This window comes from Paenibacillus zeisoli, from assembly GCF_003994465.1.
In the GTDB taxonomy this organism is placed as follows: domain Bacteria; phylum Bacillota; class Bacilli; order Paenibacillales; family Paenibacillaceae; genus Fontibacillus; species Fontibacillus zeisoli.
Genome location: NZ_RZNX01000001.1, coordinates 1,038,085 through 1,095,755 on the forward strand (window position 1 = coordinate 1,038,085; position 57,671 = coordinate 1,095,755).

The window sequence follows — 57,671 nt, forward strand, 5'->3', positions numbered from 1 at the left end:
TATTGACCTGGTAGGCGGCTGGTTTAGCAAGATACCTTAGGTGTACTTGGTCCAGTGCCCTCGACAGATTCTTCACCGACTGGGTCATCCGGTCAACCATATTGACCTGGGACATGAGCTGCACCCGCTCCAGCTTTTTCACCCGCTTCTGGATAGAGTCGAGATATTTATCCATGCTTTTCAGCTCCCGGTTGCCCTTAAGCAGGCTTTGAAAGCCGACGTTTACATTCAACTTCACATCCGATGTCTCACTCATATCAATATTCACCTCCTTCTCTACGAACTATTCCCCGCCAGCATATCCAGCTCCAGCTCGGAGAAGGCAAGCAGCAGCTTGCGCTCCCCCTGCGGCAGCGTCCAGAACACTCCGGGACGGAGATGATGCCGTGACCACATGTGGTACAGCATCGTCGTCATTCCGCCGGAGTGTATTAGTTTTTTAGGTCATCAATGGCGACACCGAAGCCGGAAAGCTCCAGCACTTTGTCACCTACGGCATCAAGCTCACCCGCAAGGAGCATGCGTCTAACCGCCTGCTCTCCTCCGGACAGCTTCATTCTGCTGACAATACGCGAGTCTCCCCAGCCACTAAGCTGAAGTCCCTTCACTTCAAGCTGTGCCGTAGCTTCCGAAATCAGGAGCGCATTGAACACCTCGGTGTCCACCTTCTCCTCGGTCCGGCCCTTCACGGTCTTGCGAATCGTGCATCGCTCGCGGATACTATCTACCTTGCTGGAGGTCAGCCCCCGCAGCACCAGCTTCATATCCAGCCGCTGAATAAAGACAGCCTCTTCAGGCAGCTTGTTCGCCGCCTCAAAGAGGCTGTCCAGAATTTGTTCTTCACTTAGATTTTCAATTGTACTCATGTAAGCATTCCTCCATTAAATTTAGTTAGCCGCAATCGGATTGACCAGTTCATATCCTTCAAATGTAAACGCCGTTTCCTCGGCTACTTCTTCTCCTGCACTCCAGTTCGCTAACTGGATTTTGTCAGGCGAGCAGCGGATCAGCTTAACCATTTCGTAACCGTAAGCTTCTGGATCATCCAGCTTGGAGAGGATCTCGAATTTGGTAAATCCGCGTTTGATCATATCCGAAGTGATCTTATAACCACTCATCGTCCCTGTACCTTTCTTGATCCCGTTCTTATGAACTTTCCAATCCGAACCGCACAGATTAAGCTCCCTTTTCTCCACTTCCACGCTGGCCTCCAGCTTATTGATATGAGTCTGCCACACTCCATCGATGAAGACCTGACCATAAGTACCGAGAATAACCTTTGATGCATCCAACATAATGCTCATCTCCTTTTAAATGAATTATTGTACGTAAAACGTTCCAAACAGCTGCTCCATCACATCAGACAGCTTGGCATTCCAGCGCAGATATACTTGATCCGGTTCAGGTGTGTGAACTGCGGCCCCGCCGTAATAATCAGGATCGAGTTCTACATTGTACCCGGTGGACTCAATGACTCCGCTCGAAGCGAGCTGACGCAAATATTCTTTGCTGGCCCCGATTAATGCGAGGCGTCCTTCTTCCGTATTGTTCACCTTACCGATATAGGTGTCCTCGGCTGAACGCTGAAGATCGCTATTGATTGCATCCATCACCCGGATGGTGCGAATCTTTTTCCAGGCATTGTTCTGACCCGCGCCCGGCTCAACCAGGCTGTTGATTCCGCGAAGCACCTTGACCTGGCGACCGTCATGAATCAGCAGCAGCACTCCGTTCTTCACTGCCTGTTCCTGCTCGGAACGGGTCCATCTGCGAGTCACATCGGTAAAGGGTGCAGCCGCATAAGTGACAGATTCATTCAGCTTCTGTCCTGCGATCAGACCTGCCACATAGGCAGCTGTCTGGGCAGAGCTGTATTCGATGTCCCCTAATTTAACACCGGTACCCACATTGACAATTCCCTCATGATTGAACATGGCAGACCGTTCAGCGGCCTTGCTCACTGCTTCAATCCCTTTGTCATCCGCAGATGAGCCACCAAACGCAGCAATGACCTTCTTGCCTTCTTTGCGAATCCGCTTTAGCCAGACCGAGAAGCTCTGGAGCAGAGCTGAGTCAGTCACTCCATCCAAAGACAGCACATCGAACTCTTGCGTTTCAAGCGCACTTTGTACTTCAATATAATCACTGTTCTGAATACCTGAAATGCCGCTAAGCCCGCCGGTAAAAGGAGCATTCGTAACATTGACGAGACTTTCCTGAGTCTCGGCCAACTTCTTAGCCGTAATCCATTTGTTCGCTGGACTATGATTAATAGCATCGATGGCTGCATCAGGAATTCCTTTTTCTACCGGGAAGGTATAGAGAAGCGTTGTTTTCTCATATAGTTTAATTTCTTGAACCGAACTATCTCCTAGACTTGGCTGAACCGTAACTTTGAAATCGTTACCGCGGCTGCCCGGGTATTTTGCAACCAGCTTGAGCACATTGACCGCTCCGCTTTTAAGTGTTACTTCAGCAGAAGCGGCTGTGTTGTCTGCCAAACGGTAAGCCAAAAGCCTCTTGGGACCTCCCAATAACGCCAGATACAGTGAACTGAATGCACTAGCCCCTCCTGAGACATCACTCGTGAACAGCTCTTGTATCGCAATTTCACTTCCGACCTCTACAAATTCATGAACCGGTCCCCAATTTGCCTTCACCGGAACAATAACAGTCCCGCGGCTCCCTGGCTGGATAGACGAAGCAGCCGCCCCTTCAAAATTCATATATAGACCTGGTAACACCTGAGTTTCTGATTTTGACCAATTTCCTCCTGCCATTTCACTTCACCTTCGCTTTCAAAAATTGTTGGACCAACTCGGCCGATTCCAAGACGGATAAGTGTTCTCTTGCCAAGCCATACAAAGAACCTGCCAGAACTTCGGGCTTGACATGAAAAAGAGCCTCGGATTGCTCCGACAGCTCTTTAATCGTGTATAGATTTTCAATTGTGATTTTATCTTCATCTCCAGCTGCCTTCTGGGCTTTGCCTGACTTTCTAAGCATAGCGTGCCTCCTTAATATTTAGGTTCTTCTGAATAATGGATATTGTTCATCAATGGCTTTGCCTCAACCTTCTTGCTAGTCTTCATCCTTAGCACAACCGATATCTGTCCCGAAGCAATTCGGTCTGCCTCTAGATTTGTCGCACACTCCTTCACCAAGTAATGATGCTGATGTGACGCATCCAGCGGAAGTTTCACCTGCCTGCCAATGGCTTCAATCAGTGTATTCACCATAGATTGCTCTTCTTCGGGACTACGACCTATGACGTGAACTGATAATCGATTATCCACATCCAAGACAGAAGTATTCGTCATCACCAGTTCACTGCCGCTTAATCTCCACAAAATGCAGGGACGAATATACCCTGTTGGCCACCAGCCCGTATAGACAGTCCATTCGTCTCCTGCTGTTTCTTGTGTCCATTCTTGAAGCCCGGCTAACCAGAATGGTTCTTGGTCAGGTTTCTCGTAAGCTAACTGCTTCATGGCGGCGAATCTCAAGGTCCGACTGGCACCTGTACGTCCCACATTCACCATGTCACCACCCGGATTTCCGGTGTATCTGCAGGTTAGGGAATTTCCCGTATCAAATACCAGCACTTTCTCATGCAGCGCCTCAATAATCTGCTCAGACAGCTGATCGACTTTTGCAAATCCACTCCCATACAAGATAACTTCGAAGTAACATCGATATCCGTTCCATGGATATTCCGCCGTCTCCTCACCCTGTCTGATTATACACAGCGGAAGAGGCAGGGAGATGTCAGCATCCATGTCGTATATTCGTCCAGCCAGCTCCGAAATGCTGTTTTCAATTTGCTTCCTAATCGCTGTTCTCATGTTCAACTCCTTTCTTATCCAGATCGTTAAATCGGGAAGCCAAGCTCTTGGATCATTCCGCTAAAATATAAAGGACCGGTCTCTACTGAGCCGGTCTACAATTAAGGGCTTGTCCGCCTTCGGTGTCCTTTGCTTAACTTCCCGATGATATAACTATAACACCGGTTTTGCCTAATGAACGGCCTTCTTCCGGCCATCAAGCGGCCACATTCCGGCCAGCCTCTGATAATCTCAAAGTGAGCCTACTCCAAACAGTTTCAACTCTAACCAGACTCCAAAAAGCAGCAGAACCAGCTGACCTAGGTCAACTGGTTCTGCGAAAACACCCCCATATAAGTTGTTAACTCACGTCTTCTATTAATCTTAAGCAAGTACCTCAAGCTTAAGCGCTAGAGCAAGCTTGTACATAGCCTGTGCCTTCACCCTGCGGTATTTACGTTCACTAACGCCAAGGTCTCCACATACAAGATAGTCATACGTATCATCTGTGTCCAAATATCGTTGGCGAATGAGATCCCTTTCCAGCTCACTTAAGCACATCAAGGCTTTATCCATCATTACAGCTTTTCTCTCCATCAATAGCTCCCGGTCCACATTCCATACTGCATGGTTCTCCGTAGTTTTACTAACCGCATGAGTCGATCCTTGCAATCGCGGCTCATATCTGGAGGTGGTTGCAGCTTCACGCCGGATGATTCCGATCCGTTTAAAGATACGAACTGTTTCCAGTTCTTCTTCAACTCTCTTTCTTGTTGCTTCATTATTGACGGCAGGCAGCTCATAAGTTAACTGCAAAGCGTTCCCTCTACTCTTCATCATTATCATATCCCCATTCTCCGTTTTTTTGGCAACAAATTGTTTCCTCATGTGCCTTATTATACGCAACAATTTGTTGCTGTCAATAATAAAATAGAAACTAATTGTTGCGTATCTAGTTTCACAATGGGTATAATAGAAGTAAGCGAGGTGATGAAGTGTTTACGGAACGATTAACTAAGCTCAGGCTCTCCAAGAGCTTGACCCATCAAGATATGGCTGATAAATTAGGAATGACACGGCAGGGGTACGGGTATTATGAATCCGGCAAGCGCACAGTCGATTCCGAAACCTTGGCTGCCCTCGCAGATATACTGGAAGTAGATACAGATTACCTGCTGGGTCGGACCTCACAACCTAAGTCTCTGCAAGATGAGACCGGGATTGCCTTCTACGGCGGACCGGATCAGTACAGCCAGGATGAGATTGAAGTCATGGAAGCTGCCCTTAAGGCTTACCGCGAACAAAAGAAGAAACTGCTTCGATAACATGAACCATACATGCCCTTTTCTTAAGGGCATTATTTTTCGCCTATGATACGAACATATATTCTCTAACTGGAGGAATTTGTTATGGACTTATCTCTTTACTATGAAACTGAACTTGAACAATGGATCAGCTCCCGGTACTTACAGCATGGAATTCTACGACCTTCGGATTTGAACAATATAGATGAAGTATCTGCTGCTTTCGAGGTTGATCTGGTGGAATACGAAGGCCCTCCCTTTAGCTGTAATATGACGGATGTTATTTTTCTGCCCAAGCGAATGGATGCGCTCACCAAACGGCTGGTCTTCTTTCACGAATTGTGTCATGTTCTAAGGCATGCAGGGAATCAGAGACAAATGCCGGAACTTTTCCTACAGCAGCAAGAAATGGAGGCAGAGAGGTTTCTTCCTTATGCGGCAGCTCCCTTCTATATGATTAAGGAACTTCCTCTTGGCGAAGGACAGAAAGAAGCTGTTGAGCTGATTGCCTCAGAATTCGCGCTTCCATATAAGCTCTCTTATGCAAGATTGCTGCAAATTCAGAACCGCATCCTTACCCAAATCACCGCTCAGGAGCATGCGAGATTAACCGATCCTAATGATGATAGAATTGAAGCATCACACTCACAGACAAAGTCGCATGAGACTCAGAGAATATTAACTCAGCTCTCGAGACAGCTGAACAAGGAGTGAGGTATTTTGGCAAGAGTAGGTGTGTTAACAGAGTTTGATATCGATGCCCATGCTCCAGCCATACTGCTGGTAAAGTTAGAGCCGGAAGAACGGATTTGGTCTTCGATCATGTATCTAGAGATAACACCGCCATGGGAGTCGTTCGAACCTGAGGAATTTGGGGATGTAACCGGAATTACGGTGCTCCTGGAGGATCTCATACTGATACCGGGTAAGGCAGATTTCATCGGGATCGACCTCCCACGTATCTACCAACGTCATCAGGCGTTAGATGTTGATCAACTGATCATTCGGCTTCAGGATATTGAAGAGGTGCTGAGTGCGTATAATTAATGTTCCAAATAACACAAAAACGGGAAGAGTTATCCTCTTCCCGGCATCTTCCAAACGCGCTTAACGGTGCTCGATCAAATCGATTGTTCCAAGTACAATATGAGCCAAACCAAAACCTAGCACTCCTGTTGCAGCCATTTTGTAACGGCTTCCCAGCATAGAAGCGGCTGTAGCTGACACTACTGCTCCAAGAACCGTTGGTATCAAGCCTTCACGCATGCCTAACACTCCCCTTAAGTTTGGTTTGAAAGACACCGTTTAGTCTGGGTTAAATCAGGCAGATTTATTCATGATCGGGCGAGTTCTATCTTGGAGGTAATCGACTGGCTTTTCCACGGCCATATATGATCTTAAGCTCTTCCATAACAGCAGGCTCCTCGTTCTCAATGCACCACTGACGCAAAGCCTCAATTGCCTTTAGCTTGCCATTGCCTCCATCCCGCCAAGTCAGGAGTTCTGCCACTTTAATCATAAGAGCTACCAGACTGCTGTTGTCCTGCTTCGTCTTTTCAGCTTTTATTTTATGATATAGAGCCTCCCGCTCCCAATCCAGCAATATCTCTTCCCCTATTGTAGGCTTAAGCAGAGAATAGACCTTACTGCATCCCGGACAGCGAACAGCCTCTACTTGTTGGCTTTTGAAGAGCACATTAATATCGTGATTGCAGACCTGACAATTGAACTTCACATTAATCTCAGGTATAGGTTCTTCCATTTCGTATTGGCCCCCCAACTTAGATGAAGAATTCGAGTCAAAAGTACAATATGTTTACCCAAAACTAGTAACTAGGAATCTTTTTCATCATAAGTTGCAGAAAGAACCTTGATTAAGTAGGCTTATAAAAAAACAATTATGTTCAATATTTGGTTATTTTTACTAATCCAATATACCAATAATAACTTCTTACAACAATACCTTTTCACACATTAAACAAAGACGAGCCCTTAGGACCCGTCTCTGCCTGCTTATTTAACTATGCCGGAGTTGATTAGATGAAAGTACGGGTAATGATCACCAGCAGAATAAAAAGAACCAAAATCACTCCTGTCGAAGTAAATACAGGATTTGGACGATTAACGTGACATTCACTCATCGTTGTTCCCCTCCCCTCGATCCCGATTCAAAAGTAATGTATGCTCCAAGTTCAGCCTTTGCATGGGCATACGGGTAATTCAACTTGAATTAATCTCTGCGTTCCAAGAGTCAACATCGGTCTACAATCATCACGCAAGCTCTTCATCATGGAAATAGGTTATTTAAACAGCAAAAAACCCTTGCTCAGCAAGGGTTCTGCACGCTATGGGCCCTGAGGGACTCGAACCCCCGACCAATCGGTTATGAGCCGACCGCTCTAACCAACTGAGCTAAGGGCCCTTGTTACCTTTGTGATAAAAGTATTGCGGGGGCAGGATTTGAACCTGCGGCCTTCGGGTTATGAGCCCGACGAGCTACCGGGCTGCTCCACCCCGCGTCAGTAAATAGCGACATCTAATAATATACCTCATGTACATATCCTGAGTCAAGCGGCTGTCTTAAAGAATAAATCGAACTCCGTACTTCCCCCGGCGGGAACGGAATATTTCTATTTCACTTAGATCATCCAGGCCATAGATCCAGCCATCATGCTCAAGCCTGCGAGCCAGGCAGCCTGCTTGAAATTTAGTTCTGTACAGCTTGTTAAAGTACACCCAACGCATAAATATTCGCTCACTTTCTTTTCAATACTTAGCTCTACCTTTATTATGCCCAGATTGAACCAAAAAATAGTCGTACAAAAAAACCGCCCTCTGGATAATTCCAAAGGACGGCTGAAATACAGTCATGATTATTTAAGACGGCTAGTTCACAGTTCATTTACCCTTTTGTGGCGGCTCCATCGGTCGGTGGGATAAATGGCGTTCCGTCAGGCTGGAACTGTGTTTTTGGATTCTTTTTGATCTCCTGAAGCATCTCATTCCCTTTCTTCTCCCAAGCCTGAAGCGCTTCTTTTGGCGTCTTCTTATTGTCAATGACCTCTTGGATGAAGTTTTGTCCTACCATAGTAACTCCATAGATTCCCGGCTTCTCGGTTTGCAGCTTCTCGTCATTTGAGTTCACAGGAGGAATGGGCTTCAGCTTATAGAAAGCAGCCACATTATAATTAAGTCCACTCACGGGCTTGATAAAAGATTTGCGGGATACCATCTCATAGCTTGTGCTTCTTGCTTTAATCTTGGCCCACTCTGGTCCATTCAGAAATTTAATGAAATCCCATGCCGTATCCGGATTCGGCGCACTTGCATTGATGGACATATAATTGCCAAGGTAGATGTCCCCACCAATGCCAGGCTTCTCCGGATGTGTAGGGATAGTTACAACATCCCAGTCAAAGGCTTTAACCTTCTTGTTCGTCTTCGCAGCCTCACTCATTCCAGTCAACTCGGTAACCAGGCCAATATCGCCTAAAACCATTGCCGTTTTGCCAGATTTAAAGACATCATTGTCAATTGGATTATACGTCTGATTTTGCTGCGGATTGTTCATTTGCGCATTCTCATATAAAATCTTATCTTTTCTGAGCTGTACAATTGTACTAATGACCTTTTCCCACTGAGGTGTATTTACCGTCATTTTTTCCGCTTTTTCATCAAAGAACCTTAATTGCAGCGGTTGACTGTATTTGAACACATCGTCACTCGCAGTAGCACCGTTATAACGATTAAATGCAAAACCATAGATCCGGTCTTTCCCTTGACCTTTAGCTACACGTCTAGCCAAATTAAACACATCGTCATAAGTCATCCCGTCTTTAGGCACATCTACACCGGCATCCTTAAAAATCTTCTTATTATAAAAGAGAGCGGAAGGCATAAAAGTTGGTGCCAGGGCATAGATGTTGTTATTTCCCATCTGCTTAATCCCATCGATAACAGAAGGAACGATATCTGAAGTATCAAACTTATCTTCTTGTATCATCGGGTCCAGCTGCTTAAGCAAGTTCTCATCAATTAATTTCTTCAAGCTGTTCGTATCGGAGACAATCACATCAACAGGGTTGCTGCCAGTCATAAGCTTTTTCAAGCTCTTCAAGGTATCCGGCGGCTGATAATTCTGCATATCACTATATTGGTATTGATCATTGTTAATTGCAGGCACAATTTCTACAGTGACATTTGGATGAGTGTATTCATATACATCTGTAAACTGCTGCCTGAAGTATTGATCACTCCCCCCACCGCCATACAGCATTCCTATACGAAGCACCTTGGGCTCATTGCTTTCCTTCGCCTTATCCCCCGAACAGCCTGCGATCATCCCTGTCAGCATAATGGCAGCGAGACTTGTTGCAAGAATTTTGTACGTCTTACCAAACCGTTTTCTCAAGATTCTTCCTCCTTAATTAATTTGGGTGGCGTAATGACAATCTTCCCTCCATCGAATTCCATGGTGGCTCTTCCCCCAATTCCAAGTGCCTCCAGGTATTCTTTGGGAACTTGCAGTCTACCTACCCTGTCAACAACAACGAATGCTTCATGAACTTCCTGAAGTCCGCCTTGCTTGCCAAATCCACCATCTTCAGAAGCCATGTCAAGCCCCGGGTTCCTCCTAACGAACTCTGTGCTTGTAAGTCCGTCACGTATCGCAACAACCCGGTCAACTTTGCTTGCAAGCGTTAGGTCATGCGTAACGATGACTATTGTAAGACCAATCTCCCGATTGATCCGGCGGAATATTTCCATAATCTGATCCGAAGTGCGGGTATCTACCGAACCGGTGGGCTCATCAGCCAGAAGGAGCTTCGGACGATTAGACAGTCCGATCGCAATGGCTACACGCTGCTGCTCTCCACCGGATAACTGCTGCAGCTTGTTATGCATCCGCTCTTTCAGACCAACCCATTCCAGCAGCTGCTTCGCATAAGCACGGTCAACCTTGCCGCTAAGCATCATAGGCATCTCGACGTTTTCCAGAGCCGTCAAGTAGGGCAGCAAATTCCTTGCATTATTCTGCCAAATGAAGCCGACCGTGCTTCTCTTGTACTGAACCAGTTCACTATCATTAACTTTGAGAAGATCCCATTCACCCACCCTAACCTGACCTGCAGAAGGGTGATCGAGGCCTCCAAGTATATTAAGAAGGGTTGATTTGCCGCTGCCGCTGTTTCCGATAATCGCCATCATCTCTCCGTCTTCAACCGTTAAATTGAGACCCTGCAGCGCAACAACCTCGATATCTTTGGTCTTGAAAATTTTGACTAAACCTTCACAGTGAATCACGCTTTATCTCTCCTCTCCAAGCTTTACCGCCTGATGTACTTTCAGCCGGCGGATCTGCCACAGCAGTAAGCCTGCACCCATAAGAAGCATAAATGCTACGACCAGATACAACTGCTGCGTATCCTTGGCATCAAATACAATCCGGAACGGCGGAACTTGGGAGGTCACGTTGTCTGCCGTCTGGAGAAAAGGAAGATATAATCGTCCGGCTAGCTTGCCGATTGCGATTCCGAGCACAATGGACAGACCCGCTGTTAAGATCTGCTCTGCCAAGAGCATAGTGGTTAACTGTCTTCTTGATAACCCCATTGCCCTTAATATCCCGAATTGAACTACTCGTCCCGAAAGATTAAAGAACCAGAACAGAATGTATCCGATTAATGATACAATCACCGATACAAGGAAACCGAGACTTAAGATTCCGAATACCCCGCCTCGGGTTGGCAGCTTACTTTGGGTAACCAGTTCGGTTCTAACATCTTTAATCTTCGATATCGCAATATCTTCCTCGGATAGTTTGTTATAGATCGGTGCTACCTTGGCCCCAGGCTTCATCTTCAGCCATACCTCATAAGGAATCATAGGGAGCTGGTCATAAATATAATCCAGATTGGCAATGACAAAAGGTGCTTGATCCGGATACAGATTCGGCCAGTAAGGGATAATTCCGTAGACAGCGAAATCAATCGTCTGATCATCAATCGATACCGTGAAGGTATCCCCCGGCTTCAGCTTATATTTGTCTGCCAAGTTCGTTGGAATCAAAGCTGCTGCCTCATATTGTCCAAGCAAGTTCAGGTATTTAAAAGGGTGTGCTGGGAACAGATCATTCCGGAACCAGGCTACTTTGGAGAAATCAACGTTATCGATCCCCATAATCCGTCCCTGCCCAGCGGACTGCCCGGAGACCACGATATTTCCTTTGGTCTGAAGAACTCTGGCTGCATTCTCTACACCCGGCAGGGTACGGAATACTTCAAATGGTGGCTCAGAATAGACGATCTTTGCATTTTTCTGCTGGCCACCCGGTCCTGCACCACCTCCCTGAGCTCCCCCACCTCCGCCTTGAATTCCTCCTCCTTGCATGCCGCCCTGGGCTCCACCTGAATTCCCATTCCCACTTGTATTGGGCGTAATCTCAGGGGTACCTGTCCACTGCGTCTCGACAATAACATCCGTGCCGTAGCTGTATAGTGTGCGTTCAGTGGAATTCAGATCAATCGTTCTAGCTGCGGATGCATTATATACGCCAAGACCTAATGTGAGCACCAGCAGGATCATTAGCGGGTAATAGGATAAGGATGAACGAGACAGCTGGGTAAGACTCAAATAGGATGACACGGGCAGCCAGCGCTTTCCTGCCCAGCCGATGAATTTCAGCAGCCATGGGAATATTCTCAGGAAGAACAGCCCTATAGCGAAGATCGCAATTGCAGGCACGAAGAACAGAAAAGGCTGAATTTGCAGCTGGTCCGTCGTTAAGCCTGTTGTAAAAGTAAGCATCTGCCGTTCATTAAATAAATAGTAGCCGTAACCCGCTACACCAAGCAGGACAACATCCAGGAACCAGCGCTGCCAGAATGGACTACGGTCTGCTCTGGCCTGCTTCCTCTTCGCATTCACAATAGATGACCTTGCATAAGAGATAGCCGGAATCAATGTTGATAATATCGCTAATATGACTGCCCCTGCTCCAAGCAGGAGAGCATCGGTACCTAATCCAACGGGAATCGACTTCCGGTCAACGAACTCCAGGAACCCGTTCGCTGAGCCTATTGATTTCGACATGAACCAGCCTAGAAGCGGTCCCAGAATCATCGAAATCGTGCCCAGTATAACGCTCTCCATCAGGTAGATCATAATGATCTGCCTGGTTGATGCTCCCCGGCTGCGAAGTACAGCAATATCGCTCTGCTGCTTGTCAAGCGCCTGCCGCGCGTTCATCACGATATAATAAAAGACCATGGCGATCATCGGTGCGGCTAGAGTGAACAGCATCGTCTGAAGCTGCAGGCTTTGGGTGCGGAAGCTGCTGAGCAGCTCCCCAAAGGATATCGTAACTTTGGTATTCTTCAGCTTCTGGTACAGCTCGGTATTGAGTCGATCCAATGAACTTGATAAAGCGGCTATTTGGCTGGTCTTGATATCACTAAGGTCAAAAGCATAGTACCAGCTTGAGTTGTTTAGAGGGACGTTCTGATCCTTGAGTATGCCTTCGTTAAAAGCAGATTCGCTTGTATACAGGTTATTGGCTATGGCTTCAAAGCCCTGTACCCAATAAGGATCGGTCTCTTTACTTGGTTTGAAAGAACCCACAATTTGCACACGAAGCGTTATATCCAGTCCACTGTATATCGGGTAATTCAGAATATCTCCTACATGGAGATCGTTCTGATACATGCCATCCTCCAGCATGACCACCTCAACAATGCCATCACTTCGCTTATCACCGGGCAGCCTGCCTTTAGTGATCTCTGTCTGATCCTTAAGACCGCTCATTGCAGCCAATGTCATCGACCGGGTTCGGCTGGCATCGACCTTGGAGGGATCCTCCGGGTATACCTCGGTGCCCCGAATAGAACGGGTATTCACATAGGCCTTGTACGGGAACGGAATTTCCTTTGGTATGTCTTGTTTTATGTACTTGTCCACCGCTTGCAGGCCGGGCTGATCTGTCTTTTCTCCTCCAGCAGCCTGATAAGTCATGAGAAGAGATCCGGCTGGAAGACCTGTGCTCTTCTCTTGAAGCGTCCGGGCAACGACTCGTTTGAGGGCACCATCGGAATACATCGGAATGCTCACCGTAAATGACACCGCCACGATCAGTCCGAGCAGTGTGCTGAGGGTCAGCCACCTTGTATTCCACATTTTACGGAATAAGAATCGAACCAGCGGCATCCCCATTAGCGGCCCACAACTTTCTGTCCTACGGTGAGTCCTTTTTTAATCTCAACATCTGTTGATCTCTGCTCGCCCACTTCGACGTCCACTTCCCGCTTGCTGCCGTCATCTTCTACAACCTGCACATAACTGCGGGAGCCCGTTGTACGCAGGGCAGAGATCGGAATAACAATGACATTCTCCCTCTTGGAAGTGGATACTGTAACACTAAGCTGGGTGCCTCGTTCGATTCCTTTCGGATATTTGTCCAGTTGAATAATCATGTATTGATCAAGGCTTTGCTTCTTCGGAGGTGTGGTAGTGCCTCCATTTCCATTAGCTCCTCCGCTGCCGCCTCCCCCATTGCCGCCCGAGCTGCCTCCATTGTCACTGGCTCGCTCCAAAGCACTTGCACTGGGTAGAACTTTGATCTTGCCGCTGATCTCTCCAATCTTATTAATGTCAACCTTGGCTGGCATTCCTACCACCAGCTTCTCTAAATCTTCCTTCTGGATATTGGCGGCAACAACGAGATTGGACGTATCTGCAATAACGGCAATTGTATCATAGGACTTAATCATGGCTCCCTTATCCACATTCACTGAGGTTACTGTGCCTGAGAATGGGGCTGTTAGGACTGCTCTTGAGATCTGATCCTTGAGATCCGCCAGCTCTTGGCGGGCTTTCTCGAATTGGAGCTTCTTCGTTTCGAATTCGATCGGGTCTTTCTCATCCTGTGTTCGAAGCGCTTCTTTCATGGTGACTTCCTGCGATCGGATATCTAGCTCCTTATCCCGTACGCTTTTCTGAAGCTCTTCTGTATCCAGTGTGGCAATAACGGCCCCCTTCTTCACCTTGTCACCAAGCTTGATGTTCAATTCCTTGAGATGAAGCGAAAGTGTATCACCAAGTGTAAAATACACCGGTTCCTCCCGCTGGCTAAGAAACTGCCCGCTGCTTTGAACCGTCGTCTCAAACGTATCTGACGTAACCTCGTATTCAGGTTTCTTGGAAATCTTGGGAGCCTGAATCGTGGGCAATACCTCTTCCTCCTGCTCCTTGGGCAGCAGCCCGCAGCCCGAAGAGGCAAGAACGTTCACACATAATGCAGCAATGCCGAGACTTCGACCCCAATTCCCCCTGTTCCTAGACAAATTTTCCATCCACCATTTCGTAAACATGGTCTGCTACCTCCAAGATTGTAGGATCATGTGTAGTCATACAAATCGTCACATTCTCCGTCTCGATAATATTTCTGAATACGGCCATAACCTGAGCGCCCATTTGGGAATCCAAATTGGCTGTAGGCTCATCCGCAAGCAGCAGATGAGGCCGGTGGGCAATAGCTTTGGCAATGGCTACCCTCTGCTGCTCTCCCCCCGAGAGCTCAAAAGGCCTGTGATGCATCCGTTTGCCGAGTCCCACCAAGTTTAGACAGTGGGCAGCCCGCTCCTTCCACTCTCGTGGGGGAACCGAAGCCATCCGAAGACTGAGTTCCACATTCTCCCAAGCGGACAGCAGCGGAAGCAGCGCGTAAGCCTGAAAAATAAACCCAATTTGATCACGCCGAAGCGCAGTCCTTCTCTTGTCACTAAGAGTATGGAGCATCTGCCCGCGAAAAAGAATTTCTCCCTCTGAAGGCTGGTCCAGTCCACCCAGCATGTTCAGCAATGTGGTCTTACCGGACCCTGATCTTCCCTTGAGCATGACAAGCTGCCTTGGCAGTACTTCCATATGGATCCCCTTAAGTACATGAAGAGATTGTCCTCCTACTTGAAAAGACCGATGGACATCCCTGACTTCAAGAATAGGCTCCAGAGACTTATGTATAATGTCTGGATTACTTGCTTGATCAATTTCTTCCTTGTAAGGCTCAGATACAGTAGAGTCTTGAATCTCTGAGTCTACCAAATTATCGTGCAGCTCGATATTGTCTGGCTCCGATTCAGATACTTGTGTGGAAGGGGATAAAGATTCGCTCCTCGCTTCCAAACCCTCATCCTCAGGACGTTTGCGCAGCCTTCGCCACATAACATGTGCCTCTCCCTATTATCATAGTATGTAAATATTTCCAAGTCCTATTGAATTATAAACGATTTATACTGTAAAAAAGTTACAATAAGTTTATAAGAAAATATCACTATTTTTACTCCAGAAATAGAAAAAGACAGCCGGCCTAAGCCGACTGTCCCTCCAAATAATGCTTTATTTCCTCTAGTGAACGAGTATCTATCTATTAGTTTCCAAATGAGGATGGATCTTCTCTCCAGGATTTGAGCAATTCCAGATCCTGCTCCTGAATCGTACCTTTCTTCACGGCTACCTCAATCAGTGCCGAGTAATTCGATAGCGATTGAATTTCAATACCAGCATCTTTAAAGGCATTGACTGCCTTATCCAGCTGATAACTGAAGATGGCAAGGACGGCTTGTGGCTTAGCACCTGCTGCCTCAACTGCTTGCGCAGCCTTAATGGAGCTGCCTCCTGTAGAGATCAGGTCTTCAATAACGATCACCTTTTGACCTGGTTTGATCAGGCCTTCAATCTGGTTCTCCTTGCCATGTCCTTTAGCTTTGTCACGGATATAGGCCATAGGCAGACCCATTTTTTGTGAAACAAAAGCTGCATGCGGAATCCCGGCTGTTGCTGTACCTGCAATAACTTCTGTATCCGGGTACTGCTCACGGATCAAGCTTGCAAATGCTTCAGCGATCAGATCACGGACCTCGGGAAATGACATCGTAAGCCGGTTATCACAATAGATGGGCGATTTAATACCTGAGGTCCATGTAAATGGCTGATGTGGACGCAACGCGACCGCACCGATCTCCAGCAAACTTTCTGCAATCTTGGACTCTGTTTCTTTTTGATTCAGCACTACAAGGTCATCTCCTCTATGATTTGCTCAGCTGCGCGTCTAGGATCCGCATTGGCAGTGATCGGACGACCTACTACGATGAAGTCGGTCCCTCTGCGAATGGCCTCGCCCGGAGTAAGCGTCCGGGACTGATCCCCTTGAGCGCTGCCCTGCGGGCGGATTCCCGGTGTGACCGTCTTGAAGCTTGTACCGCATGCATCCTTGATCGCCTGCACTTCCAGCGGAGAAGCAACCACTCCGTCAAGACCAGCTTCAAATGTTCTGCGTGCATAATGGACCACAGCTTCTTCTACCGTCCCCGGAATACCAATCTCCTCGTTCAAGGTTTGCTTATCAGTACTTGTTAGCTGGGTTACCGCAATGATTAAGGGGGAAGTGAGGGAGGCATCTTGTGCAAGAGCCTCTCTCACGCCTTCTCTAGCCGCCTTCATCATCTGCACTCCGCCTGCGGCATGAACATTGAACATATCCACACCAAGACGGGTGATACTATTGGCGCCGCCTTTGACCGTATTAGGAATATCATGCATTTTCAAATCCAGAAATACGCTATACCCTTTATGTTTCAGTTCACGGACGAAATCAGGGCCAGCCGTATAGAACAGCTGCATGCCGACTTTCATATAACATGGAATTCCCTGAAGCCGATCGATGAGCAGCCTGGCTTCCTCTGCTGAGGGATAATCCAGGGCCACCATCAAACGTCCGGCAATATTATTATTCATCACGGTTGTATTCTCCTCCCTATACTCAGTTCCAACTCCTGATGCATAAGAAGTCTTACACAGTAGCTAAAGAAGGCATTGCTTGTGAAGTGAAGTTAATGGATTCAAGCATGGTTAGCAAAGCGCGAACCGTATCCAGTGAAGTCATACATACCACGCCATTCTCTACCGCTTCGCGGCGGATTCGGAATCCGTCACGCTCAGGCTCTTTACCTTTTGTCAGCGTATTAACCACAAAGTGAGCTTTACCTCCACGGATCAGATCGAGAATGTTCGGGGTGCCTTCGCTTAGCTTGTTCACAGTGGTTACGTGAATTCCAGCCTCTTTCAAGGCTTCTGCCGTACCACCAGTCGCAATAATATTGTATCCCAGGTTATGGAACCCGCGGAACAGTTCAATAGCTTCTTCTTTGTCTTTATCCGATACAGTAGCGATCATAGAGCCCGTTGCAGGAATCTTCATGCCTGCACCAATAAGTCCTTTGTACAAGGCCTTCGCATAGTTCTGGTCACGTCCCATAACTTCACCGGTTGATTTCATCTCAGGACCGAGCGTAGGCTCAACCCGGCGCAATTTGGCAAAAGAGAATACCGGCACTTTGACCGAGACAAATTCGCTCTCCGGCCATAATCCGTCCACATAGCCAAGGTCTTTAAGCTTCGTACCAAGGATACACTGTGTAGCCACATTGGCCATCGGAATGTTGGTTACTTTGCTCAGGAAAGGAACTGTCCGTGAAGAACGCGGATTCACTTCAATTACATACACTTCATCTTTATAGATAACGAACTGGATGTTGACCAGACCTACGGTCTTCAGCTCTTTGGCTATTTTAATAGTAACATCAACAATCTTCTGCTTCAGCGTCTCGGACAGATACTGAGGAGGATACACAGCGATCGAGTCACCGGAGTGAACCCCTGCACGCTCAACGTGCTCCATGATTCCCGGAATCAACACCGTTTCCCCATCACAGATGGCGTCCACTTCAACTTCTTTACCCAGCATATAGCGGTCAATAAGTACTGGATGCTTAGGGTTGATTTGTACGGCCTGCTCCATGTATCTAAGCAATTCGTCATCCGAATACACAATTTCCATTGCGCGGCCTCCGAGTACATAGGAAGGGCGAACCAGTACAGGATAACCCAGGGACTGGGCGGTACCTACGGCTGCTTCTACGGAAGTCACGGTGCTTCCTTTAGGTTGTGCAATCTCAAGTCTGGATAAAAGAGCCTCAAACCGCTTACGGTCTTCCGCCTCATCGATACTCTCCAAGCTGGTGCCAAGAATGTTCACGCCAGCAGCTTGCAAAGGCGCAGCAAGGTTAATCGCAGTCTGGCCTCCGAACTGAACAATTACGCCAACAGGCTTCTCTTCTTCAATGACATTCATTACATCCTCGAAGAATAGTGGCTCGAAGTAAAGTCGGTCAGACGTGTTAAAGTCAGTCGATACCGTCTCCGGGTTGTTGTTGATAATTACGGCTTCATATCCAGCCTTCTGGATCGCCCAGACAGCATGAACCGTAGAGTAGTCGAACTCGATGCCTTGGCCGATCCGAATTGGACCGGAACCGAGGACGATGATTTTCTCCTTCGTAGAAGGCAGAACTTCATTCTCGGTCTCATATGTGGAGTAGTAGTACGGCGTAGTAGCTTCAAATTCAGCCGCACAGGTATCTACCATTTTGTATACAGGACGCAATCCTTGCTCTAGACGAAGACTTCTTACACTGCTCTCTGTAGTGTAATCACTGCGTGAAGCCCCTTCCCGAAGCTCTGCAATAGCCCGGTCTGTGAATCCAAGACGTTTGGCTTCATAAAGCGTCTCGTTTGTGAGTTCGGCTTCTGCTGCAATTTTCTTCTCAAAATTCACGATTCGTTCGATCTTGTCGAGGAACCACCAGTCAATATTCGTCAAGTCTTGAATCTGCTGAAGCTCATAACCGCGGCGGAAGGCTTCGGCAACCAGGAACAAGCGCTCATCATCAGGCTGAACCAGTCGTCTGTCGAGCTCTTCCTGACTAAGCTGATCCGCTCCTTTCAGAAGCAGTCTGTGTGTCCCGATCTCGAGGGAACGAACTGCCTTATGAATGGATTCTTCAAAAGTCCGGCCAATGGCCATAACTTCACCCGTAGCTTTCATCTGTGTTCCAAGCTTGCGGTTCGCACTGATGAACTTGTCGAACGGCCAACGCGGGATTTTGCTGACGATATAATCCAGTGTTGGTTCGAAGCAGGCATATGTCTGGCCGGTTACCGGGTTAACAATCTCATCCAGCGTATAACCCAGCGCGATCTTGGAAGCCATTTTGGCAATCGGATAACCTGTTGCTTTGGAAGCAAGGGCTGAAGAACGGCTGACCCGCGGATTCACTTCGATTACATAGTATTGGTAGCTCTGTGGATCCAGGGCGAACTGTACGTTACATCCACCCTCGATGTTAAGTGCACGGATAATTTTCAAGGATGCAGAGCGGAGCATTTGGTATTCACGGTCAGACAACGTTTGGCTCGGCGCCACAACAATACTGTCTCCAGTATGTACGCCAACCGGGTCAAAGTTCTCCATGTTGCAGACAACAATACAGTTGTCATTTGCATCACGCATTACCTCATACTCTACTTCTTTCATTCCTGCAATGCTTTTCTCAATCAGACACTGACCGATCGGGCTGTAACGAATACCTGCAGCTACGGTCTCAAGCAGCTCTTCCTCATTCGCACAGATACCGCCACCAGTTCCCCCCAGAGTATAAGCAGGGCGGACGATGACCGGATAACCAATCTCATTTGCAAAATTCACAGCTTCTTCAACGGTAGTAATGATGTCACTGTCTGGTACTGGCTGCTCCAGCTCGCGCATAAGCTCACGGAACAAATCGCGGTCTTCGGCTTTCTCGATGGAAGTAAGCTGTGTACCCAGTAGCTTCACATTTTCGCGTTCAAGTACACCAGCGCGCGCAAGCTCAACCGCCATGTTAAGACCTGTCTGCCCACCTAGTGTTGGAAGCAATCCATCTGGACGTTCCTGACGAATGATTTGCGTTACAAAATCAAGGGTGATTGGCTCGATATATACTTTATCTGCCATATTCGTATCTGTCATGATCGTTGCCGGGTTACTGTTGATCAGGATAACCTCTACGCCTTCCTCTTTCAGCGCTTGGCAGGCCTGTGTACCCGCATAGTCAAATTCGGCTGCCTGGCCGATAACAATCGGACCGGAACCAATAACCAGGATTTTCTTAAGTTCGTTATTCTTTGGCATCTTAACGCGCTCCTTTCGCTGCAGCCATAATTAGCGCCTGACGCGGTTTAGTTGGGTTCTGTTCTTTGTGTGTACGGATCATTTCCAGGAAGCGATCGAACAAATAGCTGTTGTCATAAGGTCCTGGCGCGGCCTCCGGGTGGTACTGCACGGAGAATGCAGGGTATTTCGTATGTTTCAGACCTTCAATGGTCTTATCGTTATTGTTAATATGTGTTACTTCAAGCGGAGTACCGGCAATTGAAGATTCCGTTACCGTGTAACCATGGTTCTGGGAAGTAATATAGCAGCGTCCGGACTCAAGCTCTTTAACCGGATGGTTTCCGCCGCGGTGACCAAACTTCAGGCTTTCTGTATCGGCTCCGCAGGCAAGTGCGAACAGCTGGTGTCCCAGGCAGATGCCGAAGATCGGGTATTCACCCAGCAGCTCGGATACCATTTTGACAGCATAAGGAACGTCTTTAGGGTCCCCAGGGCCGTTGGACAGTTGAATTCCATCTGGATGCAGCTGGCGGATCTCTTCAGCCGTTGTATCGTGAGGAACTACGACAACGTCACAACCGCGCTTGGTAAGCTCACGGAGAATTCCGCTCTTGGCACCGAAGTCAACGAGTACAATGCGCTCCTTCTCACCTGGGCTGCTGTAGATATGATTAGTAGACGTACGGGCCACTTGGTTTCTTAGTTCATTGATGCTGGTTGCCTTAATCATTTCTTGCAGTTCTTCAATCGATTTGGAGGTAGTCGTAAGTACACCCTTCATGGTTCCGTGATGGCGGATGATCCGGGTTAGCATACGGGTATCGATATCGCTGATCCCAGGAATCCCATACTCCTTGAGCAGATCGCCAATGCTATTCTGCGCACGCCAGTTACTCGGTACCGGTTCGTAACGGCGTACCACGAATCCATGAATGGATGGAGCTACAGATTCAAAGTCATCCCGGGTAATCCCGTAGTTACCAATTAGCGGATAGGTCATGGTTACGATTTGTCCACAGTAGGATGGGTCAGACAGGACTTCCTGGTAACCCGTGATTCCTGTGTTAAAAACAACCTCACCTGTCTTCTCAACATCAGCTCCGAATGATTTACCTGTAAATAATGTACCGTCTTCGAGCAATAATCTTGCCTGCATTGCGATATCATCTCCTCTAGTTTTGACCCTCCCAAACCCTCCCTAGAAGGGAGGGCCCCAAGGGCTTTGCCCTCTGGACACCCGAAAGTTTGGCGAAGGATTTATTTGTGCTGTACTTGGTTACGTTTGTGCCAGGAGCGCTTGCCGTCCCATTCGGGACCCGCTTGACTGCGGTGCTCCATAGCTGCTGAAAAGCATTGGTGCGTAGTGCTGCTATATTTTACTCTCTGGACTGTTCTGCATAGAGCCGCTTGTCGTCCCTGCGGGACACGCTCTTGGTTTGTGCAGAGCCCTGAGAGTTGCTTTTGTGTTCTTGAGCTCTGGTCTGCTTGGAGCGCTCTCCCTGCGGGACACGCTCTTGGTTTGTGCAGAGCCCTGAGAGTTGCTTTGGTGTTCTTGAGCTCTGGTCTGCTTGGAGCGCTCTCCCTGCGGGATTCGCTCTTGGTTTGTGCAGAGCCCGGGGAGTTGCTTTTGTGTTCTTAATCTCTGGTCTGCTTGGAGCGGCTCTCCCTGCGGGATTCGCTTTTGGCCTATTCGGACCAGACTACTTTGCCGCTTACGATCGTTGCAACTGGCCAGCCCTGAAGCTTCCAATCCGTGAAAGGTGTGTTACGTCCCTTCGACGCGAAAGTCGATGGATCTACGGCTCTCTCGGCTTCCAGATCCACGATGGTCAGATCGGCAGGCGCACCCGGTTCAAGCTTACCAGCCTTGAGGCCGAAGACACGGGCCGGATCTGAGGTCATCCGCTGGATTAGCTTCGCCAGCGTCCATTTACCAGTGGCCACAAATTTCGTATAGAGCAGCGGGAAGGCTGTTTCAAATCCCACAATACCAAAAGGTGCAAGCTGCATGCCCTTGGCTTTCTCCTCTTCACTATGCGGGGCGTGGTCAGTCACAATGATATCTATTGTGCCATCCTCAACGGCCTGAATGCAGGCCTCCACATCGCGGCGTGAACGAAGCGGCGGGTTCATTTTCCAGTTCGCGTCAAGCCCAGGAATATCTTCTTCTGAAAGGATCAGGTGATGCGGACATACCTCTGAGGTCACCTTGATACCGATCTCCTTCGCCTGGCGAATCAACCGGATGGACTGCTCTGTGCTGACATGGCAGACATGGTAATGAACACCTGTAGCCTCAGCTAGCAGAATGTCCCGACCGACATGAATTGCTTCAGACTCGTTCGGAATCCCTTTAAGTCCATGCTTCTTGGCGAATTCGCCTTCTGCAACCGGAGCACCTTCAACCAGCGTGTTATCTTCGCAGTGAGCAATGACCGGCATGCCCAGTTCAGCAGCCCATTTCATGGCATCCTTCATCATTTGTGCACTTTGTACGCCTACGCCGTCATCCGTAAATCCGATGGCGCCCGATTCTTTGAGAGCGACGAAGTCAGTAAGCTCACGTCCCAGCTCACTCTTGGTAATTGCCGCATACGGGAGCACATTCACCAGGTCGGCTTCCTTAGCTCGGTCCAGCACCAGCTTCACCGTATCGGGATTGTCAGTGACCGGACGTGTATTCGGCATACATGCAATCGTAGTGAACCCGCCCTTTGCTGCCGAACGCGCTCCTGTCTCGATGGTCTCTTTATATTCAAAGCCAGGCTCACGCAAATGAACGTGCATATCGATAAATCCTGGAGCTACAAGCTTTCCCCCAGCGTCGATTACCTTTGTATCTGCGCCTTCAAGTGCATCATTAACGCCAGGGTTGGAAATACTTTCGATTACTCCATCCCCAACAACAATCGTTTTAAGTTCAAGCTCGCCTTCTGCACCAAGAATATTGGCATTTTTGATAATTAGCTTCATGATTACCTCCGCTCCCTTATTCCCCTGCTGATATCATATCCTGAATGGGCATTCGCCGTTACAATTTCATGGCGCGTTCCATAACCGCCATTCGTATTGGAACCCCATTTGACATTTGAGTAAAAATTCGCGATTTATCGCTTTCTACCAGGCTGTCATCGATCTCTACATTTCGATTAACTGGGGCTGGGTGCATAATGATCGCACCTGGCTCAAGTTGTGCAGCCCGCTCTTCGGTAAGACCGTAATGCAGACGATACTGTTCAGCTGACTTCAGCACGCCCACAGCATGTCTCTCCAGTTGAACCCGAAGCATCATGACTACATCAGCCTTTAAGGCCTCTTCTATAGATACATAGGGTGCATGTTCAGCAAGTTCTGGGGCCTGCATACTCGGCGGTGCACAGAATTTGACGTGTGCCCCAAACTTCTTAAGCGCCCACAGATTTGATCTCGCTACCCGGCTGTGCAGGATGTCTCCAATGATAGAGACCCGAAGTCCCTTCAGTTCCCCGAACTGCTGCTTCATCGTATACAGATCCAGCAGCGCCTGCGTTGGATGCTCATTATTGCCATCCCCTGCATTCACCAGGGGAACCGATACTTTCTCCGCCAGCTCGGCGAGCAGCCCGATTGGCTTAAGGCGAATGACTCCGGCATCGATACCCATGGATTCCAAGGTGCGAACCGTATCATAGATGGACTCACCTTTCTCCACACTGGAGGCTGCCGCTGCGAAATTCAGAACTTGTGCACCCAGACGCTTCTGCGCCATTTCAAAAGAGAAACGAGTGCGCGTACTGTTCTCAAAAAACATATTTGCTACAAAACGATTTTTCAGAACCGGGCTCATCTTCTCTTTCTGGCTCTCCCAATAAGCTGCTCGATCTAGTATGGAAGAAATCTCTTCCCGGCTGATCTCCTTAAGACCAAGCAGACTTCGCTCCTTCACTGCTGACATTGAAATGGTCATGATCTGTTGCCCTCCCGCTGCTGTATGATTCTCACCTGATCCACGCCGTCAAACTCCTGAAGGAGCACTTCAATTTCCTCTGCCTTGGAGGTGGGCACATTCTTGCCGATATAATCAGCTCTTATAGGAAGTTCCCGGTGACCCCGGTCAGCCAGTACTGCCAGCTGAATCGATTCCGGTCTGCCGCAATCCATCAATGCGTCCATGGCCGCCCGTATCGTTCTGCCTGTATAAAGAACATCATCACAAAGGATCACTTTTTTGCCCTGGATCGTCTGATCACCAAGCGGTTGACCCAAAGGCTCTTTCGCGCTTGCAGCAGACCGGTCATCCCGGTAGGAGGTTACATCGATCTCACCCCAAGGCACCTTGGTTCCTTCAATCTCTTCAAGTCTTTCGGCAATTCGCTTGGCCAGAAATACCCCGCGGGTTCGAATCCCAACCAGGACACAGCCCTCAATGCCTTTGTTCTTCTCTAAAATTTCATGTGCAATTCTAGTCAGCGCCCGTCTTATTGCCGTTTCGTCCATAATGACATGCTGATCTCCAATGCTCACAGTGTACGCCTCCCAATGATAAGTTCATCAGGTTCCGTGAAGAGCTGCAAAAAAAACTCCTTGCCCAGGTTCCAGGCAAGGAGTTCTCGAGTCACAGATTAGACTATGACTGTCATAGGCTAGACGAAATGGGCACCTGCGCAGCGCGCGGTGTGGAACCACTCCGAATGAACCTCATTCACGTTACCTTGCCAGCCTCACGGGACTGATTTAAAGGTGCTATTGATTTACATGAATTATGACAGAACACCGGGAACCTGTCAAGACGGGCAGACTAAGATATTGTCGATTACTGTCATATTCCTGAATCGCATAAATGCAGACATTAGAACAGCGGATGATCTAACTTAAATAATTATACAACATTAATGTATAAATATCCATAGCTAATATACATCCTTAATTGCTAATCCCTCCCCAAATACAGCGACATCGCTACAAGAAAAAAAAAGCTGCCCGCTTAACGCAAGGCAGCTTCTGAGTATATATTCAATTAAAATTCAAACTTGACGTCACCAAGACGACGTTTGATCTCGGAAATGACACGCTTCTCATCTTCTTCACCTTTAGCGATAAAGGTAACAGAGAAACGAACGAAGGAACCTGCATCATCCCAAGGCACAGTAGAGATCAGCTTCTCACGAATCAGGTACTGCGAGAAGGCTTCACCGCTGTCAAAGCTCGGACCCCCCACTACACCTTTAGGCGCAGCCACATAGAGGAAGAATGAACCTTTTGGTTTCTTAGCTTTGAAGCCAAGCTCATTGAGTGCTTCTACAAGCATGTCATGACGACGGGAATATTTGTCCGCAATCTTCTCGGTGATTTGAGGATTAGCAAGTCCATATGCCGCAGCCTTCTGAATGGCAATGAATTGACCTGAATCATTATTGTCCTTCACATCACTGAATGCTTTGACTACAAGCGGGTTGCCCGCAACGAATCCAATTCTCCATCCGGTCATGTTGTAAGACTTGGACAGGGAGTGAAGTTCAACCCCTACATCCTTGGCACCCGGAACAGACAAGAAGCTAAGCGGCTTGAGGCCATCATAGGTTAACGCTGCGTAAGGAGCATCATGCACAACTACAATGTTATGCTTCTTAGCCCAAGCAACTACTTCGGCGAAGAATTCCTTGGTAGCGCTGGCACCCGTAGGATTGTTCGGGTAGTTCAGGTAGAGAAGCTTCGCACGTGCGCAGATCTCTTCGGGAATCGAAGATAGATCAGGAAGGAAGTTATTCTCTGCGGTAAGCTGTACGTTGTACACTTCTCCGCCCAAATATTTCGTATGCGTTCCGAGAACTGGGTATCCTGGAACAGTCATGATCGTAACGTCACCAGGATTAATGAAGCAGGAAGGAAGCATAGCCAAGGCTGGCTTAGAGCCAATGGAGTGAACGATTTCCGTAACCGGATCGATCCCTTCCACGCTGAATACTTCTTTCAGATACTTCGCTGCAGCCTCTTTGAATTCTACGATTCCGTTATCGGCATAGCCACGGTTCTCAGGTTTGGCAGCTTCTTCAGCAAGCTTAGCCACAATGCCTGCATCCGCCATTTCATCAGGTTCTCCGACACCCATATCAATAAGTTCAACATCCGGGAAATCCTTCTTGGCTGCAGCTTTTGCACGTTTGATTTTCTCGAATTTATAGATTGCGGTATCTTTCCCGTAATTAGCGCCGCCGATGCGGTCAGCAAAATTGTTCTGAATATAAGTTTGTTGGTATTGTTCAATACTCATGCCAGTCCATCTCCTTAAATAAATCTAATGTCTAATATGCTGGAATCGACGCCTTTTCACAATGGATTATCCGTCAGATCGTTTGTACTATTTGACCATCTGCCGCGGCTCTTCCACTAGAACTAACTGCTGACGGTCGTTGAAATAAGCCTTGTAAGCAAACTGCACAAATACCATAACGGATAAAGAAACACTACCCAGGATGCCCAGCATAATCGCGATCTGATACTCCACCGCTACAATTGGGGATGCTCCCCCAAGAATTTGTCCAGTCATCATCCCGGGGAGAAATACAATTCCCATACCTACCATAGAGTTAATCGTCGGCAGCAGGGCAGCATCAAATGCCTGATTGATAATCTCTCTGCAAGCTTCTTTTGGAGCGGCTCCAAGCATGAGCGACCCTTCTATCCAGCTTCTACGAGAGCTCATCCCCTGAGCCAGTGTATTAACGCCCAGCGCAATCCCTGTCATTGAATTCCCGATCAGCATACCCGCAACCGGGATCACATAACTAGGCTCATACCATGGGGTCTTATGAATGACAACCAGTAAGAAGAACAGCAGGCTTGCTAAAATGCCAGAAGTCATCGAAATGGCAATCAATTTCTTCAACTGGCGGTTCAGTGGATGCTTGGATCTTTTGAATAATGTATAGATCGCAAAGGCAAGCATCAGCAGAACAATCAGTCCGGTCATCCAAGCGTTCGCTTGTGTAAACAGGTATTGCAGAACATAACCTACAATTATAAGCTGAAGGGTCATTCTAACCGTAGACAGCAGAACTTCCCGTTCCCTGGGAATCTTTTTAATACGAACCATGATGATAAGAATAATTACGAACACATAAGCGGCAGCAAGCCTGTACCATTCCAGTTGGAGAACCCCATTCAAGATGAGACCACCTCCCGAGAGACGATTTTACCTTGATGAACATAGATGATATTTTCTCCAATAAGATCGGCTGCTGAACGAGAGTGAGTAACAATAATGAGAGAAATTCCCTCGGCCCGAGCTCTTCCGGTTATAGAAGTCAATACCTCCAAGGAGGTTGCTTCATCTAATGCCGCAGTCGGCTCATCCAGAAGCAGAACCCCAGGTGACATAAGAAGAGCTCTCGCCAAACACAGGCGCTGCTTCTCCCCGCCGGACAGCCGGTCTGCGGCTTCCTCCAGCTCTTTAGACAGGCAGACAGCCCGGAGTGACTCTCGCATTTCATCGTCTGTCGCTGGCGCTCTCGCAGACATCTTCAGACCCATACCAAGATTATCCCGGATTGATCCCGAGAAGATCACCGGACTTTGCGGGACCATCACACACTCTCTACGAAGCAGGACGGGATCCATATGGGCGATACTCCGTCCCCTATACAGAATGGTCCCATCATCAGGAGTAATCATCTCATTCAATAGCTGAAGCAGAGTTGTCTTCCCGCTGCCGCTTTCTCCCAATATACAGGTAACTTTGTGCGCTTCAATATTAAGCTCATGTACATGAAGCACTTCCCGATATCTAACTTTTCGGAGCTCAAACAAGGCCATTTTCACGTCTCCTCCATTCAAAAAAGACACCCTGGATCAAAACACTGCTTCTTACCTGTGCAAGTGGTCTGCTTCTAGAAATGTCTTATTGATGAGTTAGCGATTCCGAAGTGAGATCAGGAGATCCTCCATATCCTCTGGAATCGGAGCCGAGAACTCGAGGTATTCACCTGTAGAAGGATGGATAAATCCAAGTACAGCAGCGTGAAGAGCCTGTCCATTCATCTTGATCCCTTTGCTTCTGCCGTATAACGGATCTCCCACCAGCGGATGCTCAATGAACTTCATATGTACCCGGATTTGATGGGTCCGGCCGGTCTCCAGCTTGAGCTCAAGTAAGGTGTAATCCCCAAATCTCTCCGCTACATGGAAATGAGTGACTGCCGTCTTGCTGTTCCTCTCGGTTACCGTGAACATTTTGCGGTCATAGGTATCCCGGCCGATCGGAGCATCTATTGTTCCCTGATCATGGGTCACATTTCCGTGCACAAGTGCGTAGTATTTACGTGTCACCGAATGATCCTTCAGCTGGGCCGCCAGTGAAGCATGCGCCTTATCGTTCTTGGCCGCCATTAGCAGACCAGACGTATCCTTGTCGATTCGGTGCACAATTCCCGGTCGCAGCTCACCATTGATGCCTGAAAGATCCTTGCAGTGATACATTAAAGCGTTGACCAAGGTTCCCGAGGAATGACCCGGTGCGGGATGGACAACCATACCTCTCTGCTTGTTAACTACAATCATGTCTGAATCTTCGTAATACACATCAAGGGGAATATTCTCAGGCACAATTTCCACGGAACTCGGTTCCGGGATCGTCACACTAACCAGGTCACCTTCGGCAAGCTTGTAATTCGACTTGACCGGGTTCCCGTTAACCGTGACATGCCCCTCTTCAATCCACAATTGGATCTGACTGCGGGAATAATCTTCTGTTAGACATTCTTTCACATATTTATCTATACGCTCTTTAACCGTGTCGGCTGTGACCGTCCATTCAAGAGTTTCATTCATGAAGTCTGTTCGCTCCCTGCCTCTGCCTGTTTTTTCTTCTCTCTGCCCATATCCAGGAACGAGTCCAGAACAATTAGCCCAACACCTACAACGATACATGAATCTGCGATATTAAAAATCGGGAACGTATAGCTTCCGAAATTAAGCATCAGGAAGTCCACAACCTCGCCGGTTAACGCACGATCCAGGAAATTTCCAATTGCACCGCCAAGCACCAGCGCCAACGCAGTCGGAAGCAGCTTATTATTACCGTTCTTGATTCTTTGCAGATACCATACGATGGCCAAGACTACAATCACTGTAATGACTATAAAGAACCAACGCTGGTTCTCTAGTATTCCGAATGCCGCTCCAGTGTTTCGATGTGACAAAAGTCCGAAAAAATCTCCGATGACAGGGATTTGCTCGTGCAGCTGCATTTTTGTAGCCACAATATATTTGGTTCCTTGGTCAATCAGAAATACAATGAATGCGATTAAGTAATAGATCACTGAAATTGTCACCTCGTCTTTTGATATCAACCACCGTGCAATCCGGCAGAATTAACCACAATTTAGCCTTGTATATTGTAGCACAGCAGGAAAGATAACGTCCATGTGCGATAGTATTTACCTCCTCTAAAACCAACCCCCTTTGCACAACCTAGAGGTAAGAACTTTTACAATCTGTACACTTGGAAAGGAGCTCCCTTATGTCTCATCTAAGCAAACAGCAGCTTACCACACTCCAACAAACACTGCAGGAACAGCGTGAGGATATTGCGGGCCGCCTGGCCTACAATGAGCATTATGGCATGGCCGCCACTACGCGCGAGAATATCAGTGAATTATCCACCAATGACAATCATCCGGCAGACCTCGGTACTGAAATGTTTGAACGAGGCAAGGATTTAGCCTTGGCCGAGCATGACGAGCTTCATTTGGACCGGATTGATGATGCTTTGCAGCGTATGAAGGAAGGCAGCTATGGGGTGTGCATCACCTGCGGCCAGCCCATTAGTTATGATCGGCTCAGCGCCATCCCTGAGACCACTTACTGCAAGGAACACACACCGCAAAGAGAAGTCTCCAGCAAGCGTCCGATTGAAGAAGAATTCCTGTATCCTCCATTCGGGCGTACCAGTATGGACGAACACGATGATCAGAATGGCTTCGATGGCGAGGATGCTTGGCAGATTCTCGAAAGCTATGGCACCTCCAATTCACCGGCTATGGCGGAAGACAACGAAATCGACGATTACAACGATATGGAGATTGAGGCCGGCAGTGAGCTAGACGGATTCGTTGAGCCCTATGAGAGCTTTGTCGCCACGGACATCACGGGTACCGAAGTGTTCTTTTACCGGAATGGGCAGTACCGCAAGCATATGAGCAGCACCAAACATCTGGAATCCGAAGATTCACTGGGCACCGGCTCTAACGAGTATTAAGCTCCAGCTGACGCTGAACAATACGGACAATATCGGCAATGTAATCCCCGACAATCGGCAAATTGAGTGCCCCTAGAACTTGAAGGAAATAAATAATGGTTGCCGCAAAAAAAGTAAAGCCTATCGCAATTCCCACTCCGCGGGAGGCTCCGAATATTAAGTTCAACCAGATCAACTTCCAGGGTCTGACCATAAGCTGGGTATACTCCAAAATTCGTGACTTCTCAAGTTCGTGTGACCAATGGAGAGTCACTTTATATACAGTTCCCATCTTCTCCTCAAGCGTCCCATCCAGCGTGGGTTCTTCAGTTGCTTTAGTTGAATTCGCCGTCTTGCGGTGTATCATTTGAGCTGTCCATCCTTCCCTGGGTGGCCTTTAAGCTTCTTCATTCAAAATACAAACGAGCCCGCCAGATTTCCCCTAGAGGAAATTCTGGCTAAAGCTCGTTAGTTATTTTTGCTATTTAGTATGGCCCTAAATTAGGGAACCATGCTGTGTAATTATTCGGCAATATGAATCTTGATCTGCTTGGTACCCAGATCAACTTTCTCGGATCCTTCCTTATCACCAAAAGATACGTCCGTGACAAGTACATTCTCACGAAGCACATGATCGAAAGCCGTAATTGCTGCCTTAAGCTCATCATCCACCTCAAGCGTAAGATGAACTCTTTTCTCAATCGGCAGGTCCAGCTTCTTCCGTGTATCCTGAACCGCACGAACCACTTCACGAACTAGCCCCTCTTGTTCAAGGGCAGGCGTGATTTCCGTATTCAACGCGACTGTAATTCCGTAACCAGACGCTGAAGCAAACCCAGGCTTCGCCTGCTTTTCAACCAGCAGTTCTTCTGCAGTAATCTCAAGCTCCTCACCTTCTGGGGAGGTGATATGAAGCACACCGCTGTTAACGATCCGGCGGGTTTCGTCAGCTGCGAGACCTTTCAGGTAGCCCTGAAGGAAGCCGATATTTTTGCCATATTTCTTCCCAGCCACCTTAAGGTTCATCTTCAGCGTGAAATCAACAAACCCACTGTCGCTTTGTTCTACTTCGATGCGTTTGATATTAATCTCATCCTTGATGATCTCTTCATAATCTGCAACAGTAAAGCTGCGGTCAATGGAGATAATCAGCTCGGATAGCGGCTGACGGGTCTTAATCCCTGTCTCATTCCGAACATTGCGGGCAAGCTCCACAATTTGACGGGCCGTCTCCATGTCCTGCTCAAGATCCTTATCGATCAGAGTCTCATCTGCTTTCGGATAGTCTGCAAAATGAACACTGTCCAGCTCTCCATCTAAATTGCTGTAGATATCTTCTGCCAGAAGCGGAGTGTACGGCGCAGTCAGCTTGGCGAGAGTAATCAGAACGCTCGTAAGTGTCTGATAAGCAGACAGCTTATCTTCACTTAGTCCGCTGCCCCAGAAGCGGTCGCGGGAACGGCGGATATACCAGTTACTCAGCTCGTCAACGAACTGTTCGATCGCTTTGGCCGGATTAAGGAAGTCGTTCACCGATAGGCCCTTATCCACAGTCAGAATCAGACTGTTCAGGCGGGACAGCACCCAGCGGTCCAGCTTGCTCTCAGATGGACGGTAAGCATGCTCTTCTGGCTTGTAACCGTCAATATTCGCATACAAAGTAAGAAATGCATGGGTATTAACCAGCGTGTCTACAACTTTGGATTTGGCTTCAGCTACGATACCTTTGGAGAAACGTTTGCTGTTCCATGGAGCACTGTCAGAGAGAAGCGCCCAGCGGAAAGCATCCGTGCCGTACTCTTCAATGATATCCCAAGGATCGATTACGTTTCCTTTGGATTTGGACATTTTCTGACCGTTCTCATCAAGAATATGACCAGTTGCAATGACAGCTTTATAAGGCGCCTTGCCTGTGAAAAGAGTAGAGACGGCAAGCAGACTATAGAACCAGCCGCGCGTCTGGTCAATCCCTTCACAGATCATATCAGCTGGATACTGCTCATTGAATTCCTTCTCATTCTCAAATGGATAATGCTGCTGGGCAAAAGGCATAGACCCACTGTCGAACCATACATCGATAACTTCCGAAGTACGGGTCATGACACCCTCTTCATGGAAAGGAGATTTAAGCTTAATCTCATCCACATAAGGCTTGTGAAGCTCAATATCTTCGGGCACTTCGCCGATCGCATGCTCTCTCAGCTCAGCAATACTTGCAGGCGCGAACTCCTTGCCAGTTTTGTCGCAGACCCATACATTGAGTGGTGTCCCCCAGTAACGGTTCCGGCTGATATTCCAGTCTACCAAGTCCTCCAGGAACTTACCAAAACGCCCTTCACGAACGTGTCCTGGATACCAGTCCACACTATTATTGTTGGCAATCAGCTGGTCCTTCACAGCTGTAGTTTTGATGAACCAGCTGTCCATAGCATAGTATAGAAGCGGTGATTTGCAGCGCCAGCAGAATGGATAGCTGTGCTCATACTTCTCTTTGCTGTACAGCAGTCCGCGCTCGGACAATGTTTTGACGATATCAAGATCACAATCCTTCACGAAGCGTCCAGCAAAATCAGTTACCGCATCCGTATATTTGCCTTGAAGGTTAACAACACTTATGAATTCGATATCATTCTCACGGCAGGTTCTGTAGTCGTCCTCACCATGAGCTGGGGCCATATGAACGATCCCTGTACCGCTGGAGTCCGTAACAAATTCAGCACCTACTACCACAAGACCATTCTTAGGGTGAATGTAGTCAAATGGAGCTTTATAGCTCTTGCCGACCAGTTCCGCACCTTTAAGGGTGGACAGAACTTCATAATCGCCCTTAAGTACCTCCTTGGCCAGACTTTCAGCCAGGATAAATACTTCGGCACCCTGCTTAACGCGCGCATAAGTGATGGCCGGATTCACGGCAAGCGCTGTATTCGCTGGCAGTGTCCATGGTGTCGTTGTCCATGCAAGAATATATTCCTCGCTATCAGCAAGTTTGAACTTCGCTGTTGCACTCAGATCCTTCACATCTTCATACCCTTGTGCCACTTCATGTGAACTTAGAGTAGTCTGGCAGCAAGGGCAGTAAGGACTTACGCGATGACCACGATACAGAAGCCCCTTCTTGTGAATGGTGGACAAAATGTTCCACACACTCTCAATATAGCTGTTCTTAAGCGTAATATAAGGATCATCAAGATCAGTCCAGTAGCCGATCGCTTCGGTCAGCTCTCTCCACTGCTTCTCATATTCAAAGACACTATCCTTACATTTCTTAATGAATTCTTCGACCCCGTAATTCTCGATTTCCTGCTTGCCGGAAATGCCTAGCTGCTTCTCCACACCGAGCTCTACCGGCAGACCATGGGTATCCCAGCCTGCTTTGCGGACAACGCGGTAACCATTCATGGTCTGGTAACGACCAATAAAGTCCTTGATTACACGGCCAAGCACATGACCAATATGCGGTCGTCCATTCGCCGTCGGAGGTCCCTCGTAGAACACATAGTTCGGTCTTCCAGCACGATTCTCGATACTTTTGCGGAACGTATCCTCACTATTCCATTTGGCCAAAATCCGTTTATCCCGTGCACGGGCTTTTTCTTTCACATCCACCTTTTGCATTCTATACAGCCTTCCTTTCTCCAACATAAAGTCATGGTCTAAAAACAACAAAAAAAGCCCGTCCCTAAAGGGACGAGGCTTATGCTCGCGTTACCACCCTTGTTCCAATCTTACCTTCTGCCAAGGCAGATGAAAGATTGACAACTTAGTCCCATACACTTCATATGGGGCCGATATAACGGCCGGCAGCCGGTGAAGCTTAACGTCTCCAGATCACACTCCTTAGAATGCATCTCTGAAAATTTAGGCTTAACTTCTCCGGGAGGATATTCCGTCTGTCTCTTGAACGTCGGCTTTCAGCAGGATGCCAACTCTCTGGGGGATCAAGGGTTCAGCGTACTGGTTCCCATCATCAAAAAATCGCTATGCGGTTAAAATGATATGTTCTTATTTATACCTGTTTTAGGTCATAATGTCAACCAGGAGAAGGCCTAGTAAATCTCGCGCACTTCACGCTCGCCGCGCTTGTTATCCTCTTCAAGAGATTCCCAGCCATCTTGACTTAAAAGTTCAAGCTGAGCTTCCACCAGTACCCGGAAGCGGGCACGGTACACGGATGCCTGTTTCTTAAGCTCTTCAACTTCAAGGGCAACCTTGCGGGATTTGCTCAAGGATTCATTGATGATGCGATCCGCATTCTTCTCTGCTTCTTTTATAATAAGCTGAGCTTCCTTCTTCGCATTGTTCCTAACCTCGTCAGCCGCTTCTTGGGCAACGATGATCGTCTTGCTCAGCGATTCTTCGATCGTAGCAAAATGGTCAAGCTTCTCCTGCACCGTCAGCAGCTGGTTCTGAAGATCCTTGTTCTCCCGAATGACACTCTCGTAATCCTTAATGATCTGATCGAGAAATTCATTCACTTCGTCTTCGTCGTAACCGCGAAGACGCCTAGAGAACTCCTTATTATGTATATCCAGCGGCGTTAATGGCATGCTGCGCACCTCCTAAAAATTTGAACAACAAGGCAGAAGATCAGGTTGTCGCTCTATTCACTGTATTCCAATTCGACAGGTTAAGCAGATTTCCTGCTGTCTTCTACACAAATTTCCCGATTTTCACACGGAATCTCCCTTTTTTCGTCACGCCGTCCAGTTCAAGTACTTTGAACCGTCCAAATCCCTGCAGAGAGACGATATCTCCTTCTTTTAGATTCTTAGAAGGATCTTCTTCCGTTCGCCAATTGATCCGGCAGCGTCCGGCTTTAATGGGAATCAAGACCTTGCTTCGGCTAAGCCGGTATACGTCACTTACAATTCCGTCTAATCTCAAGGAAGCCACGGTCAGTACCATGGAATCCAGATTAGGACTTGTTACACGAAGTTCATTCAGTTCCTTGATCTCCGTATAGACATTGACCCTATGGACTTGACGCAGATTAGCACGAAGATAGTCCGCAGTCTCTTCAGCTACGATTACATTGCAGCCATCCTCAAGAACATGGATATCTCCAATCTTATCCCGCTTCAGTCCCAAAGACAGCAGGGCTCCCATATAGTCTCCATGTTCCAGGTTGTCCAGCTTCTGGTCAAGCGAAGAGATGTTGAGAACTTTAAGCTTCATCGGTTCATAGGACAAATCCCTGTAGCTTGGGGCGATCAAAGCCCGGACCCGTTCAGCTCCTTCATATCCGCCATCCTGCCTAACGCTCACATCAGGATTTCTTCTAGCCAGAGACTCCAGGATAAAGCATTGACGAGGGTCAAGGAAATCGGTTAGCTTCACTTCGTGATATTCGCCGGCTCCAACAATCCACTCCCATGCCCGGTCAACAAACATCCGTTCTTCCGGGCGGAAATGTTCATAGATGTCAATCTTCATTATCTGCTTCCTGTCAAGTAGTGAACCACACTTACAAGCCCAATAACGGCAAGCCGAAGCACGAATAGGGCTACGATAGGAGAAATATCAATCATACCCATAACCGGCGGTATGAACCGGCGGAAAGGAGCAAGAAATGGCTCTACGAGCTTACCTAGCAGATCACCGATAAAGCTCTCCCTGACATTCGGTATCCATGACATTAGAATGTAGATAATAATCATATACATATAAATTTGATACAAAGCATAAATAATCGTCTCAATGCTGCTCAAACTCCGGTCACCTCATTCTGTTATATTCTTGTTCGTCGGCTAGAATTTCAGTAATAGAGCCCTGAATTTCAACCGTATCCGGGGTGCACAGAAAGATGTTTCCGCCAATTTTGGATATACTACCGCTCAGAGCATATACCGTACCACTCAGAAAATCGATAATACGCAGAGCCTGATCGTTACGAACACGCTGCAAGTTGACTACCACCGCGCGGTGCGAACGCAGATGATCTGCAATCTCTTGCGCTTCATCATAGGAACGAGGCTCATTCAAGATCAGCTTCACATTCTTCTGGGAATGAATACTTACCACATTGGCTCCCCTTTGGTTTCTACGTGCGTCGAAGCTCGGAGTTTCAAGCTCAGGTTCGTCCATCTCCTGGAATTTCTCTCGCTCCACAACTTCCTCTTCTTCCTGAAGGCCAAAGAAATTCATAAATTTATTCATGACTCCCATTAATTCTCCTCCTCTTTCCCCACTAATAGAGTTCCGAGGCGAAGCCATGTCGCCCCTTCTTCAACCGCCACCTCAAAATCATTCGACATTCCCATCGACAAATGCATCATGGGCTCGTCCGTTAACGACTTATCATTCAGCTGATCTCTAAGCTCCCTAAGGCCCCTAAAAATAGGTCTGGTATCTTCCGGATCACCTTCAAAAGGGGCCATGGTCATCAGCCCGATGACTTTAAGATGAGATAGCTGCCCGATCTCTTCAAGAAAACCCGGCACTTCGTCTGGAGCAAGGCCATGTTTGGTCTCCTCTCCAGATATATTAACCTGAACAAATGCCTTAATAAACGTGTTCTCCGCCGCAGCTTTCTTCTCAAGCTCTCTAGCCAGGGATAGACGGTCCAGGGAATGGATGTACTCGAACTTCCCGATCACATCCTTCACCTTGTTTGTCTGCAGATGCCCGATGAAATGCCATGTGCCTCTGCTTCCAAGCTGTTCCCATTTCGGACCTGCTACCTGAAGGCGATTCTCGCCGATATGTGTCAGTCCTTGATCAAGCACCGCCTCCGTCGCCTCTGCGGAGACGTATTTCGTCACTGCTACTATGTTAATCTCTTCAGGCTGCCTACCACTTCGTATACAGGCTTGTCTGATTCGTGTGTTCACCAGTTCAATCCGTTCCTTCAAACTCAAGTGAAGGATCACCTCTCCTTCATGCCGATCCAGCTGGCCATTCGACCGGTTACTCCCTTCTCCTTGCGATAGGAGAAGAACAAATCGGTATTGCAGCTAGTACACCAAGATGTACATTCGATATGACTCGGCAAAATTCCTGCTTTTATCATAATGATTCGATTCAGTTCTTTCAAGTTCAGCATGCTTTTGCCAGGATTAACTGACGCAGAAGTTACCTTTGCTACCAGCTCCGGCTGTGCCTCTGCAGGTACGATGTCTCTTACCTTGGACATCACATGGTCATCTACTTCGTAACAGCAGCTCCCTATAGACGGACCAATCGCTGCACGGAGTTCATCCCGGCGGCTGCCATACTCTGTCTCCATCTTCTGGACCATTTGCAGCGCAATCTGCTGAACGGTCCCTTTCCATCCTGCATGAGCGAGGCCCACAGCATGGTGTGCGGGGTCAAAGAAATACAGCGGCACACAATCCGCATAAAAAGACGTAAGCAGAACACCCTGTACATCGGTGATCAATCCGTCCGTATCCTCAAAACTGCTTGTTCTGTCCAGCCTCCCGCGTCCGCGATGTTCAGTCCCTACTACACCTACGCGGGTATCATGGACCTGTTCTCCACAGGTCCATGAGTCGAAGGAGAATCCAACAGCTTGCGCTAACCTTGCTCTATTCTCGACAACAACATCAGGATCGTCTTCTACATGCAATGCTAAATTAAGACTTTCATAAGGAGAAGCGCCTGCTCCGCCGCCTCTGCCCGTAAAACCGACACTCAGCTCTGGAAAAGCATCCTCCCAGGAACGGATGATCAGACGTTCTGGCTCTCCGTCCTTTATATTTACCCTAACAAACGGTTCCATATCCCATATCCTCCTAATAACTCCTGAATACAGTGTACCATATGCTCCGAACTTTACTAACCTGTTTCCATCAGATTTGTTCTTATGGGCCGCCACAGCAGCTTTAAATACTCCGGCGCCCCTCTTGCCTGTCACGTTCAATATATATCGTATTATCATTGTCCTGAGTTCGGATCCGGCTCTCATCCAGCTTTACAAGCACTACATCCGAACCTATCTTTACAATATTTCTCCAGGGAATGACCATATCGTTCCCGCCTCCGAACAGTCCCATGAATTTACTGTAGCCTGGAACTACGATAGCCTCAATCAGTCCCTGCCGCAGATCAAGCTCCAGATCACTAATTTGGCCAAGCCTTTTCCCGTCCACCACGTTGATTACATCCTTTGTCTGGAAATCGGAGATTTTCACGAGCAACCTCTCCCCCTTTGTACACTTCATATATCCAGTTACCGTCAGGGATTACTTACGCCCTTGTCTGTTAAATATATGAGTCACGTATCCAAAAAATAAGATCAGGCACAAAAAAAGACGGTCCCTTTCGGGCCGTCAGGATTTCACATGCTTTTGCATCTGTAAAATAGCGGATTTCTCCAGTCTGGATACCTGTGCCTGAGAGATACCAATCTCATCCGCAACTTCCATCTGGGTCTTGCCTTCAAAAAACCGCATGGACAGGATCATCTTCTCTCTGCGGTTAAGCTTATGCATCGCTTCGCGCAGCGCGATCTCCTCGATCCAGGATACATCCTTGTTCTTGTCGTCGCTGATCTGATCCATTACATAGATGGGGTCCCCGCCGTCATGATAGATGGGCTCAAATAAGGATACCGGGTCCTGGATCGCATCAAGTGCGAACACAACGTCTTCTTTAGGTATATTCAGAGCCTCCGAAATTTCCAGTACAGTCGGTTCACGAGAGTTTCGGTTCGTCAGGCTGTCCCGCATTTGTAGCGCCTTATAGGCGATGTCCCGCAGGGATCTGGAGACCCGAATCGGATTATTATCCCTAAGATACCGCCGAATCTCACCAATGATCATCGGAACCGCATAGGTGGAGAACTTTACATTTTGCGATAAATCGAAATTATCAATAGCCTTCATTAGTCCGATACAACCGACCTGGAACAAGTCGTCTACATACTCTCCCCGATTGTTGAACCGCTGGATTACGCTGAGCACGAGTCTCAGATTCCCATTTACTAACTTTTCTCTTGCTGCTCGCACGTGGTCTTGTTGTAAAGAGTGGAATAGTTCACGCATTTCCGCATTCGTTAGAACAGGCAGCTTTGCAGTATCTACACCGCAAATCTCGACTTTGTTTCGTGTCATCGTGTCTTACCTCCCAAGGATACAGATCGAACCTGTAAGGCCCTGCGGCCTTACCTAATCTGCGGTGAAACTAATGTTCATTATCTCCGAGGGATGTCTTTTTATTCCTTTATTTTGGGTTACACCATTTTATTGAACTCTTTTCGAAGGCGCTTTATGATCCTTTTTTCAAGGCGGGAAATGTAAGATTGTGAGATCCCAAGCAGGTCTGCCACATCCTTCTGCGTCTTCTCTTCCCCATCGGTCAGGCCAAAGCGCAGCTCCATAATCATGCGTTCCCGGTCACTCAGCTTATCCAGCGCCTTATGCAGCAGCTTACGGTCGACCTGCTCTTCAATATTGCGGTATATGGTATCATTCTCGGTGCCCAGTACATCGGACAAGAGCAGTTCATTTCCATCCCAATCGATATTTAGCGGCTCGTCAAAAGATACCTCGGACCGGATCTTGCTGTTCCGGCGCAAATACATCAGAATTTCATTCTCGATACAGCGCGAGGCGTAGGTGGCAAGCTTAATCTTTTTCTCCGGATCAAAAGTATTGACGGCCTTGATTAACCCAATAGCTCCGATCGAGACCAGATCTTCAATATTGATCCCGGTATTCTCGAATTTACGAGCAATGTATACAACCAGACGCAGGTTGCGCTCAATTAGCATTGCCCGAATGGCTGCATCCCCGCTGGAGAGCTTCTGCAGCAGGAATTCCTCTTCTTCTCGTGTTAAAGGTGGGGGAAGCGCCTCACTCCCGCCAATATAATAAATCTCCTCACTTTTCATTCCAAGTAGGAATAGGAATCTATAATACTGCAGTTGAAGTGTCAATTTCCATTTTACAAGCATGGCTCAAACCTCCTATATCGCGTTAGCAGCTGCACTAGCCTTATCACTAGCGACCGTCTCCTCCAGCAGTGCCGGATGAATAATAGCCTTATAGGCTCCTTCCGATGACAGCCCTCCTCCATCCAATCCCACAAGCACTCTGCTGGTTGTCGTTCTTTTATCCACGACCGTAACGGTTACCCAATCCGGTTTCAATGCAATCATGAACTGCGACCCCTTATTGATACCCCGGTAGGGAACCAGGCGCAGCCTATCTCGCCATGGGAAGCCATTGTCATCGCTTAGCTGCATAATGAGGTTGTCCGCTCCATCTTCGCCGATCTTGCCTGCCCAGCTCTCTGGAAGAAAGTCCTCCCAGAGTGAGGCTTCCATAACCATGACTGGCATTCTGGTTAACGGATCTGTAAGCTGGTTCCCTGTATCAATAAGTCCTGTGCAGCTGACGTCCACTTCACCAATACGAACCGTTACTTCTCCTAGATAGGCATTTAAGCGAAGCTGCCTCTGCCGGGAGGATTGAACGGACTTGAACCACAGCAGAACAAGCACAAAGACCACAAGGATGAACAAGGCCCCTATTTTGATTTCAAAGCCCGCTCCTCCTGAAGTCGTATACCAAATGCCGCTCCATACTTCTCCGGAGCTTTGCAGAAGATAATGAATGCCAAGAATCCCTCCGGCTGCCACGAAGTTGACAATATAGAAGGCACCCATATTGCGGAGATAGTTTTGCAGACTTCCAAACCCAAAGGCTACCCAAAGCATGATTACCGAGATTAAGAACTTTGTAAGGAACGTATACAAAAAGGACAGCTGGGGCAGGAACATCATAAGCACATATAAAGCGCCAATTACCGCTGCAGCAGCAGCACGCCATTTCTTCACTTTCAGCTTCCGCATCCACGCTGTCACCCAAATGAGACTTCCGTCAATGATCAGGTTCATCAGAAAAATAAGATCAATATAAACAACCATGGCTTCACCTGCCTATTTCCACGGGAGCTGCTTCTTTAATTTGCTAGCGTTCCTGGAAATGCTAAAAAACACACTTAAGAGATTACCATTTGTGAAATGTTGTTTCCCCCGTTCGGTCTTATTGTCCACTCTCTTAAAGCAGATCGATGTTCTCAGTATAAGTAGATCAAAGTATGAAGTCTGTCTAATATTGAATGCAGAGTTCAACTTTTTTTGTCGACCTTCCAGAGATTATCTGGTAACCCAGCCCGGTTCTTCTAACCGAAATAAAGGGGTGAAAATCAAAAAAGCCCGTTCATCGCACAATGCGATAAACAGGCTTCATGTATGGGGGAAATCTATCCTAGTCTAATCGTTGTTACGGCGATTACGCAGGAATGTTGGAATATCAAGTTGATCTCCGCTTGGTTGATTCCCAAATGGTCTCAAATTATTCGTACGATTATCCTGTGGCTCCGCGGTGCCTACCGAAGGCTTGCGCAGCGGTTGCTGTGCAGGAGCTGGCTTATGCTCAAAACCTGTAGCAATTACAGTAACTTTGATCTCTTCTTTCATATCTTCGTCAATAATCGCACCGAAGATCATGTTTACCTCAGGATCAGATGCTGAAATGACAATTTCTGCAGCTTCATTGACTTCATAAAGTGAGAGGTTCGAACCGCCCGTGATATTCATAATCACGCCTCTTGCACCTTCAATCGTTGTCTCAAGCAGCGGGCTCATGATAGCTTTACGTGCTGCTTCGGCCGCACGATTCTCACCAGTTGCAAGTCCAATTCCCATCAGGGCTGAACCGCGTTCGGTCATGATCGTCTTCACATCAGCAAAGTCAAGGTTGATCAGACCCGGCACTGCAATCAGATCGGAAATACCTTGAACTGCTTGGCGAAGTACATTGTCAGCTTCACGGAAAGCTTCCAGCATCGGAGTCTTCTTGTCCACCATTTCAAGCAGGCGGTCATTCGGAATCACGATCAGGGTATCAACCTTCTCTTTGAGTCCTTCAATTCCAAGCTCGGCATGCGAGGAACGCTTGCGCCCTTCAAAAGTGAACGGGCGGGTTACCACACCCACAGTCAATGCTCCGCATTCTCTTGCAATCTCGGCAATCACAGGAGCAGCACCTGTACCCGTTCCTCCGCCCATACCTGCGGTAACGAAGACCATATCTGCGCCTTTAAGCGTATTCGCAATTAGATCACGAGATTCTTCAGCAGCTTTCTTACCCACTTCTGGATTAGCGCCCGCTCCAAGACCGCGGGTCAGCTTATCACCAATCTGAAGTCTATGTTCGGACTTAGCCAGATGCAGTGCTTGTGCGTCAGTGTTCACCGTAATGAACTCCACACCCTGCACTCCGTTCTCGATCATGCGGTTCACGGCATTGCTTCCGCCGCCGCCAACCCCGATGACCTTTATTTTAGCCATACTCTCCATTTCAAAATCAAATTCCAACATACTCTTCCATCTCCCCCTCATTGTGCGTGGATGGCCCGTCCATCAATGGTCCAGTTATATAAATTCTTTAAAGATATTCTTGATACTACCCCAAATTCCCGCTTTAGGAGCTGTCTCCTGAGCTGCAGGAGTAGACTTTGGATTCTTGACCGTCTTCTTATTCCCAGTACTGCGGATACGAATGTTACGAATCACATTATACAGGATACCAACTCCGCTTGTGAAACCGGGGTCCCTGACTCCAATGTAGTCCGGTACAGCAATTCGCACAGAAGCGGCTAGTTCGTTCTGAGCCACCTGAAGCAGCCCAGGCATGGACACCGTTCCCCCCGTTAGTATATAACCCCCGGGAAGCTCAGTGTAACCGAGCCGTTTCACTTCCTGACGGATCAGGTGGAATATTTCCTGTACCCGGGGCTCTGAAATTGCTGCCAGATCCTCCTGGGTAAATTCCTTATCCACATTACTTCCGATACGGGTTACTTTGAAAGTAACATCAGGAGCAGCGTCCTCAATAAGTGCGCAACCGTATTTAAGCTTCACTTTCTCGGCTTGATCTGTTAAGGTTCGAAGCCCGTAAGCTATATCGTTCGTAATGAATTCTCCACCAATAGGTAAAGTGGATGTAGCAGAGATGGTTCCATTCTCAAACACAGCGATCGTTGTAGCTCCGGCTCCAATATCCACAAGCACGGAACCCATAGTCTTCTCATCTTTGGATAAAGCCAGTTGACCCGCACCCAGCGACAAAAGAACAAGATCCGTGACTTTCAGACCTGCTTTCTCTACGCAGCGAAGAAGATTATGTATTGCCGTCTTGGCACCGGTTATAATGGTAGCTTCGACTTCAAGTCTTACACCGATCATTCCACGTGGATCTTGAATCCCTTCCAATCCGTCAACCACATACTGCTTGGCTACTACATCGATAATCTCCCGCTCAGGAGGAAGTGCAATCACTTCTGCCGCCTTCATGACGCGCTCAATGTCCTCTTCCCCTATTTCACGGTCCTCGTTCGACACAGCCACTACACCGTGACTGGATTGGAGTCCGATATGATTTCCCGAAATACCGACATACACTTCCGATATTTGAATACCCACCATGCGTTCTGCATGATCGACCGCACTCTTGATAGACTGCACAGTCTGGTCAATATCTACAATTGCGCCTTTACGGATTCCTTCCGAGTCGGCAGATCCAACCCCAATAATATTAAAGGTTCCATTCGAAATTTCCCCAATAATAGCACGAACTTTGGATGTACCGATGTCCAAACTAACAATGATGTCATTGTTGCTCAAGCCCCTGGCACCTCCTGTTATCATAAAAATTATTTACGAGAGCTAAGTACAACTCTCTACTTATTCAACGTATTTTATTCTTTCCCTCTTTTTTCTACAAATTTTTTAATTACCAAGATTTACTTAGAACCGCGTCCCAGCAGCGTTTTGCTTCTAAATCATGAAACGAAGCTGCCACAAAAATTATAAGAAAAAAGAGGGAGGATGCTAACAAGCTCATAAATTATATTTTATCATTGTTCGTCACTGATTAGTAGTCTCTTTTTGAGGCTCCTGATTGTCTTCGACAGGCCCAAAGGATGAATAGGAATTCGCCTCGAGCATGGTAAGTGTCCCAGGCTGCTGAGTATCGATGACCGAATTCAGATCCTCGATCTTCTCCGACAGCAGTGAAATCGCGGTGATTACCTCAAAATGCGAGCTTGTGTACATCTTGATCCGATCCGGATAAGATACGGTCGGTGAAGGAATAATCTCCGATATATCTGCAGTCAGATTATCTGAAATTTGTCCAAGTACTTTGCAGAGGTTGGCCAAATTCGGATCACTCTTCTTCCAATTCGACAGCAGCGGCTTCCCGGCAGCAATTCCGCCATTCTTGGCAGGAACCACAGTTCCGTTGGCCAAATAGGCTTCAAGACTTCCGTCTTTGTTAAGAGTATAGGCGACCGCAGGATACTCTTTGATATGGATGCTGATAAGACCTGGAAACTGCTTGTCTACAGTTACCTTCTCGATCGAAGAAATGGCTGCAAGCCGTTCACGTATCGTATTTTCACTCGTACCGAAAAATGGCGCTCCGACACCAATACCAATCTGTTTCTGAAGATCCGCATTGGTAGTATATTTATTTCCAGTGAAACGGATTTCTGAAATTTTGCTTATCTGTGACCGAAAGAACAGCACACCCATCAGGACAACAAACAGAAGGATTAAAATGGCGATAACTTTACGGCTTGTCTTCATTTTTGGCTTGTCCTTCTTAAGGACCGGTACATTTGCTTTTGGCATGTTCACTTCTCCATAAAGCCTGATAGCCCCTCCGGATGGAGGGGACAACCTTGGCATTAATCAGGCAAAATCAAGCTGTTTGAGCACGGGAGTCTGTCTGTGCATATGGGCTCCCAGCCGCTGAAACATATTCTCTATTCGATCATATCCCCGGTCAATGTGATGAACCTGCTCCACAACGGTCTTGCCGTGAGCCGACAGTCCTGCAATAACCAGTGCTGCACCTGCCCTTAAATCGGTTGCTTCCACGGTCGCCCCATATAATCTCGGAACTCCCCGGATGTAAGCAGAAGTATAGTTCACCGAAATATCAGCGCCCATACGTACAAGTTCATCCACATGTTTGAATCTGCCCTCGAACACCGTCTCCCGCATTATACTCATGCCATCCGCCAAGGATAACAGTACCATGACTTGTGACTGGAGATCGGTAGGAAATGCAGGATAGGGAGAGGTCACAATGCTCTCTACCGCTTTAGGTCTTCCAAGACTACTAACATTGATTATATCATTGCAAGCCCCTATTTGAACACCAGCGCGCCTCAGCACGTGGAGCAGCGAGATTAAGTGAGCCGGATTGCAATGAGTTAATGTTACCGTTCCTCGGGTAGCCGCAGCGGCAATCAAAGCGGTTCCAGCCACTATGCGGTCAGGAATAATCTCATACTCGCATGGATAAAGCTGCTGAACTCCACGGATCTTAATGGTGTCCGTACCTGCACCCATAATGCTCGCGCCCATTTGATTCAGGAAATTCTGAAGGTCCTGAATTTCGGGCTCACGGGCTGCATTGGTAATTATTGTTGTACCTTCAGCCAGTACAGCAGCCATCATAATGTTCTCTGTTGCCCCAACGCTGGGAAAATCCAAATGAATATCTGCCCCAACCAGCTTCTTGGCCCGGCACCAAATCTGCTCGTCATTCTCTTCGATGACGGCTCCCAGCGCCTTAAGACCATTCAGATGGAGATCAATCTTGCGTTCACCGATCGCACATCCGCCTGGTTGGTATACACATACCTCGCCAAACTTGGCCAGTAAAGGCCCCATAAGGAATATCGATGACCTCATCAGCTTCATTAAATCTTCCGGTACTTGACAAGAATCCGCCCCACTTGAATCGACAACCACGGTGTCCCCTCTGTGAATCGTACTGCAGCCCAGGCGGTTCAAAATGCGCAGCATAACATCAATGTCAAGCAAACGCGGTACATTGCGCAGCTGAACCTTCCCTCCGGACAGCAGGCTTGCCGCCAGGATTGGCAATGCGGCATTTTTCGCTCCATGGATACGAATGGTTCCTGATAGGGGTTTCCCGCCTTCAATCACCAATTTGTCCAATGTATCACCTCCGAGTTTACCGCTCACCCACGCAGAACACTTCCGGAACCAAATTTACCTCGAATTTGGAGGCAACCACGGTTTGAATATGATGCATAAGGGTGAGTACGTCCTCTGCTGTCGCTTGCCCGGTATTAACAATGAAATTGGCATGCATTTCGGATACCTCGGCACCGCCTGACCGGTACCCTTTCAGACCGGCTGCTTCAATCAGCCTTGCGGCGTGATCTCCCGGCGGGTTGCGGAACACGCTTCCGGCGCACGGCTGCTGCAGCGGTTGAGTCTGTCTTCTCCGGTCCTTATAGGCTGCCATGGAGGAAGAAATCGCTGCACGGTCTCCTTCCCTAAGCTGGAACACCGCCTTGGCCACAATTCCACTGCGTTCATGCAGGATCGAATGACGATAAGCGAATTCCATCTGTTCCGCGTTGTAGCTAACCAATTCCCCTGTCTCCAGTACAATCTCAGCGGATTTGAATATGCGTGACACATCAGACCCGTGCGCTCCGGCATTCATATATACCGCACCACCAACCGTGCCGGGTATACCTGAAGCGAACTCCATACCTGTGAGGCCTTTCTTGCCCGCCATGATGCTCAGACTGACAAAGCTTGCGCCCCCATCGGCTTCCACTTCAGTCCCTCGGAACTCTGACCCCTCTAGCCCTTTGCCAAACTTGATTACCGCACCGCGGATTCCAAGATCGGATACGAGCATATTAGATCCTTTGCCAACAAGCATCCAAGGAACTTTCTCTTCATGCAGGATACGGATAAGATGCTGAAGCTGCTGCACCGTCTCAGGCACGATCACCGCATCAGCGGGACCACCGATTTTCCATGTTGTATATTTGGCCATTGGCTCATTCGGCAGAATACTGCCGACCTCTGCCTCGGATAGTTTAGAAATCCACTGCTGCATCTTAATTTCCCTCCCTGGTTCGTTACCCTCACAGCCAATTGATTGATCAATCCTAATACGGATAGATTTCTGGAGCATCACACCTCGGCACCTGGGTAGATTGTCACGCGATTATAGAGTATCTTATGTCAGCTCTACATAGAGTGTGACACCCGCCCAGAGCCTGGAATTTTATCTCCGCTGCTGCGTTAGCCGGTGCATTTCTTCTACCAGCAGGTGTGCAGAGTCCGGCTTACCCATCCGGCGTGAAGCTGTGGACATAGACACCTGCCTGGAGACATCCTCCATAATCTGCTTGATCGATGAGAATAAAGCCGGACCGGTTAATTCTTGTTCCAGGATAACTTCAGCTGCTCCGGCAGACTCCAGCGTTCTGGCATTCTTCTCCTGGTGATTATTGGTCACATTGGGAGAAGGAATCAGAATTGACGGGATACCAAGCGAGGTAATCTCCGCAAGGAAGGAAGCCCCCGCACGGTTAACAATAAGCGAAGTAGAAGCCAGCACCTCAGGCATGTTATGCACATAAGGAAGCACTTGAAGACCACGGGGTAGATTGCCAGTCTTGGCCTTGATTGCTTGAAGAGTAGGCTCATAATAACTCTCACCAGTTACATAGACAAAGCGAACATGCTCAAGCTCATTCAACAAGGGCGCCATTTCGATCATGGCCTCATTAATCGCCTTGGCTCCCCGGCTGCCGCCGACCACCAGTACAATTGGAGTTCCTGGAATAAGCCCCAAGGCAGAGTAACCCTTTGTCTTATCGGCCTCATAGACTGTAGTTGCCCTTGGATTGCCGGTATAAATGATGTTTTTTGAACCGGGAAACGCGCTCTCCATGCCTTCAAAGCTCAGTGCAACCGTATCTACATACTTGCTCAGGAAGCGATTGGTGAGACCCGGAATGGCATTCTGCTCATGAATGATGCTTGGAATTCCCAATTTGGAGGCGGCATACACGACAGGACCGCATACATATCCCCCCGTTCCAATAACCACATCCGGCTTGAATTTTCTAAGCAATTTCTTGGATGTGCTGACACCCCGCAGAAAGCGAACAACGGTCTTTATATTCTCCGGTGACAGTTTTCTACGGAATCCGGTAATATTAATAGCTTCAAAAGGAATACCTTCTTTGGGAACCAGGGAACTTTCCAGTCCCTTCTGTCCCCCTATATATAGAAACTCCGTTTCCGGAAATTCAGAAGCACATTGCTTCGCGACGGCGAGCGCAGGATAAATATGTCCTCCTGTGCCTCCTCCGCTTAATACAACTCGCATGATGTTCACCTCGAATGTCGGGATAAGTTAAGCAAAATTCCTAGTGCCGTCAGCATCAGGGTGAGCGAAGATCCGCCGTAGCTGATGAGCGGCAGCGTAATGCCGGTAACCGGCATCATACCAATAACTACGCCAATATTAATCACAACCTGAACAGCAACAATACCAATAATTCCTACGGCCAGCAGACTTCCGAAAGTATCGGGAACCGTCATCGCGACCCTCATGCCTCTCCATACCAGAATCATGAAGAGCAGCAGCACGAGCAGACCGCCGATAAATCCGAGCTCTTCAGCCAATATCGAAAATATGAAATCCGTCTGCGGCTCAGGTACATAACTATACTTCTGACGGCTCATACCCAGCCCCAGCCCCGCTAGTCCGCCCGGGCCGATTGCATATAAAGACTGAATAATCTGATATCCGGCTCCGAGGGGGTCCGACCAAGGATCAAGAAAAGCTGTAATTCTCTTCAGACGATAAGGAGCAGCGAGGATCAGCCCTACAAACCCGGCAGCCCCTGCCAAGGCAAGCGTGAACAGATGCTTAAGTCTGGCTCCTGCAGCAAACACAATCAGCAGTGAAGCCCCCAGCATGACGGTTCCTGTCCCGAGGTCAGGCTGCAGCATAATAAGCCCAAACGCAAGTCCAATCAGCCCAAGCGGCGGAAGCAGGCCTTTCGTAAATCTTGTAATATCCATCGTCTCGCGGCTAAGCCAATCGGATAGAAACAGAATCATCCCAAGCTTCATAAATTCTGAAGGCTGAATCCCGAACGAGCTAATCCCCAGCCAGCTTCTTGCTCCCCCGCGCACAACACCAATACCCGGAATAAGTACAATAACTAGAAGGATAAAGCAAACAATAAGTATGGGTCTCGAATATTTTCGCAAATTACGATAATCGAGGTTCATGGTAAAGAACATGGAAATCAGTCCCAGGACCGCGAACAGCAGCTGTCTTTTCACAAAATAAAAGGAATCCCCATAATCGTGAAAAGCAAGTACGGAGCCTGCACTGTATACCATGACCATGCCGATCGCCAGCAGTGCCAGAATGCAGATTAACAACCAAATATCAGGCGCATGGCGCGTCTTGCTCATAGCGGAAGCCACCTCTAACTATAATAGTAGTAGGGGCTTATCCACCCCTCTACTAAAGGTTATGCACGGCCTCTTTAAAAATGCGTCCACGCTCTTCATAGGAAGCAAACATGTCCCAGCTCGCACATGCCGGGGATAATAGAACAATATCCCCCGCTTCGGCAAGACTCGCAGCTTCATGAATCGCGGTGCGGAGCACAGAGGCAGCGTCCTCCTCAGTATCGACGAGCACGATCTGGGTTAATCCGGCAAGTTCAGCTACCCTGCCTATTTTCTCCCTGGTTTCGCCAAGGGCAACCACCGCTTTGAGCTTTTCTTTGAAAGAAGGAATCAACTCCATATAATCGGAGCCCCGATCTAGTCCGCCTGCAATCAGGATAATAGGAGCATCCAATGCTCCCAGGGCCATGATCGTTGCTTTGGAATTCGTCGCCTTTGAATTGTTATAGTAGGTGACCCCGTTCTTCACTTCCACATACTCCAGGCGGTGTTCAACTCCGCGGAAGGACTTCAGCGGTTCAGCGAGAGACTCGAGGTTAGCGCCTGCAGCAATGGAGATGGCAATAGCGGCAAGTGCATTTTCTACATTAAAACGCCCTGGCAGACCAATTTCGTCCACCTGCACAATTTCATGTGGTTTTCCATCTGTATCCCGGTAGATCACTGTTCTGGATACATGGTCCTGAACATCCGCCGCATACGGTGGATCCAGATACACACCTTCTACAAGAGTCTCTGTAACCGAGAACGGCAATAGCTTTGATTTGACGTAAGGAACCAGCTTCCGGCAGACCGGATCATCAAAATTAAGTACAGCAACATCGCTCTCAAGCTGATTGGCGAACAGCTTCGCCTTGGAGTTCACATAGTCTTCCATATCTCCATGATAGTCCAGATGTGTCTCTGCAACATTTAGCAAGCAGCCTACAGCGGGACGGAAGTCCTTCGTTCCTTTCAGTTGGAAGCTGCTAAGCTCTACCACCATCCAGTCATTCGGACTTGCAGCGGCTGCTGCCTCACAGAGCGGAGTACCAATATTACCGGCAACAATAGGATGCATGCCCGCTGCCTCTAACAGCTTGTCTACCCACGTAGTCGTCGTCGTCTTGCCATTGGAGCCTGTAATTCCAATGATGGGCGCCTGGCAAATATGATAAGCCACTTCCACCTCGGTCACGACCTCAATTCCCAGTTCAATCGCTTTCTGTACAGGCGGCACCGAGTAAGGAATACCCGGATTCTTAATCAGCAGAGAGACACCCGGATGGATAAGTCCTTCCGGGTGGCTCCCGCATAGAACAGAAATTCCCAAAGCCTCCAGTTCGGATGCCTCGGGACACTGTTCTCTATCCTTTTTATCATTTACAATCACGTTCGCGCCTGCTTCATGCAGGGTCTTAGCTACTTGAACTCCACTTTTGGCAAGACCCAGGACAACAACTTCCCGGTCTTTATACATTTCCGGATGATTCATCGCAATTACAACCCCTTGTTGAGATAAAGTCCAATACCTGCGAGCACAAGTCCAACCGCCCAAAATGTAATAACAACACGCCACTCGGACCAGCCAGACAATTCAAAGTGGTGGTGAATCGGACTCATTTTGAAAATACGCTTGCCCCGGGTCTTGAATGAAGCGACCTGAAGCACTACAGACAAAATTTCGATAACGAATATTCCGCCGATGACCAGGAATAACAATTCAGCTTTCGTAACGATGGCAATGGCCGAGATGGCTCCGCCGATACCAAGCGATCCTGAGTCCCCCATGAACACCCTGGCCGGATGAGCATTGAACACAAGGAATCCAAGTACAGCGCCAATCATAGCTCCGGCACACACCGCAGCGGGAAGTGAAGTAGCCTGCATCGCGACAACCGCGTAAGCTCCTAGTGCTATGGCACTGACGCCAGATAGCAGTCCATCCAGACCATCTGTAAAGTTAACCGCATTCGTAGTTGCCAGCATCATAATCACAATGAACGGATAATAAAAGATACCGCCCCAGTCAAAGGAATAATCTGTTCCCGGAATTCCGATCGCCGTACTGTGCCCCTTCGAAATCAGAAGAATGCATACAATAGCCGCGAACACCAGCTGTCCAACCAGCTTCTGCTTGGCGGTAAGCCCTAGTGAACGCTTGAAAACGATCTTGATGTAGTCATCCAGAAACCCTACTAGACCAAACCCCAGTGTAGCTACCAGCATGACGTAAAAGTCCGTATTGATCACAGAAAATTTCATAAAGGCCAGTGTAAAAGCAACCATGATAATAATGCCGCCCATGGTAGGCGTACCTGCTTTTTTCAAATGGGACTGGGGCCCCTCGCCCCTGATCTGCTGTCCAAATTTGAGCCTGCGCAGAAGTGGTATACATAAGGGAGCCGCAATGACGGCGAGGATGAAGGAAACGCCTATGGTGAGAAGTACAAGTGAGAAATCCACGGATCTCCCTCCTTTCGCTATCATTTTTTAGGATTGAAGCTTATCTATTGTAATGGCCTGTGCCACTTCTTCCAGTTTCATTCCCCGTGAAGCTTTGATAAGTACAACATCCTTCGGGGTCAATTCTTGTATAAGGGCACGAATAAGCTCAGTCTTGTCAGTATATGCATGAATATGCTTATCGGGAAGATTGGAAGCAGCGCCCTGAGCAATCTTGGACCCGAGAGGCCCATAAGTATAGAGAAGATCAACTTTGTCTGGAGTAATGAACTGACCGATTTCCTCATGGTATCGTTCCTCCAGCCCACCCAGCTCTAGCATGTCACCAAGCACAGCAACCTTTCTGCGGTAACCCTTCATCTTCTCCAGCACGCCGATTGCCGCCTTGACAGAGGTAGGGCTTGCATTATAAGCATCATTCAGGATAGCAATCCCGCTAACCCCTTCGATCATTTCAATCCGCATGCTCGTGAGCTCAAGCTGCTCAAGACCCTCAACGATATTCGCTTCGGTCACCCCGTAATGTCTCGCAACCGTGATGGCGCCAAGTGCATTAATCACATTATGCTCGCCAAGCAGAGGAATACGGTAGGCCGTATCTGAATGGCCTGAATAAGAGGTAAACACAGTTCCTCCACTTTGAAACATCATGCCGGTTGGATAATCGTCATTCGTGGAGTTAACTCCATAAGTTGAAAGCTTCAAATTGTCCGGCTTCCGGGTGTCCGGCTCCTGCAGCACCATAGGAATCAGAGGCTCATCCCCATTGTAGACAAGCAGCCCGCCCGGCTTCATACCGGCAAGTATTTCCACCTTGGCCCGGGCAATTTCTTCCCTTGAACCCAATTGAAGCAGGTGGGATTCTCCAATATTCGTAATCATAGCCGTCTCAGGCTCAGCAAGCTTTGAAAGAAATTCAATTTCATAACGGGCGCTCATTCCCATTTCCAAGATCGCTATTTCACTATCTTCGGGCATTGATAGAATGGTAAGCGGCAGCCCGATATGATTGTTAAAGTTCCCGTTCGTCTTGTGAACTTTGTAGGTAGTGGCCAGCAGAGAAGCGACGATATCCTTGGTTGTTGTCTTTCCGTTGCTGCCCGTGATTCCAATCACACGCGCCTTTGTCTCGGTAAGGTAGGCTTTAGAGAGGTGCTGCAGAGCTTGCAGTGTATCCTCAACCAGAATTACAGGACCTTCCGGCGGAGTGCCGTGGTCCTTCTGCCAAAGTATAGCTGCAGCGCTTTGTTCAATGGCCTCAGCAGCAAAAGAATGTCCATCAAACTGTTCCCCCACGAGCGGGACGAACAGACAGCCTGGAGTTATTTTGCGGGAATCTGTAATTACACCGGCCGCGACCACCTCCGCATGCTCGGCATGTACAAGCTTCCCTCCACACATTTCTGCAATCTGAACTAGGTTTCTTTTTATCACTTTCGAGGACCCCTTATGGCTTCTTTAGCAACAATACGATCATCAAAGTCAAGTACCTGGGACCCAATAAGCTGATAGGTCTCATGGCCTTTCCCCGCAATCAATACTACATCTTTAGAGCTTGCCATTTCAATAGCCTTTTCAATGGCTTCCTTACGATCCACAACGAGCTCATAACGATCCTGTGTCACGCCGTGCGCAGTAAGCCCCTCTTCAATATCCGAAAGTATAGCTTCCGGATTCTCAGTTCTCGGATTATCCGAAGTAACAAAAACATACTCCGAATATTTGGCGGCAATTTGCCCCATAATCGGGCGCTTCGTCTTATCCCGGTCTCCACCGCAGCCAAATACACAAATCACTCGGCCTTCTGCGAATTCTTTCACGGTACGAAGCACATTCTCAAGTCCATCGGGCGTATGGGCATAATCCACAATAACCGCAAATTCCTGTCCTTCATCCACGGCCTCGACACGGCCTTCTACGCCTTGCAGCGACTCCAGGCTGGCTTTGATCTGCTCCAGCGAAATGTCTTCCAGCAGGGCCGCACTAATCGCAGCCAAAGCGTTATAGACATTGAATTTGCCGACCATCCGAAGATTAATATCGGTGCTCCCCCGGAAAGTATCTACATGGAAGGACGTCCCGCGTGAGGTAATAGATATGCCCGATGCCCGAACATCAGCTTCATTCTCCACACCATATGTAATGACTTCCACCGCAGTTTGTGCTGCGTAATAAGCTGACGCTTCATCGTCCACATTAAGAACCGCATAGCTGCGTTCCTGTGGATCCTCAAAGTATTGATTACCCAGACGAGAGAAGAATAGCCCTTTGGCCGCCCGGTATTCCTCCATCGTTTTGTGGTAATCCAGATGATCCTGGGTTAAATTCGTGAAAATGGCGGTGCGGAACTGTGTTCCCTTAACACGCCCTTGCTCAAGAGCATGGGAGGATACTTCCATTACACAGTAATTACATTCCGCCTCTGCCATATCGTTCAAGTAACCCTGCAGGTCCAGCGACTCAGGTGTCGTGCCCGACATCGGATAGCTTTGCCCTGCATATCTGCGCTGAATCGTACCTATTAAGCCTGGAATATTGCCTTGATCCTTAAGGATCTGCTCAATCAGATAAGTGGTTGTCGTCTTACCGTTCGTGCCTGTAACTCCAATCACACGAAGACGGGAACTTGGCTCGTTATAAAAGGCATTGCCAAGAACCGCCATCGCCAGACGGCAGTCCTTCACTTTCAGTTGTGGCAGCTGTACATCATCCAGAATGCGCTGTACTACCAGTGCGGCTGCGCCCTTCTCTGCCGCCTGACGGGCGAAATCATGTCCGTCTACGGTATGTCCTGGCAGGCAAATGAACAAGTCTCCTGAAGACACCTTACGCGAGTCGATTTGAATGCCTGTTATTGCGACTTCGCCATCTCCATGAATACTGGAAGTTGCGAGATAGGCTGCTAGCTGGTTAAGAAACATGGTTATACCTCCATCTATATCACGAATTCATTCACATAGTATCGTCAAAATAACGTCCACTCAGGCCTTACTCTTGATGATTATGTTCTACCTCTGCTTCATTACCCATGTATATGCGAATGGTAGACCCTCTTTCCACCCGTGCTCCAGGTTTGGGAGCTTGATTGATCACATAGCTGCCAGAGCCAGATCGGGCCAGATTGAAGTTCATATTCAAGTCCTCATATAAATCCTGGACCGATGCACCTACCAGATCAGGCACTTCTACAATTGGCTGCTCGCCAAATTTATAGTTCTTGGCCAGCTGATCCTTGCGCGGGGGAATCTTCATATAGTGGAGAGAGTCCTCCAAAATATTCTTGACAATAGGCGCTGCTACAACGCCCCCGAATTGAATCCCCTGAGGATTGTCAACAGCAGTATAGACTACAATCTGAGGATCGTCTGCCGGAGCAAATCCGATAAAAGAAACGATGTGCTCACTTGAGGAATATCGTCCATTAATGACTTTCTGCGCAGTTCCTGTCTTCCCCCCGACCCGGTATCCATCGATGAAAGCCGGACGCCCTGTTCCAAGGGCGACTACACTTTCCAGAGCACTGCGGACCTGCTTGGAAGTATTCTCCGAGATCACCTGTCTGACAAATTCAGGTTCTATCTTCTCCACAACCTGTCCGGTATCCGGATTCACCCACGACTTGCCCACGTGAGGCTTGAACAGCTTGCCACCATTAATCGCTGCAGATACCGCAGCAACCTGCTGAATCGGGGTCACCGACACCCCCTGACCAAATGCTGTCGTGGCAAGCTCGACAGGACCTACCTGCGGCAGCTTGAACAAGATCCCGTTCTCTTCGCCGCCCAGATCAATCCCGGTCTTGCTTCCGAATCCAAAGTTGCGGATATAACTAAATAATGAATCCTTGCCAAGACGCTGGCCCAAGGCTACGAATCCCGGGTTGCAAGAGTTCTCAACCACCTGCAAGAAAGTCTGGCTGCCATGGCCGCCTTTCTTCCAGCAGCGGAGTCTAGCACCGCCAACCTTCACATAACCCGGATCAAAGAAACGATCATTGACTAGATCTACCTTCTTCTCCTCAAGGGCAGCGGCAAGTGTGATAATCTTGAATGTCGAACCTGGTTCATAGGTCATCCAGATCGGCAGATTACGGTTATACACCTGTGAAGGGTATTCTTGATACTGTCCAGGCTCATAACCTGGACGGCTGGCCATGGCCAGAATCTCACCGTTCTTGGGATTCATCGCAATCGACCATGCCCCATTCGCTTTGAATTTCGCCATGGCCTGATCAAGTTCTCTTTCCATAATGCTTTGAATGTTCTTATCTATGGTCAACTCAAGATTGAGACCATCTTTGGGCTCTACATATTTCTCCGAGGAACCCGGCATAATCCGCCCGCCCGCATCAGACAGAAAAGAAATACTTCCGTTCATGCCGTTCAGCTTGTCATCGTATTTCTTCTCCACACCCGTCAATCCCTGGTTATCAATCCCTGTGAAACCTAGAATGTGAGCCGCAAGTCCTTCATAAGGATAATACCTTTTGTTGTCTTCGGCAATGACAATACCCGGCAGACCCAAATCACGAATTTTCTGAGCCTTCTCCATCGTAATTTTGCGCCCGCCGGGTCGTAGTTTAACAATCAGCTGTCTGGTCTTGATCGCTTTAAGAACTGTTTCTTCACTCATGCCCAGGATAGGAGCCACCTTATGGGCAGTTATCTCCGGATCCTTGATCTGAGCGGGAATCGCCATAATGGTTGGCGTCGTAATATTATAGGCCAGAGAAACGCCATTACGGTCTAATATTTCACCACGCTTGGCGGAGAAAGGAATGTTGCGGCGCCATAACTCCTCAGCTTCGGCTGACAGTTCATTACCCTTACTAAGCTGAACATAAGCCAGCCTGATTACTAATGCGCCAAACAGCAAGCAAAGTATCAAGAGAAGCGAGAAAAGCCTGCGTCTTCTCGTAATCCCGGAAATCTTCATACGTGTCCCTCCTGTTCATCCTCTTGTCCATGATGGCTTTGATATCATGAATATTCAGGATAAACAGGGGTTAGAACAAGCTATCCGTCAATCTCCTTCCGTCTTCTTATCCGATTGATTGCGAGTATTGCTATCCGTATTGTTGGCCTGTATTGCCGGAGGCTGAAGTGTAAGCAGGACGCTTCGCTTTCCGCCTGTCTTGGTCACCTTCTGGCTCACCACATAGCCTTCTCCATCCACGGATACAGATACTTGCATAAGGGTCAGAATCTCCATAGCGTCCCGCAACGATACTCCGGTTAGATTCGGAACCTCCATCGACTTGCTCTCTTCCGTAAGGAGGAACACCCGCTGCGCAGAGGACATCATCGTTCCTGCCTTCGGATATTGACTGATCACCTTGCTGCCTTTACCCAGAGTTTCGAAGGAAATTCCCTTCTTCGTCAGACTGCTCTTGGCATTACTAAGCTGCATTCCCTTAAGATCAGGTGCAGCTGTTCCCGTCTCGCTTGGCTCATCAGCCGCTACGTTCGACTTCGGCACACCCATATACTCCAGAGTCTGACTAACGATTTTCTTAAACACTGGTGCAGCGGCCGTTCCGCCTCCC

57 protein-coding genes and 2 tRNA genes (2 of these 59 only partly in view) are annotated in these 57,671 nt (G+C 48.2%); 4 read left to right on the top strand and 55 right to left on the bottom strand.

Annotated features, from left to right (window positions below):
* The 7 genes from EJP77_RS04970 to EJP77_RS05000 form a co-directional block, all read right to left on the bottom strand.
* On the bottom strand, positions 1–256 hold the start of the coding sequence (locus EJP77_RS04970; protein WP_127198031.1) for a hypothetical protein. The gene continues 1,484 nt to the left of window position 1, outside the view; the window shows 256 of its 1,740 coding nt (coding positions 1–256); its start codon is at positions 254–256; its stop codon lies beyond the left edge, outside the window.
* A 175-nt stretch (positions 257–431) separates the two neighbouring features.
* Positions 432–866 carry a phage tail assembly chaperone gene (locus EJP77_RS04975; protein ID WP_127198032.1) on the bottom strand — a complete coding sequence of 145 codons (435 nt, stop codon included), beginning with the start codon at positions 864–866 and terminating at the stop codon, positions 432–434.
* Between the two features lie 21 nt (positions 867–887).
* Positions 888–1,295, bottom strand: coding sequence for a phage tail tube protein (locus tag EJP77_RS04980; RefSeq protein ID WP_127198033.1), 408 nt, complete (start codon positions 1,293–1,295; stop codon positions 888–890).
* Positions 1,296–1,319: 24 nt separating this feature from the next.
* Positions 1,320–2,780 (bottom strand): phage tail sheath family protein, encoded by a 1,461-nt coding sequence (locus tag EJP77_RS04985; protein ID WP_127198034.1) that lies wholly within the window; start codon positions 2,778–2,780, stop codon positions 1,320–1,322.
* A gap of 1 nt (position 2,781) precedes the next feature.
* Positions 2,782–3,006: a YqzN/YkzM domain-containing protein gene (locus EJP77_RS04990; protein ID WP_127198035.1), complete on the bottom strand. Its 225-nt coding sequence runs from the start codon at positions 3,004–3,006 to the stop codon at positions 2,782–2,784.
* 11 nt (positions 3,007–3,017) lie between these two features.
* The gene (locus tag EJP77_RS04995; protein WP_127198036.1) at positions 3,018–3,845 is read right to left on the bottom strand and encodes a hypothetical protein; all 828 of its coding nucleotides are present in this window, start codon (positions 3,843–3,845) and stop codon (positions 3,018–3,020) included.
* 363 nt (positions 3,846–4,208) lie between these two features.
* On the bottom strand, positions 4,209–4,664 hold the full coding sequence (locus EJP77_RS05000) for an ArpU family phage packaging/lysis transcriptional regulator (protein ID WP_127198037.1): 456 nt from the start codon (positions 4,662–4,664) through the stop codon (positions 4,209–4,211).
* Between the two features lie 155 nt (positions 4,665–4,819).
* Between EJP77_RS05000 and EJP77_RS05005 the strand changes: the two genes are divergently transcribed.
* The 3 genes from EJP77_RS05005 to EJP77_RS05015 all read left to right on the top strand — a co-directional run bounded on the left by EJP77_RS05005 (position 4,820) and on the right by EJP77_RS05015 (position 6,175).
* Positions 4,820–5,149 carry a helix-turn-helix domain-containing protein gene (locus EJP77_RS05005; RefSeq protein ID WP_127198038.1) on the top strand — a complete coding sequence of 110 codons (330 nt, stop codon included), beginning with the start codon at positions 4,820–4,822 and terminating at the stop codon, positions 5,147–5,149.
* A gap of 84 nt (positions 5,150–5,233) precedes the next feature.
* Complete coding sequence (locus tag EJP77_RS05010) at positions 5,234–5,842, top strand: ImmA/IrrE family metallo-endopeptidase (protein ID WP_127198039.1); 609 nt, start codon at positions 5,234–5,236, stop codon at positions 5,840–5,842.
* A 6-nt stretch (positions 5,843–5,848) separates the two neighbouring features.
* Positions 5,849–6,175: a hypothetical protein gene (locus EJP77_RS05015; RefSeq protein WP_127198040.1), complete on the top strand. Its 327-nt coding sequence runs from the start codon at positions 5,849–5,851 to the stop codon at positions 6,173–6,175.
* A 60-nt stretch (positions 6,176–6,235) separates the two neighbouring features.
* Here the strand turns inward: EJP77_RS05015 and EJP77_RS05020 are convergent, their stop codons facing one another.
* The 23 genes from EJP77_RS05020 to lspA form a co-directional block, all read right to left on the bottom strand.
* On the bottom strand, positions 6,236–6,394 hold the full coding sequence (locus EJP77_RS05020) for an asparagine synthase (protein WP_127198041.1): 159 nt from the start codon (positions 6,392–6,394) through the stop codon (positions 6,236–6,238).
* Positions 6,395–6,479: 85 nt separating this feature from the next.
* Positions 6,480–6,890, bottom strand: coding sequence for a hypothetical protein (locus tag EJP77_RS05025; RefSeq protein ID WP_127198042.1), 411 nt, complete (start codon positions 6,888–6,890; stop codon positions 6,480–6,482).
* 274 nt (positions 6,891–7,164) lie between these two features.
* On the bottom strand, positions 7,165–7,269 hold the full coding sequence (locus tag EJP77_RS20770) for a YjcZ family sporulation protein (RefSeq protein ID WP_221885995.1): 105 nt from the start codon (positions 7,267–7,269) through the stop codon (positions 7,165–7,167).
* 207 nt (positions 7,270–7,476) lie between these two features.
* Positions 7,477–7,550, bottom strand: a tRNA-Ile gene (locus EJP77_RS05030).
* A 23-nt stretch (positions 7,551–7,573) separates the two neighbouring features.
* A tRNA-Met gene (locus EJP77_RS05035) sits at positions 7,574–7,647 on the bottom strand.
* Between the two features lie 61 nt (positions 7,648–7,708).
* On the bottom strand, positions 7,709–7,873 hold the full coding sequence (locus EJP77_RS20570) for a hypothetical protein (RefSeq protein ID WP_185897150.1): 165 nt from the start codon (positions 7,871–7,873) through the stop codon (positions 7,709–7,711).
* Positions 7,874–8,030: 157 nt separating this feature from the next.
* Positions 8,031–9,539 carry an ABC transporter substrate-binding protein gene (locus EJP77_RS05040; RefSeq protein ID WP_185897152.1) on the bottom strand — a complete coding sequence of 503 codons (1,509 nt, stop codon included), beginning with the start codon at positions 9,537–9,539 and terminating at the stop codon, positions 8,031–8,033.
* Positions 9,536–10,432, bottom strand: coding sequence for an ABC transporter ATP-binding protein (locus tag EJP77_RS05045; RefSeq protein WP_127198043.1), 897 nt, complete (start codon positions 10,430–10,432; stop codon positions 9,536–9,538). Before EJP77_RS05045 ends, EJP77_RS05040 begins: the two co-directional genes overlap by 4 nt.
* 3 nt (positions 10,433–10,435) lie before the next feature.
* Positions 10,436–13,336, bottom strand: coding sequence for an ABC transporter permease (locus tag EJP77_RS05050; protein ID WP_127198044.1), 2,901 nt, complete (start codon positions 13,334–13,336; stop codon positions 10,436–10,438).
* Entirely contained in the window at positions 13,336–14,493 is a 1,158-nt protein-coding gene (locus EJP77_RS05055; protein ID WP_127198045.1) for an efflux RND transporter periplasmic adaptor subunit, read from the bottom strand. The genes EJP77_RS05050 and EJP77_RS05055 overlap by 1 nt, the downstream gene beginning before the upstream one ends.
* Entirely contained in the window at positions 14,459–15,343 is an 885-nt protein-coding gene (locus tag EJP77_RS05060) for an ABC transporter ATP-binding protein (RefSeq protein ID WP_246021678.1), read from the bottom strand. Before EJP77_RS05060 ends, EJP77_RS05055 begins: the two co-directional genes overlap by 35 nt.
* A gap of 205 nt (positions 15,344–15,548) precedes the next feature.
* Positions 15,549–16,190, bottom strand: a complete 642-nt coding sequence (pyrE, locus tag EJP77_RS05065; protein ID WP_127198046.1) for an orotate phosphoribosyltransferase — start codon at positions 16,188–16,190, stop codon at positions 15,549–15,551.
* Positions 16,190–16,915: an orotidine-5'-phosphate decarboxylase gene (gene pyrF, locus EJP77_RS05070; protein WP_127198322.1), complete on the bottom strand. Its 726-nt coding sequence runs from the start codon at positions 16,913–16,915 to the stop codon at positions 16,190–16,192. Before pyrF ends, pyrE begins: the two co-directional genes overlap by 1 nt.
* Before the next feature lie 55 nt (positions 16,916–16,970).
* Positions 16,971–20,189 (bottom strand): carbamoyl-phosphate synthase large subunit, encoded by a 3,219-nt coding sequence (gene carB / locus EJP77_RS05075; RefSeq protein WP_127198047.1) that lies wholly within the window; start codon positions 20,187–20,189, stop codon positions 16,971–16,973.
* A 1-nt stretch (position 20,190) separates the two neighbouring features.
* Positions 20,191–21,327, bottom strand: coding sequence for a carbamoyl phosphate synthase small subunit (locus EJP77_RS05080; RefSeq protein ID WP_127198048.1), 1,137 nt, complete (start codon positions 21,325–21,327; stop codon positions 20,191–20,193).
* A gap of 530 nt (positions 21,328–21,857) precedes the next feature.
* Positions 21,858–23,144, bottom strand: coding sequence for a dihydroorotase (locus EJP77_RS05085; RefSeq protein WP_127198049.1), 1,287 nt, complete (start codon positions 23,142–23,144; stop codon positions 21,858–21,860).
* A 58-nt stretch (positions 23,145–23,202) separates the two neighbouring features.
* Positions 23,203–24,117, bottom strand: a complete 915-nt coding sequence (locus EJP77_RS05090) for an aspartate carbamoyltransferase catalytic subunit (RefSeq protein WP_127198050.1) — start codon at positions 24,115–24,117, stop codon at positions 23,203–23,205.
* On the bottom strand, positions 24,114–24,674 hold the full coding sequence (gene pyrR / locus EJP77_RS05095) for a bifunctional pyr operon transcriptional regulator/uracil phosphoribosyltransferase PyrR (RefSeq protein WP_281278457.1): 561 nt from the start codon (positions 24,672–24,674) through the stop codon (positions 24,114–24,116). The genes EJP77_RS05090 and pyrR overlap by 4 nt, the downstream gene beginning before the upstream one ends.
* A gap of 493 nt (positions 24,675–25,167) precedes the next feature.
* Entirely contained in the window at positions 25,168–26,421 is a 1,254-nt protein-coding gene (locus EJP77_RS05100; RefSeq protein WP_127198051.1) for an LL-diaminopimelate aminotransferase, read from the bottom strand.
* Positions 26,422–26,508: 87 nt separating this feature from the next.
* A complete protein-coding gene (locus tag EJP77_RS05105; RefSeq protein ID WP_127198052.1) occupies positions 26,509–27,315 on the bottom strand; it encodes an ABC transporter permease in 807 nt (268 codons plus the stop codon).
* Positions 27,312–27,962 (bottom strand): ABC transporter ATP-binding protein, encoded by a 651-nt coding sequence (locus tag EJP77_RS05110; RefSeq protein WP_246021680.1) that lies wholly within the window; start codon positions 27,960–27,962, stop codon positions 27,312–27,314. Before EJP77_RS05110 ends, EJP77_RS05105 begins: the two co-directional genes overlap by 4 nt.
* 96 nt (positions 27,963–28,058) lie before the next feature.
* The gene (locus EJP77_RS05115; protein WP_127198053.1) at positions 28,059–28,976 is read right to left on the bottom strand and encodes an RluA family pseudouridine synthase; all 918 of its coding nucleotides are present in this window, start codon (positions 28,974–28,976) and stop codon (positions 28,059–28,061) included.
* Positions 28,973–29,467, bottom strand: coding sequence for a signal peptidase II (gene lspA, locus EJP77_RS05120; protein ID WP_127198054.1), 495 nt, complete (start codon positions 29,465–29,467; stop codon positions 28,973–28,975). Before lspA ends, EJP77_RS05115 begins: the two co-directional genes overlap by 4 nt.
* A 200-nt stretch (positions 29,468–29,667) precedes the next feature.
* Here lspA and EJP77_RS05125 point away from each other — a divergent pair, with 200 nt between their 5' ends.
* A complete protein-coding gene (locus tag EJP77_RS05125; protein WP_127198055.1) occupies positions 29,668–30,405 on the top strand; it encodes a TraR/DksA C4-type zinc finger protein in 738 nt (245 codons plus the stop codon).
* On the opposite strand, the gene EJP77_RS05130 is transcribed toward EJP77_RS05125, so the two are convergent.
* From EJP77_RS05130 to EJP77_RS05250, 25 genes are all read right to left on the bottom strand, one after another.
* Positions 30,392–30,751 carry a DUF5665 domain-containing protein gene (locus EJP77_RS05130; RefSeq protein ID WP_221885996.1) on the bottom strand — a complete coding sequence of 120 codons (360 nt, stop codon included), beginning with the start codon at positions 30,749–30,751 and terminating at the stop codon, positions 30,392–30,394. The two genes, EJP77_RS05125 and EJP77_RS05130, sit on opposite strands and share 14 nt — an antisense overlap.
* Before the next feature lie 155 nt (positions 30,752–30,906).
* On the bottom strand, positions 30,907–34,002 hold the full coding sequence (gene ileS / locus EJP77_RS05135) for an isoleucine--tRNA ligase (protein WP_127198056.1): 3,096 nt from the start codon (positions 34,000–34,002) through the stop codon (positions 30,907–30,909).
* 431 nt (positions 34,003–34,433) lie between these two features.
* The gene (locus EJP77_RS05140) at positions 34,434–34,934 is read right to left on the bottom strand and encodes a DivIVA domain-containing protein (RefSeq protein ID WP_127198057.1); all 501 of its coding nucleotides are present in this window, start codon (positions 34,932–34,934) and stop codon (positions 34,434–34,436) included.
* A gap of 103 nt (positions 34,935–35,037) precedes the next feature.
* Positions 35,038–35,820: a YlmH family RNA-binding protein gene (locus tag EJP77_RS05145; RefSeq protein ID WP_185897154.1), complete on the bottom strand. Its 783-nt coding sequence runs from the start codon at positions 35,818–35,820 to the stop codon at positions 35,038–35,040.
* Entirely contained in the window at positions 35,820–36,095 is a 276-nt protein-coding gene (locus EJP77_RS05150) for a YggT family protein (RefSeq protein ID WP_281278458.1), read from the bottom strand. Before EJP77_RS05150 ends, EJP77_RS05145 begins: the two co-directional genes overlap by 1 nt.
* A gap of 7 nt (positions 36,096–36,102) precedes the next feature.
* Positions 36,103–36,552: a cell division protein SepF gene (locus EJP77_RS05155; protein ID WP_127198059.1), complete on the bottom strand. Its 450-nt coding sequence runs from the start codon at positions 36,550–36,552 to the stop codon at positions 36,103–36,105.
* The gene (locus tag EJP77_RS05160; RefSeq protein WP_127198060.1) at positions 36,552–37,244 is read right to left on the bottom strand and encodes a YggS family pyridoxal phosphate-dependent enzyme; all 693 of its coding nucleotides are present in this window, start codon (positions 37,242–37,244) and stop codon (positions 36,552–36,554) included. Before EJP77_RS05160 ends, EJP77_RS05155 begins: the two co-directional genes overlap by 1 nt.
* A gap of 8 nt (positions 37,245–37,252) precedes the next feature.
* Positions 37,253–38,107 carry a peptidoglycan editing factor PgeF gene (pgeF, locus tag EJP77_RS05165; RefSeq protein ID WP_127198061.1) on the bottom strand — a complete coding sequence of 285 codons (855 nt, stop codon included), beginning with the start codon at positions 38,105–38,107 and terminating at the stop codon, positions 37,253–37,255.
* Between the two features lie 103 nt (positions 38,108–38,210).
* Positions 38,211–38,549 carry a YlmC/YmxH family sporulation protein gene (locus EJP77_RS05170; protein ID WP_127198062.1) on the bottom strand — a complete coding sequence of 113 codons (339 nt, stop codon included), beginning with the start codon at positions 38,547–38,549 and terminating at the stop codon, positions 38,211–38,213.
* A gap of 108 nt (positions 38,550–38,657) precedes the next feature.
* On the bottom strand, positions 38,658–39,440 hold the full coding sequence (gene sigG, locus EJP77_RS05175) for an RNA polymerase sporulation sigma factor SigG (protein ID WP_068616382.1): 783 nt from the start codon (positions 39,438–39,440) through the stop codon (positions 38,658–38,660).
* A 119-nt stretch (positions 39,441–39,559) separates the two neighbouring features.
* Entirely contained in the window at positions 39,560–40,282 is a 723-nt protein-coding gene (gene sigE, locus EJP77_RS05180) for an RNA polymerase sporulation sigma factor SigE (protein WP_127198063.1), read from the bottom strand.
* A gap of 12 nt (positions 40,283–40,294) precedes the next feature.
* Entirely contained in the window at positions 40,295–41,257 is a 963-nt protein-coding gene (gene spoIIGA / locus EJP77_RS05185; protein ID WP_127198064.1) for a sigma-E processing peptidase SpoIIGA, read from the bottom strand.
* Positions 41,258–41,605: 348 nt separating this feature from the next.
* A complete protein-coding gene (gene ftsZ, locus EJP77_RS05190) occupies positions 41,606–42,715 on the bottom strand; it encodes a cell division protein FtsZ (RefSeq protein ID WP_127198065.1) in 1,110 nt (369 codons plus the stop codon).
* 54 nt (positions 42,716–42,769) lie between these two features.
* The gene (ftsA, locus tag EJP77_RS05195; protein ID WP_127198066.1) at positions 42,770–44,020 is read right to left on the bottom strand and encodes a cell division protein FtsA; all 1,251 of its coding nucleotides are present in this window, start codon (positions 44,018–44,020) and stop codon (positions 42,770–42,772) included.
* Positions 44,021–44,263: 243 nt separating this feature from the next.
* Entirely contained in the window at positions 44,264–45,031 is a 768-nt protein-coding gene (locus EJP77_RS05200) for a cell division protein FtsQ/DivIB (protein ID WP_127198067.1), read from the bottom strand.
* A 60-nt stretch (positions 45,032–45,091) separates the two neighbouring features.
* A complete protein-coding gene (gene murA, locus EJP77_RS05205; RefSeq protein ID WP_127198068.1) occupies positions 45,092–46,372 on the bottom strand; it encodes a UDP-N-acetylglucosamine 1-carboxyvinyltransferase in 1,281 nt (426 codons plus the stop codon).
* A gap of 16 nt (positions 46,373–46,388) precedes the next feature.
* On the bottom strand, positions 46,389–47,294 hold the full coding sequence (murB, locus tag EJP77_RS05210; RefSeq protein WP_127198069.1) for a UDP-N-acetylmuramate dehydrogenase: 906 nt from the start codon (positions 47,292–47,294) through the stop codon (positions 46,389–46,391).
* A gap of 171 nt (positions 47,295–47,465) precedes the next feature.
* The gene (murG, locus tag EJP77_RS05215; RefSeq protein ID WP_127198070.1) at positions 47,466–48,578 is read right to left on the bottom strand and encodes an undecaprenyldiphospho-muramoylpentapeptide beta-N-acetylglucosaminyltransferase; all 1,113 of its coding nucleotides are present in this window, start codon (positions 48,576–48,578) and stop codon (positions 47,466–47,468) included.
* Positions 48,579–48,583: 5 nt separating this feature from the next.
* Positions 48,584–49,681: a stage V sporulation protein E gene (spoVE, locus tag EJP77_RS05220; protein WP_127198071.1), complete on the bottom strand. Its 1,098-nt coding sequence runs from the start codon at positions 49,679–49,681 to the stop codon at positions 48,584–48,586.
* Positions 49,682–49,733: 52 nt separating this feature from the next.
* Positions 49,734–51,155 carry a UDP-N-acetylmuramoyl-L-alanine--D-glutamate ligase gene (gene murD, locus EJP77_RS05225; RefSeq protein ID WP_127198072.1) on the bottom strand — a complete coding sequence of 474 codons (1,422 nt, stop codon included), beginning with the start codon at positions 51,153–51,155 and terminating at the stop codon, positions 49,734–49,736.
* A 5-nt stretch (positions 51,156–51,160) separates the two neighbouring features.
* Complete coding sequence (gene mraY / locus EJP77_RS05230) at positions 51,161–52,126, bottom strand: phospho-N-acetylmuramoyl-pentapeptide-transferase (RefSeq protein WP_127198073.1); 966 nt, start codon at positions 52,124–52,126, stop codon at positions 51,161–51,163.
* A 27-nt stretch (positions 52,127–52,153) separates the two neighbouring features.
* Positions 52,154–53,557: a UDP-N-acetylmuramoyl-tripeptide--D-alanyl-D-alanine ligase gene (locus EJP77_RS05235; RefSeq protein WP_342772988.1), complete on the bottom strand. Its 1,404-nt coding sequence runs from the start codon at positions 53,555–53,557 to the stop codon at positions 52,154–52,156.
* On the bottom strand, positions 53,557–55,047 hold the full coding sequence (locus tag EJP77_RS05240; protein ID WP_127198075.1) for a UDP-N-acetylmuramoyl-L-alanyl-D-glutamate--2,6-diaminopimelate ligase: 1,491 nt from the start codon (positions 55,045–55,047) through the stop codon (positions 53,557–53,559). The genes EJP77_RS05235 and EJP77_RS05240 overlap by 1 nt, the downstream gene beginning before the upstream one ends.
* A 67-nt stretch (positions 55,048–55,114) precedes the next feature.
* On the bottom strand, positions 55,115–57,061 hold the full coding sequence (locus EJP77_RS05245; protein ID WP_127198076.1) for a stage V sporulation protein D: 1,947 nt from the start codon (positions 57,059–57,061) through the stop codon (positions 55,115–55,117).
* 87 nt (positions 57,062–57,148) lie between these two features.
* Positions 57,149–57,671 carry the 3' end of a penicillin-binding transpeptidase domain-containing protein gene (locus EJP77_RS05250; RefSeq protein WP_127198077.1) on the bottom strand. 1,691 nt of this gene lie beyond the right edge of the window, so the window shows 523 of its 2,214 coding nt (coding positions 1,692–2,214); the start codon falls outside the window, past its right edge; it ends in the stop codon at positions 57,149–57,151.

Coding starts and splice junctions, on each gene's coding strand:
- EJP77_RS05060 (WP_246021678.1), bottom strand. CDS start 15,343: ATGTGGCGAAGGCTGCGCAAACGTCCTGAGGATGAGGGTTTGGAAGCG.
- EJP77_RS05245 (WP_127198076.1), bottom strand. CDS start 57,061: ATGAAGATTTCCGGGATTACGAGAAGACGCAGGCTTTTCTCGCTTCTC.
- sigG (WP_068616382.1), bottom strand. CDS start 39,440: ATGACACGAAACAAAGTCGAGATTTGCGGTGTAGATACTGCAAAGCTG.
- EJP77_RS05200 (WP_127198067.1), bottom strand. CDS start 45,031: ATGCCAAAAGCAAATGTACCGGTCCTTAAGAAGGACAAGCCAAAAATG.
- EJP77_RS04995 (WP_127198036.1), bottom strand. CDS start 3,845: ATGAGAACAGCGATTAGGAAGCAAATTGAAAACAGCATTTCGGAGCTG.
- EJP77_RS04990 (WP_127198035.1), bottom strand. CDS start 3,006: ATGCTTAGAAAGTCAGGCAAAGCCCAGAAGGCAGCTGGAGATGAAGAT.
- EJP77_RS05080 (WP_127198048.1), bottom strand. CDS start 21,327: ATGCAGGCAAGATTATTGCTCGAAGACGGTACATTATTTACAGGTAAA.
- EJP77_RS04975 (WP_127198032.1), bottom strand. CDS start 866: ATGAGTACAATTGAAAATCTAAGTGAAGAACAAATTCTGGACAGCCTC.
- EJP77_RS04985 (WP_127198034.1), bottom strand. CDS start 2,780: ATGGCAGGAGGAAATTGGTCAAAATCAGAAACTCAGGTGTTACCAGGT.
- EJP77_RS05155 (WP_127198059.1), bottom strand. CDS start 36,552: ATGGGAGTCATGAATAAATTTATGAATTTCTTTGGCCTTCAGGAAGAA.
- carB (WP_127198047.1), bottom strand. CDS start 20,189: ATGCCAAAGAATAACGAACTTAAGAAAATCCTGGTTATTGGTTCCGGT.
- sigE (WP_127198063.1), bottom strand. CDS start 40,282: ATGCTTGTAAAATGGAAATTGACACTTCAACTGCAGTATTATAGATTC.
- EJP77_RS05090 (WP_127198050.1), bottom strand. CDS start 24,117: ATGACCATTTCAATGTCAGCAGTGAAGGAGCGAAGTCTGCTTGGTCTT.
- EJP77_RS05050 (WP_127198044.1), bottom strand. CDS start 13,336: ATGGGGATGCCGCTGGTTCGATTCTTATTCCGTAAAATGTGGAATACA.
- spoIIGA (WP_127198064.1), bottom strand. CDS start 41,257: ATGGTTGTTTATATTGATCTTATTTTTCTGATGAACCTGATCATTGAC.
- murD (WP_127198072.1), bottom strand. CDS start 51,155: ATGAATCATCCGGAAATGTATAAAGACCGGGAAGTTGTTGTCCTGGGT.
- pgeF (WP_127198061.1), bottom strand. CDS start 38,107: ATGGAACCGTTTGTTAGGGTAAATATAAAGGACGGAGAGCCAGAACGT.
- EJP77_RS05020 (WP_127198041.1), bottom strand. CDS start 6,394: ATGCGTGAAGGCTTGATACCAACGGTTCTTGGAGCAGTAGTGTCAGCT.
- EJP77_RS05125 (WP_127198055.1), top strand. CDS start 29,668: ATGTCTCATCTAAGCAAACAGCAGCTTACCACACTCCAACAAACACTG.
- EJP77_RS05115 (WP_127198053.1), bottom strand. CDS start 28,976: ATGAATGAAACTCTTGAATGGACGGTCACAGCCGACACGGTTAAAGAG.
- ileS (WP_127198056.1), bottom strand. CDS start 34,002: ATGCAAAAGGTGGATGTGAAAGAAAAAGCCCGTGCACGGGATAAACGG.
- EJP77_RS05130 (WP_221885996.1), bottom strand. CDS start 30,751: ATGATACACCGCAAGACGGCGAATTCAACTAAAGCAACTGAAGAACCC.
- EJP77_RS05145 (WP_185897154.1), bottom strand. CDS start 35,820: ATGAAGATTGACATCTATGAACATTTCCGCCCGGAAGAACGGATGTTT.
- EJP77_RS04980 (WP_127198033.1), bottom strand. CDS start 1,295: ATGTTGGATGCATCAAAGGTTATTCTCGGTACTTATGGTCAGGTCTTC.
- EJP77_RS05240 (WP_127198075.1), bottom strand. CDS start 55,047: ATGTTTCTTAACCAGCTAGCAGCCTATCTCGCAACTTCCAGTATTCAT.
- EJP77_RS05100 (WP_127198051.1), bottom strand. CDS start 26,421: ATGAGTATTGAACAATACCAACAAACTTATATTCAGAACAATTTTGCT.
- EJP77_RS20570 (WP_185897150.1), bottom strand. CDS start 7,873: ATGCGTTGGGTGTACTTTAACAAGCTGTACAGAACTAAATTTCAAGCA.
- murB (WP_127198069.1), bottom strand. CDS start 47,294: ATGCAGCAGTGGATTTCTAAACTATCCGAGGCAGAGGTCGGCAGTATT.
- EJP77_RS05010 (WP_127198039.1), top strand. CDS start 5,234: ATGGACTTATCTCTTTACTATGAAACTGAACTTGAACAATGGATCAGC.
- murG (WP_127198070.1), bottom strand. CDS start 48,578: ATGCGAGTTGTATTAAGCGGAGGAGGCACAGGAGGACATATTTATCCT.
- spoVE (WP_127198071.1), bottom strand. CDS start 49,681: ATGAGCAAGACGCGCCATGCGCCTGATATTTGGTTGTTAATCTGCATT.
- EJP77_RS05085 (WP_127198049.1), bottom strand. CDS start 23,144: ATGAAGCTAATTATCAAAAATGCCAATATTCTTGGTGCAGAAGGCGAG.
- ftsZ (WP_127198065.1), bottom strand. CDS start 42,715: ATGTTGGAATTTGATTTTGAAATGGAGAGTATGGCTAAAATAAAGGTC.
- EJP77_RS05000 (WP_127198037.1), bottom strand. CDS start 4,664: ATGATGAAGAGTAGAGGGAACGCTTTGCAGTTAACTTATGAGCTGCCT.
- EJP77_RS20770 (WP_221885995.1), bottom strand. CDS start 7,269: ATGAGTGAATGTCACGTTAATCGTCCAAATCCTGTATTTACTTCGACA.
- pyrF (WP_127198322.1), bottom strand. CDS start 16,915: ATGAATAATAATATTGCCGGACGTTTGATGGTGGCCCTGGATTATCCC.
- EJP77_RS05110 (WP_246021680.1), bottom strand. CDS start 27,962: ATGGCCTTGTTTGAGCTCCGAAAAGTTAGATATCGGGAAGTGCTTCAT.
- EJP77_RS05140 (WP_127198057.1), bottom strand. CDS start 34,934: ATGCCATTAACGCCGCTGGATATACATAATAAGGAGTTCTCTAGGCGT.
- EJP77_RS05025 (WP_127198042.1), bottom strand. CDS start 6,890: ATGGAAGAACCTATACCTGAGATTAATGTGAAGTTCAATTGTCAGGTC.
- EJP77_RS05055 (WP_127198045.1), bottom strand. CDS start 14,493: ATGTTTACGAAATGGTGGATGGAAAATTTGTCTAGGAACAGGGGGAAT.
- EJP77_RS05170 (WP_127198062.1), bottom strand. CDS start 38,549: ATGAAGTGTACAAAGGGGGAGAGGTTGCTCGTGAAAATCTCCGATTTC.